The organism is Paenibacillus wulumuqiensis (assembly GCF_000971965.1).
Lineage (GTDB): Bacteria > Bacillota > Bacilli > Paenibacillales > Paenibacillaceae > Saccharibacillus > Saccharibacillus wulumuqiensis.
In genome coordinates this window covers 57672-115342 of sequence record NZ_LAQP01000015.1, presented here as the reverse complement: position 1 = coordinate 115342, position 57671 = coordinate 57672, and the positions used below count along the sequence as shown (strand labels likewise).

Genomic DNA, 57671 nt, shown 5'->3' with positions numbered 1-57671 from the left:
AAGAATCTGCTGTTAACAAACATGTATTACATATGTCGTACAACCGGTTGTACAGGGTCACGTGCAGGAGGCTGCGTCGGCAGCTTTCCGCTGCGCGACCAGTTGGTCCACATCCGCAGCAGCTTCTCCACCGGTCCATAGCTGTATTTGCGCAAATACAGCGGACTGAGTACGAACTGCAGGGCATAAACGAGCACAGCCACCAGCGCACCCCACGCGACTCCGAGCTGTCCGAACAGACCCAATCCATACCCGTAATAAATAGTCGTGCAAATCACACTTTGCAGCAAATAGTTGGTCAGCGACAGCTTGCCGATCGCGATGAATCCGTTCATCCATTTGGCTGACTGCCATTTGAGATATAACCAGGCAAAAGCAAAAATATAACCAATCGACAGGATCGGGCCGCCGAACAGCATCGAGAAAGTCTCCCAGTCCAGCGCCGGCATGATGGCCATCATCATTTTGCTGATCAGACCAAGCGGCAGGAAAATCAGCATACCCTTACGGTAAAAGGCGGACTTGCTCTGTGGATCATCGAAAATTCCTTTTTTGGCCATATACATTCCCAGCCAGAATAAAGGAATATACAGCAGGGACGTCATACTCATCAGGACAAAAATCAGGATAAAAACGAGCGGAAACTCTATACCTGGCATTGTCATATTGCGCTGTACAAGAATATCGATGTAGCTGCCTGTACTATACACATGCAGTGACTCCAGATGATAGCTGCGCTCTGCCGCAGTGATTGCCGTATCGGCAGGAACAAGCAGACTCAGTCCGCCAAACAGCAGCATCATGCCGAATCCGATGCTTGTCCATATCATCAGTGTCCGCGGCTGACAGCGGATAAACAGCAGCAGTACAAATCCGTATAGCCCGTAATAGGTAAGAATATCGCCTTCCCAGATGAAAAATCCATGCAGCATGCCGATCACCATCAGCAGCAGGAAGCGGCGGCTCAGGTAAGGATAAGGGGAGAGTTGTCTGCTTTCCAGACTTTCCTTCATCTTGATAATGCCAAAGCCGAACAAAAAGGCGAATATCGGCATAAAGCTGCCGACCACAAGCACTTCCAGCAGTCCATTTACTATATGATCTACCGTGGAGAAGCCGGGTTCTTTCAGATCGAACGCTCCCCAGGAACCATACTGAAAATTCAGCATGTTGGCGAGAATAATACCGAGCAGGGAAAATCCGCGCATGGCATCGATCATTTTCAATCTTCGGTGGGTTATGTACATCATCGTCCTCCTTGTGTTCTATAGTGGGATAAATCTGTAACTGGGTCGTCTGACCAGCATCGGTTCTGCAGCCGCTTTTTCATGATCCGGAGCCTTCCTTTCATAAGTAGAGACGGATGATAAAAAAGGCTCAAGGTACATATACGCAGCGATCTGCCATATGTTGCATATTATGGATATTTTCACGCTTTTAATCCGGTAAAAGAAGCGGGGATAAATCGCGGAACAGGTTGTAATCAAGCGCTTTTATTGTTAGCATTTACGTATTGAGCCCTTCTGTACGGCATGCCGGAATGATGCAGGCTTATTACATGTGAAGAGGGTATGAGAATGAACTGGATCAAATCCAATTTTAGAAAGTCTGATTTTATCGCCTGGTACGTTATTATGACGATCCTGCTGGTGATTCTGGAGTTCCGGAATAATCCGGATTCGGTTGGTGTGCTGAGCGTATTGATTACGCTAATTACGGCCATTATTCCGGCAGCCATTTTCAGTTTCTGCTTCCGGGTGATCACCGGCTGGATCGTTAATCTGAATAAATAAAGGAGTCTATGTCCTATGATTAGTCACGCTATCGCCAGAAGAGTCCGCGAATTGGAGCAGTATGCCCCCATGTTGACTTCGCCTGTAGATCTGGATGAATTCTGGGAACAGACACTGCAGCAGTTCCATAACAAACCGCTCTCCGCTCATATGGAGGAATGTCCGACTCCGATGAAGGCGGTGCAGTCCTACCGGGTCACGTATGAAGGATTCGACGATACTCCATTGTCCGGCTGGTATATCCGCCCGGCCGATGCCGGCGAGCAGAAGCTGCCGTGCATCGTCATTTTCCACGGATATGCCGGCAGCAAAGGCTATCCGGAAGATTACGCCCAGTGGGTGGCCATGGGTTATGCCGTATTTGCCATGGACGTACGCGGACAGGGCGGCGAGACCGGCAGCCGCATGCCTTCCGAATTCGGTATGAGCTCCGGTTGGATGTCCCAGGGCATTCTGGACAAGAATACATTCTACTACCGTGCGATCACGGTGGATGCGCTCAAAGCGATCGAATGGGCAGCTGCCCAGCCGGGCATCGATGCCAGTCGCATCGCCACCTATGGCGGCAGCCAGGGCGGTGGACTTGTGCTGATCACCGCTGCACTCAGCGAGATCCCTACTGTCGCGGTAGCGAATATTCCGAATATGTGTCATATGGACTTCGGCATCTTGAATTCCGAGAGTTCGCTTAAGGAAGCCGCCCAGTTCGTCAGCCGTCATCCCCAGCACTTCAACCAGGTGCTGGAGACGCTGAGCTACTTTGACATGATCAATCTGGCAGATCGCATCAAGATCCCGGTGCTCGTCTCCTGCGGACTCAAGGACATGGTCTGCCTGCCGGAAACAATCTTCGCCGCCTACAACCGGATTCGTTCGGAAAAGGACATCGCCGTCTATCCATTCGACGGCCACTACGTCAGCCCGCATCACAACCGCCGCACGATGGAGTTTATTCAGCAGCATTTTGGCTGACATTTGTGCTGCACTGATGGAACATGGAATACATTAATTTGGCAGTGGTATGCGTGCAGCATACTGCTGTTTTTTTATGAGCATACGCGGCTGGTCGTTCACGCGGCTGATCGACTCTCGTTTATGAACTGTGGATGCTCGTGTGCTGCTGTGTTGTCATGCTGCCATGCTGCCATGCTGCGTGACGTACCGTATGAACAGCCGCTGCGAAAAGAGATTCTGCCACTCCCTCCGGTTAAGAATGGAGATCCTGAACAACCGCTTGCAGCGGTCGATCTCCATTCTTAAATGTCGGTCGTTGGCAGAATTCTCTTTTCTCCGCTCCGTGCAGGGAGGAACGGGTGAGGCTCGCAGTTACATGTTTACAGACGCTTAGCAGGAGATGCAGCAGGTTGTAAGCAGGCATTGACGAACGGGTTAATGGATGTGCGGTCATGTGGAGAAATATGCAGTAATATGTAGCGATATGCGATAATACGTAGTGCAGAATTATTTTATTATCCTTGTTATGGTGATTGTTTGGAACTTCATATTGCTTGGAGTTACTTTCATAAACTAAAGAGAAAAAGAACAGCAGTAAACATTAGCTGAATGGATAGAAATTTATCTATAGAATGCAGTATTCCTTAGGCGGATCATTAGTGCTAATTAAATTGCGGGGTACATAATAGAGCAGTTGAGCAGTTGAGCAGTTGAGCAGTTGAGCAGTTGAGCGCATAAGGTATGCAAGCTGCAGTTTGCCAGGAATTTATAAAAGAAATAAATGAGGCAACCCATACGGAACGCAGGAAAGGAAGTAAGGGCAAAGGACGAGATTGGAGCCCAGGAATCTACATTCATTCCTCATCCGTAGATTCCTGGGCTCCACCGGAGGACGTGCCCTTATTCCTTTCCGGAGTGGTGGATGCTTTCCCTTCATGAGTACCTCCATAGATCGATCCGCAACAAAAAAGCTCAAACCTCAAACAAAGATCAAAAAAGGTCAAAAATTCAGAAAACAAAAAATAAATCCGCCTAATCCGACATAATCAACGATAATCACTCGAAAACGCCTCTCATCCATTTTGAATCCGTCAAAATCCAAAGCTATAATAAAGCCATAAGGTCAGTGAAGGTCAAATAAAAAATGTATAACCTGACTTCAAATGCAGGATGTACATCACAACACCAAGTGCAAGCACTTCACTGACCGGGATGAAGTTTTTTATGGTTCGTGTAATAGGCTTCATCTCCAAACTAATCCATTAAAACAATAATCACGGAGGAGGATGCTTTATGTTTGATTTGGTTCCTTTTGGTAAACGTCGTGAAGATGCCTGGGGTCAGCTGATGAAGTCCTTCAATGATGTGTGGAATGATGACTTTTTTGCACCACTGAAATCGTCGACTCTGTCTTTTAAAACCGATATTCGCGAGACCGACAATGCGTATCTGGTGGAAGCCGAACTGCCTGGTTTTACCAAAGAAAATATTAATATCGACTATGCCGCTCCATATCTGACTATCAAAGCGGTTCATCATGAAGAAAGCAGCACCGAGGATGAGAGCAAAGGTCAGATCGTGCGTCAGGAGCGTCGTCATGGTGAGTATGTAAGACGTTTCTATGTGGAAGATATCGATGCCGATCATATCCAGGCTTCGCTCAAGGATGGTCTGCTGAAGCTGGACATTCCAAAACGGCAGCGTCCCGAAGGACGGCGGATTGAGATCCAGTCGGGTGAATAAAGCCTGCGGACAGCATGTATCCATGACAGTGTAACTGTTTAACCTACTGGTAAATTGGATTAAAAATAGGTAGAATAACAGTGATATGTAAATTGGCTAAATGATCAAGACAACAGGATAATCAACCGCCTGCACAGGCGATTATAACAAAGGTGCATTGTAGTTCCCAACCGCTATAATGCACCTTTTCTGTATTCGGTACCGCTCGCTGGATCGATAGGGAAAGGAGGGAGAATGCATGCCCCGGGATTATTATCGGACGCTGGAAGTGGAACGCAGTGCTTCCAGACAGGAGATCAAGAAATCATATCAGAAGCTGGCCAAAAAATGGCACCCGGATGTTAACAAGGCACCGGAGGCTGAGGATAAATTCAAGGAAATCACCGAAGCGTATGAAGTGCTGGGAAGTGAGACCAAGCGGCAGCGCTATGATGATCAGCTCAAGTATGAATCTGCCCGCCAGACGTATCAATCCAATTCCGGAAGTTCCAGCCGTCCATCGGGCAATCGTCCCGGACCTGAAGCCGACAGTACATCGGACCGTACCAGCTATGAATATCGTACAGGTACAGGCGGAGTGGATGAAGATTTTTTTGATATGTTTTTCGGTGACCGGATGAAGGATTATGATTTCTTCTCCAATACGGCCGGTAATGCCAGCTTCAGCAATAACAGCTGGACGGGAGCAGGCCCTCAACGTACGACCCGGGCCAAGCTCGATATTACGCTTGAACAAGCTTACCGCGGTGACCATGTGCCGATCCGGCTGGGTGCGAGGCGCATACAGGTCAAGATCCCGGAGCGCATCCCGCAGGGCAGTACGATCCGTATTCGCGGCACCGGTAGTAATGGCATCGATGCCGATGAGGAGCTGCTGATCACACTGCGCATTCTCCCTCACTCGGTGTATGTACTGGAGGGCAGCAATCTGCAAGGAGTACTGGAGGTCGCTCCATGGGAAGCGGCACTCGGCGCAGATGCCCATGTACAACTGCCGGATCAGTCCAGAGTCCGGGTCAAAGTACCGCCCGGTATTCAAAACGGCCGTATTCTCCGTATTCTGGGACGCGGTCTCAGACGGGATGATGGCAGCTATGGGGATGTGCTGCTCGATGTGGAGATCGTCGTTCCACCGGGTACCAGCGAACAGGAGCGTGAGCTGTATCGCCAGATGGCTTCGCTGAACCGATATCAGGCGCAGATGAGACGGCGCCGTTAAATACAGCTGCAGCAAAATACAATGCAAGGGCCGGAGCAGTTGATGTCCGGCTCTGCTTTACTTTCGGATAATAGATGTAATAGATGTCTGGCTGGAGCAGCGGCTCCATGTCAGCAGGATGATTATATCCATAGACATACAGACTATCATTCCCAGATAACAGGAGGGACCTATTGTGGATTACAACCGATTAACCCATAAATTACAGCAGGCCATTGCCAGCGCCCAGTCGCTCGCCACCTCGATGGGACATCAGGAGATTACTCCCGCTCATCTGCTCAAGGCGCTGCTGGAACAGCCGGAAGGTCTACTGCCGCGGCTGCTGCACAAAATGAATCTGCCGACAGCCATGATCATTCAGCAGAGCGATGAACTGCTGCGTCGCAAGTCCAGTATCAGCGGTTCGGCAGCGGTCAGCCGCTATGCCTCGGCAGGACTGCTGCAGGTGCTCAATCAGGCGGAAAAGGAAGCGGCGGAGATGAAAGACGAATTTGTCGCTGTCGAGCATGCCGTACTGGCACTCATTTCCGTGGATGATCCCGGCAACCGCGAAGTACGCGATCTGCTGCACCGGCATGGATTGAAGCGGGATGCGGTCATGGCGGTGCTGGCGGACATTCGCGGCCACCAGCGCATTACGAGTCAGGACCCGGAAGCGACCTATGAAGTGTTGGAGAAATACGGCCGCGATCTGGTCGCTGAAGTGCGTTCCGGCAAAGTCGATCCGGTCATCGGGCGTGATGATGAGATTCGCCGGGTGATCCGTATTTTATCCCGAAAAACCAAAAATAACCCCGTACTGATCGGCGAGCCGGGCGTCGGCAAGACGGCTATCGTCGAAGGACTCGCCCATCGGATCGTGCGCAAAGACGTACCGGAAGGGCTCAAGGACAAAATAATTTTCTCTCTCGATATGAGTGCACTGGTCGCCGGAGCGAAATACCGCGGCGAATTCGAGGAACGTCTGCAGGCGGTATTGAAGGAAGTACGGCAGAGCAATGGACAGATTATCCTGTTCATCGACGAACTGCATACAATCGTCGGCGCCGGCAAAACGGAAGGCTCGATGGATGCGGGCAATATGCTCAAGCCGATGCTGGCGAGAGGCGAGCTGCATTGTATCGGGGCGACGACGCTGGATGAATATCGCAATTATATCGAGAAAGATCCTGCACTGGAACGCCGTTTCCAGCAGGTGCTGGTGAGCGAGCCGGATGTTGAGGATACGATTGCGATACTGCGCGGACTCAAGGAACGGTTCGAAGTGCATCACGGGGTGAAAATTCATGACAGTGCCATCGTCGCGGCAGGTGTGTTGTCGGACCGCTACATCTCCGACCGATTTTTGCCGGATAAAGCGATTGATCTGATTGATGAAGCCTGTGCGATGATCCGTACCGAGATTGACTCCATGCCCGGCGAGCTGGACGAGGTCACCCGCCGCATCATGAAGCTGGAGATTGAAGAAGCCGCCCTCAAAAAAGAAACCGATGAGCTGAGCCACAGTCGTCTCGGCATATTGCAGCGCGAACTGGCCGATCTCAAGGAAAAGCAGCTGGAGATGCGGGCCCGCTGGGAAAAGGAAAAAGAAGTCATCGAAAATGTAAACACGCTCAAAAAGCGGCTGGAACAGGCCCGTCTTGATCTGGAAAAAGCCCAGGAAGAATATGACCTCAACAAATCCGCCGAGCTGAGCTACGGCATTATCCCCGGACTGGAACGTGAATTGAAGGAAGCGGAAGAAGCGGCCCAGCAGGATCAGGAAGGACGGCTACTGCGTGAAGCAGTGACCGATGAAGAGATCGCAGATATTGTCTCCCGCTGGACCGGCGTACCGGTCAGTCGTCTGGTCGAAGGGGAGCGAGAGAAGCTGCTGCGTCTGGAAGAAGTGCTGCATGAGCGTGTTGTCGGACAGGATGAAGCGGTGCAGCTCGTAGCGGACGCAGTCATCCGTTCACGGGCAGGCATCAAGGACCCGAACCGTCCGATCGGTTCCTTCCTGTTCCTTGGCCCGACCGGCGTCGGCAAGACCGAACTGGCCAAAGCGATTGCCGCCTCCCTGTTCGACCGGGAAGAGAATATGATCCGGATCGATATGTCCGAATATATGGAAAAGCACAGCGTATCCCGTCTTGTCGGTGCACCTCCGGGCTATGTGGGCTACGAGGAAGGCGGCCAGCTGACCGAAGCTGTACGCCGCCAGCCATACTCTGTCATTCTGCTGGATGAAGTGGAGAAGGCGCATCCGGATGTGTTCAACCTGCTGCTCCAGCTGCTGGATGACGGCCGATTGACCGATTCCCAGGGCCGTATGGTTGATTTTAAAAATACGATTATTATCATGACCTCCAATATCGGTTCAGTGCATCTGCTGAGCGGTATGGAGCAGGAAGGACAGATCAGCGAGTCGGTACGTGCGACTGTGATGCGTGAGCTGAATATGCACTTCCGTCCGGAGTTCCTGAACCGGGTCGATGATATCGTACTCTTCAAGCCGCTCAGCCGTACAGAGATCCGCCAGATCGTCTTCAAACTGGCTGACGGTCTCCGCGCTCGTCTGGCTGATCGTCAGATCGGACTGGAGCTGACCGATGCCGCTGCCCAGCTGATCGCAGATGAGGGCTATGATCCGGCATACGGCGCCCGTCCGCTGAGACGGTTTATCCAGCGTGCCCTGGAGACCCGGGTAGCCCGGGCACTGATCGCCGGTGAAGCCCTGCCGGGTTCTGTCGTACAGGTCGATGCGGTGAATGGAGAACTGACTGTTGTAATCCGGGAAGCGGAGGCCATACCTCTTGCCAAGGATGAGCCTGCCGCTGTTAACTAAGCGACCTGCAGATGCTTTTTTCTGTATCCGGTCAAACAAACTTTAGGACTGCTGATCTCCAGCAGTCCTTTTTTGCATGAATTCAGACGTTGCGTAAATGTCCGGACAGCAATCTCCTGTGAACCCCGGTTGATTTCTTTGAATCAGGTGATTCTTGGGGTTAAGTACCATCTGGTACCATTTCTGCGGCTTCTTCCGTGAAAAGCTCCTTCGCTGTCCGTACAAACAGCTGCACCGCAAGCGAAGCATTACCCAGCGAAGGCACAGCAATACCGATCTGGCGGGTAATCTGCGGAGATACTTCCTTGACGGTCAGTTCATGCGGGAACATCGATAACGCCAGCTCCGAGACGATACCGATGCCCAGTCCCTGCCGAACCATATTGACGAGTGTGCTTACATTATGGGTGGTGAACTTGATCTGCAGATGGCTTTTCTCCCGCTGAAAAGCTTCCATAATCGCCACTTCATGACCCCCTTTGCAAAGGATAACATCCTGACCATCCAGATGACGGATCGAGATCCGCTCCTGGGACTGCAGCGGATGCTGCTCCGGCAGCAGCACAATCATCTGGTCCGAATAAAGTGGAATCGTATCGACCAGCGGATCGGGCAGCAGGATAATACCCGCTTCGATCTGGCGGCTGTGCACCCATTCCCTCACTTCATTGGTCGATCCTTCCTGTAGATCGAACACCAGATTGGGATAGTTCTGCCGGATCTGATGAATAATCGGCGGCAGGAAATAGGCTGATGCCGAAGGAAAAGCACCGATGGTGACCGTCCCGATATCCAGTCCTTTTTCGGCAGCCACCTGCTGCTGTACCTTTTGCATACTTTGCAAAATGGAGCGGAATTCCAGCAGTACCCGCTGTCCCAGCTCGGTGAGCAGCACGCCCTTTTTGCGGTCCCGGAGCAGCAGCTGGGCATCCAGTTCATTTTCAATACTGGCGATGGCATGGCTGACTGCCGGCTGGGTCATATGCATTTCCTGGGCAGCCTGGGTAAAATTAAGCGTCTCGGCGACGCGGACAAAGACCATGATCTGTGTAATTGTCATAACAGAAAGGTTATCTCCTTTATTCAAAAGATTCATTTTATTTATCATACCAGACGGTATAAGCTGAAAACATAAGATATATGAATTTTAACATATGGATAGGAGAGGAATAGGATGGATGAATATTCATCAGGCGGGGGTGCAGGCAGTCACCCGGCTCATTCGGAACATAATCAGCCGCTGCATGATATCAAAAAAATAGTGGGCGCAGCAGCAGGCGTATCGTATACCATGAACAAGCCAAAAGGGCTGACACCCCAAAAGACACTGCTGCTGGTACTGTTTCTCGTGACGGTATGGGGGATTAACTGGCCGCTGACCAAGCTGGCACTGCCGGAAGTGCCGCCAATCCTGTTTTCCGGACTGCGTACACTGATCGGAGGACTGCTGCTGCTTGGCCTCGCGATGCGCTACAAGGAAAAGCTGCAGTGGAAGCGCAACTGGCCGGTCTATGTAGTATTGGCTATATTTAATATTATCGGATACTATGGACTGCAGACGATCGGTATCGGCTACCTGCCTGCCGGACTGTTCTCGACCATTGTCTTCCTGCAGCCAGTACTGCTCAGCCTGTTTGCCTGGTTATGGCTGGGCGAACAGATGTCGCTGCTCAAAGTGATCGGTCTGGTCTTCGGTTTTGCCGGAGTGGCCGTGATCAGCTCAGGTGGACTGGAAGGCAGTCTGTCGCCACTCGGTATTATCCTCGCGGTTGCTTCTGCTCTCTGCTGGGCGATCGGCACCATTTATATGAAGAAAAAGAGTGCCCAGCTCGACTCGCTCTGGACGGTAACGATCCAGCTGCTGATCGGCGGCGTGATACTCAGCGTGATGGGATCGGGAACAGAGAGCTGGAGCGATATCCACTGGACACCTTCATTTATTGTTATTCTGCTGTTCATCTCCGTATTCGTTATCGCCGCCGGCTGGCTGGTGTATTTTAAACTGATGGACAGCGGAGAAGCAAGTACCGTAGGCTCCTACACCTTTGCAATTCCGGTACTCGCCAACATTTTCAGCGTTTTCCTGCTGGGTGAATCCGTCACGATTCCATTGCTGATCGGTCTGCTAATGATCGCTGTGGGCATCGGTCTGGTAAACAGAAAGCGCCCGGTTCCGGTTCCGGTCAAACAGCAGCAAGCCTGTGATCACCGTTCTTGAATACTTTTGTGATCGTAATGCTTTTTATTCACGACGGCTAAGAATAGTTAAATCATCAGAAAAGAGCCTATTTTGCCTATTTGCAGAATATGCTCTTTTTGTAATATATTTATGTTCGGATTGCAGATCATCCAGCTTGGCATATTTATTTATACATAACAGGAGGTAAATAAGGGCGAATGCACCTATTCTATAACTTATTGAATAAAGTTAGAGCAATGAAAGATCAGGATCATGCCAAAATTTTATGGATAAATTTTATTATTATGTTCTCGGGTATGATGCTGTCCAGTGCAATGTACTATAATTGGGAAATAATAGGATTTGGAGCTGCTTTAACTCTTTTTGTTCTGGCCGCACTTCCTGCGGTATTTTTTTTGATTATTCTCTATGTTGTCGGTGATAACAATTACCGCAGATCGCTTCGTATCCGAGTATACTTTGGAATTGGTTCAATTGTATTTTGTGTCTTAATACGTTTATGGCGGATGTTATAATCTTGTGAGTCATCAGCATCTTATAATTTGGATTGAATGGATAGGCGGCTCACAAACGATATATCAAGTCGATCACTTATTACTTTGATAAAGTCAAGGAGTGTTAGCAAACTAATGAACAATCCACCTTCTATTGTCTATTGTTCCATAATAGCCTCTGCATTAATAACTGCTGCATGCAGTAATGAGGCTTCGCTGCACCCCACGACAGCAGTATCCCTAAAGTCAGTGACTTCCCATGCAGCACAAGAGTCTCCGAAAACAATAAAAATACAAACAGACGGAATTACATATACTATCCCTCTATCCAGTCCATCGACTGCGCCCTATAATTATGTCGTTCGCACTGCTGCAGGAACTATCTGGGCTCCAGCTCCCCCAATGACACTGGTAAAGGGCACGCAAAAGAGTCCGGTCTACATGCCGGAACAGCCATTTACGTTATATCGAAGCGAAAGTAATGGAACCAGTCTGACGAAGGAACATTCGCAAAAATTATTATCGCTCCCCTTAAATGATGGAGCAGCCAAAGTCATTCTTAACCGTCTGATCGGACTTCAGGATCATGTTATCATCCACACAGCTTCCTCTTTCAGCGATGGATCGCAGCCTCTAACAGAAGAAGCGCAAATTATAAAAATTGACGACTCATCCAGCTCTTCTCTCATAACCGAATTCCATTCTACAGGTGGAAAGCTCTACAGCTACGGAGTCGATGAGCACAGACAGTATTATGCAGGACTGAGCGAAAAGCCAGGAAATGCCGATGGCAGTTATACGAGAGAAGTGCTGTTATATGATGAACAGAACAATCGAATTCAGAAGATCAAGGACTACCAGCTGAATGGCCAGATCCTGACCATTCATGACCAGGATAAGAAAATCACATTTAAAATAATTCCCGCCTAACCCAAAGCAGTGTATATACATACACTGCTTTTTATTTTCATTACCAAATGAGCAAGCATGCAGCATACAGGCAAAGTACGTTTGCATGCAGAAAAGTAAATCTTGCTATAAGCAAAATTATGTCTCAACCACGGAGCGCAAGAAAGGAAATAAGGGCAAAGGACGACCTTTGGAGCCCGGGAATCTACATTCACTCCTTATCCGTAGATTCCCGGGCTCCACCGGAGGACGTGCCCTTATTCCTTTCTGGAGTGATGAATGCTTAACCTTCTACTTCTCTGTCTCCGAATTAGCATGTATCTTTTGTGTTCAGCTCCTTCATGCTACAATGCTATTTCCACAGGATAATGGCTTTTTAAGCTGCTATTTAGGCTTTTTTAAGCTGATTTTATACTTTATCCTTTATAGTAAGAAGGATTTTTGTATAGACAGGTATATGCAGAGCACTCATGGAACTGTCTCTGGGCAGCGCCGCATATGATTACGCAGGAGGGAATGATACAATGCTTCAAGTCCAACAAGTCAGCAAGTATTTTGACCAGCGACGGAGTGTGGACGGGATTGATTTTGAAATGCAGCGGGGAGAGATCGTTGGATTCCTCGGACCCAATGGTGCCGGAAAAACGACGACGATGCGCATGATCACCGGTTATCTGAGACCGACATCCGGTCAGATCTGGATCGACGGTCTGCCGATGCATGAGCCATCCCGCCGGGCACGAACCAAAATTGGCTATTTACCGGAGACACCGCCGCTTTATCCGGATATGACGGTGAACTCTTATTTGCGCTTTGTCGCTGATCTGCGGGACGTCCCGGCCAGACAGCAGAAGCTGCGCATTAGCGAGATGATCGACCGGCTTGGTCTGCATGGCAGAGAGCGGCAAATTATCCGCTCCCTGTCCAAAGGTTACAAACAGCGCCTCGGACTCGCCCAGGCGATTATTCACCAGCCCGATCTGCTCATCCTCGATGAGCCGACCTCCGGTCTCGATCCGAACCAGATTCTGGAGATCCGGCAGCTCATTCGTGAGCTGGGCGAGCAGCATACCGTTCTGCTCAGCACCCATATCCTGCCGGAGGTGAGCACACTGTGCAGCCGGGTGTTGATCATCAACGATGGCCGTATTGTGATGGATGGCAACGCCAATCAGCTGGATCAATCCTTGAACGAGAAATTCCAGGTTCTGCTGGAAGTGAAGACCCGTCCCGATAAGCTTCATCGCTTACTGGATGGATGGCAGGGTGTTACCACGGAATATCTGAGCAGTGCAGAAGACGAACAGCAGATCCAGTCGATTCAGCTGCGTCTGCAGGGTACGGATGATACGGATTTCCGTGAGCGGCTGTCCCTGCTGCTGGCAGATGCGCGTGTTCCGATTCTGGAGCTGCGCAAGGAACGCCTCAGTCTGGAAGACGTATTCGTCAAACTCACCACCGATAACGATCCGGAGGACGTTACCGATTCAGCGAGCTTAGCGCATACCGGCATTAAAAAAGTGGCAGACGATGAACACTCGTCCACCCTGCCTGAAAAGGAGGACGACGCCAGATGAGACGAATGTGGGCGATCTGCTCCAAAGAATTACAATCTTACTTTTTCAGTCCGACCTCCTATTTTGCGATAGCGGTCTATGTACTGCTGTCGAGTGTTATGTTTTACGTTAGCTTTGTCGTGTATCAGCCGAGTATTCTCGATTACCGGCTTATCCTTGGTGATACGCTGTTCATGCTGCTGATCGTGATTCCGCTGCTGACGATGCGGCTCATGTCCGAGGAGCTGCGGCAGGGAACGGATGAGCTGCTGCTCACTTCACCGGTGACAGCGACCGAGATTGTGCTCGGCAAGTACCTGGCTTCGCTAGGACTGCTGATCGTACTCGTGCTGTGCAATCTGATCTATCCGCTCGTCATGTCCTTTTTCGGACCGCTCAATATGACGCTGCTGTGGCTGTCTGCGCTCGGCGTATTCCTGATGGGCGCTGCGATGATGGCGGTTGGATTGTTCGCTTCGAGCCTGTCCCAGCACCAGATGGTAGCCGCAGTGATCGGATTTGTACTGCTGCTCGTCCTGTGGCTGATGGATTCATTCCTGTCAGGTGCACCGTCTTCCAATCTGCAGCAGTGGCTGGCTCCATTCTCCCTGTCCGGCCGGATTGTCAATCTGGTCAAAGGGGTGCTGCACGGACCGGATATTCTGTACTATATCACCCTGGCAGCCCTATTCCTCGTCCTCAGCATTCAGGTTGTTGAGCGGAAACGGTGGAGGTAATGAAAATGAGAAACTGGATATATCGCACGAATGCGATTGTTATTTCTGTTGCAGCGATTGGTATCTTTATCGTGTTGACATTGTTCCTGAATTCGCTGGGCACGTTCCAGCTGGATCTGACCCGGGACAAGCAGAATACGCTGTCCGATCAGACGATAACCACACTGCAAAATGTCAAAGACCCGGTGGAAGCTATCATATTCACCGATCCTTCGGATGCGCAGGTCTATACGCGCCAGGTGACCGACCTATTGAATGAATATCACAAAATCAACAGCAAGCTGGAGGTCAAAGAGTATGGACTTCTGCAAAATCCCGAACTGGCCCGCCAGTACGGCGTAACTGGCAGTACGGTGGTGTTCAAGCATGGAGAGCAGACCAAGCTGGTACCTATAGCGAGCATGTTCACCTTTGGCAATGCTGACGGATCAACCGAACAGGAAGCCGCGAGCACCTCCTATGAATTCAGCGGTGAGCAGAAGCTCACTTCCGGCCTGCTATCACTGACATCGTCCAACAAGTACAAGGCCTATCTGCTGAACGGGCATAATGAATTCAACACAAGCACCATCAGCGTACTGGCCGGTGAACTGGCCAACGAGAATATCGAAGTCTCGGAGCTATCCCTGGTTCAGGAGGGCGCTGTACCCAAGGATGCGAGCGTACTGATGATTGTTGCGCCGCAGACGAATCTGAGCGACGCGGAGACCAAGGTCATTCGCAAGTATCTGGATGGAGGAGGCAAGCTGTTCCTGTCCCTCGGATTTAACGAAAAAGCCAAAAGCAGCTGGACCAATATCGATTCGCTGATGAGCATGTACGGCATTACCGATACCCACGCCGTCGCGGTCGAACCGAAAGACACTTCCCTGTACGATCCACTGACGATTGTACCGGAGTATGGCAATCATGAGATTACCGGCAAACTGGCCGCCAGCAATCTGTATACGATCATGTCACTGTCCATCGCGCTCAAGCAGGAAGGCAAGGAAGGCCTAACGGTGACGCCGCTGCTGACTTCTTCTTCCAACAGCTATGGCGAGACCGATCTGGCCGGTCTGCTGGAATCCCGTACCGAACGCGGCAGCAATGACCTGGAGGGACCATTTGATCTGGGCTATGCCGTAGCTGATACCAAGGGCGAGCCGAAAGCGATCATTCTCGGCGGATCGACCTTTATGATGGATCAGTCGATCAGCCAGCAGGGCAATCTGGACTTTGTACTGAACAGTGTGAATGATCTGATCGGTAATGAGAATCAGGTGACGATTCGTCCGAGAGTGGAAGAGCAGTACAAGACGGCGAATCTGACATTTTCACAGGCACGGACCATTTTTATCGTAACCGTCATCGTGCTGCCGCTGCTGTTTGTCGCGATTGGTGTATTCCTCTGGTGGAGACGCCGCCGGGGATAGAGGAGGGATAATGCCATGATTCGAAAATTAATGCCTTCCATCATTTTGCTGATTATTCTGGTGGCAGGTGTGAGTTACGCCTATTCCCAGAACTTTTTTCAAAAGGATGATACACCGGCAGCTGATCCGAAGCTGCTGACGATGAATGTATCGGATATCGACAGCATTCAGATTCATCCAGCCTCTTCCGGCGGAGGAAACACCGCTGCTGTGCAGAATGCTACAGCTCCGTCCGCTGCGCCGGAAGCGGTACAACTGGACAAAAAAGGACAGACCTGGACGATGACCGCACCAGCGGCGTATCCAGTCAATCCTTATGCGATAGACGACTGGCTGACTGCGCTGCAGTCTGCTGCTGTCCATGGTACGGTCGAAGAGCAGCCGGCAGATACGTCCAAATACGGCATCCGTGCGGATACGCAGGCGATCACGGTACACAGTCAGGATGGCAGCAAACTGACTGTCGCAATCGGAGACGAGCTGCCGACCAAAGGCTACTTTTACGCTCAGCTTAATGGCAGCACCATCGTTCAGCTGGCCCAGCAGACAGTTACCGATCTGCAGGCCGATGCCTTTCATTTTATCGATACGACACCGGTCGGTTGGGACGATAATCAGCTGACCCAGCTGAAATGGAGCAGCACCGAGCCGGCAGTCAGCTGGACGCTTGATCACCAGGCCAATCTGGCCGATCCGGCGCAGGATACATGGACACTGAACGGCAAGTCGATTGCCCTGGATCAGGGCACAGGCATCACGGACGCGGTGAAAAACATGCCGACTGATCGTCTGCCTGTACCTGCATCACAGGTTCAGTCATACCGCAAAGTACTCACATTCAGCGTATCCCTGACAGTGGATGGCAAGGCAGCGACCGAACGCTATCAAGGCTGGCAGGACCCGGATGACAAGCAGTATGTCTGGATCACCGATCCGCAGAACAGGTGGGCATACCATGTGTCGACAGATGCCCTGTCATCGGCGGGACAATCTGCAGTGAATGCGGTGGATACAGACCAGTCCTCCCCATAACACAATAAAATATCATCAGCATTATGTACCATCTGGATCATGACGCGATTCCGGAAATGCAAAAGCTCCGATCACCCTTTTTAGAAAAAGGAGTGATCGGAGCTTTTTTAATGAAGCTTAAGCAAATGATGTGAAGCCCAGCTGTCCAGGAAAAACTCTTGTCCATGGAGTCATGGACATACAGCCGTTTAACGAACGAAAGTGTTCTTCACTCTGCGGGAGCGCAGGAAGTAAGCGACCCACCCGGCCAGCACGAGCAGATGGATAATGGTGCTGATAATGCCTGCTCCGATCTCTGGTGGCGACAGGAAATAGGTAGCCAGAATCGCAACTGCATCCAGTATACAGAATCCGATAACCAGCTTCGGCAGCACACGTTTTCTTCTGTAGAACCATATCAGAATTACGATCAGATAAATGGATGCGATGATCGTATAGATCAGGGTAAATACGAGCAGCCCCTGATAGGTTGCGCTGCTGACCTGCATCATGCTGGTGAGCTGGTCATAGATGTCCACTTTGGCATAGGACATAGCCAGCAGAATCGTTCCACCTGCCGTAGCGATCAGGGAGGCAAACAGATAATAATACATACAAATCTGGAACAATACCAGCCAGCCGCCAAAACCGGTTAACGGTGGCGGTGTATAATATCCGCCGTTCATTCCTCCGACAGGTCCTCCCATCGGTGGATAAGGGGGCTGCATCGGTGGTTGTGCCGGTTCCTGCGGTGGACCCGGGGGTTGGTAATTACTCATGAACAAATTCCTTTCTCATTGGGTTTGTGACTCTAATGTACAATAGCAGACGATGACCGGATTTGGAAGATATGTAGGTGTTCCCTGCCATTTGAAATCAGATAGACGGCAAGGAACGGATAACTGCTGAACCGGATTTGGAAAAATAGCAAAAATCCCCTTGGAGAATCAGCAGTGGTTTGTTTTTATTGTTAAGACGCAGCGCATTTTACAGCTTTTTCGGAAAATGAATATGGTCAATTGTAGACGAATTCATTTCCTTTGATAAAGATCTGCTTCAATTCCATCTGCTCATCCAATATTAGCATATCGGCGCGCTTGCCGGCTTCGAGGCTGCCGGTCTGGTCGTAGATGCCGAGCTGGCGTGCCGGGTTGCCGCTGGCGGCTTCGGAGGCGCGCAAAATGGACAAACCTGCTTTTTCGATCAGGAAGCGGAAGCCTTCGATCATGGTCAGGCGGCTGCCGGCGAGTGTGCCGCTGTCTTCCGGCAGGGTAGCGACGCCGTTGATCACTTTGACCGGCTGATCGCCGAGCATATAGTTGCCATCGCCCAGACCGGCTGCGGACATGGCATCAGTGATCAGGATCAGGTTATGATCCTGTTTGAGCTGGGCGAGCAGGGAGACGGCAGCCGGATGCACATGGATACCGTCTGCGATAATCTCGGCATGAATAGCAGGTGTCCCGAGCACGGCTCCGGCAACACCCGGCTTGCGGTGATGCAGCGGGGTCATCGCATTGAACGTATGCACGGCATGATTCAGTCCGGCATCGACCGCATCCATAATCTGTTCGTAGGTGGCATCGGTATGACCGGCTGCTGCTGTAATCTGATGCTCCCGCAGCCAGCGGATCAGCTCCAGCGCGCCTTCACGTTCGGGCGCCAGGGTGAGCTGCTTGATCAGACCGGGATAGGCGGCATGCCACTCTTCCAGCCATTCTACGTTCGGAAGTACGATATGGCCCGGATTCTGGGCGCCCGGCCACTTTGGACTAATAAAAGGACCTTCCAGATGAACGCCTTCCACCTGTGCACCGGGCATTCGGTCAGCCCGTACGTAGGCATGTACCTGCTCCAGCACCCTGGCGATATCTTCATGAGGAGCAGTCATCGTCGTGGCGAGAATTGCTGTCGTTCCTTGGCTGGCATGAAATGAAGTAATGGTATCCAGCACTTCGGGACTCGAATCCATAAAATCCTGTCCCATCCCGCCATGCACATGAATGTCGACAAAGCCCGGTACGACGAGTCCGCCTGCTGCATCATAAGTCGTAACTGTCGCTGCAGCGTCTGTACCTTGTTGTGCAGAATCTGCCTGCAGAGCGCTGCTGAGAGCAGGAGAAAATGCTGGTGCTTCTGCAGCTGTTCCGGCATAACGGATGATGCCGTTCTCCACCTGGATCACACCGTTATCGATGACCTGCGTCGGCGTTACAATCCGTCCATTTACAATCTGATACGTCGCTGATGTTGAACCTGATGTAGGTATGGACATTATCCGAACAACCTCCCGGCTTCACCGTCCATCAGCACCGTTACATTCGGATGCAGCTGTAACAGTGAAGCAGGGCAGAGAGTGGTGATTGGTCCGGTGAGCGCACGGTGGATAATCTCGGCTTTGTCGGCGCCGCGCACCATCAGTAGAATCTGGCGGGATTTCATAATCGTACCTACGCCCATCGTAATCGCCTGCGCAGGCACTTCATCGATCGATTGGAAATAACGAGCATTGGCTTCACGAGTCTCCGGCAGCAGATCGACTACATGGGTGCCGGGCAGCAGTTGATCTGCCGGTTCGTTGAAGCCAATATGTCCGTTATGCCCGATGCCGAGCACCTGCAGGTCAATCGTCGATTCGGACAGCATGGCATCGTAGCGGCTGCATTCCTTGTCCGGATCGGCTGCCATACCATTCGGCACATGGGTATTGTTCATATCGATATCAATATGATCGAACAGATGCTTATTCATAAAAGCACGATACGAAGCCGGATGATCGGCAGGCAGTCCCACATATTCATCGAGGTTGAACGTTTTTACCTTGGAGAAGCTGATAACCCCCTGATTGAAAATGTTGATCAATTCCTTGTACAGATCGACAGGGGTACCGCCGGTAGCGAGACCGAGCACAGCCCGCGGGGACGTCTGTACGAGACTGGATACGATATACGCTGCTACTTTACCGAAATCTTCTTGCTTGCTTACTTTGACCAGATTAACCATGGATCATAACCCTCCTGAGTCTTTGCGGTAACGCCGCACATTTTTATAAGACAGCTCCAGTTTGTTGACGGAGTCGTTGAACTGGGCACTAATCATACCGGTGAACAGAATATCGATAATATGAAGCTGGGCGATCCGGGAAGCCATATCGCCGCGACGGACGCCTTTTTCCAGTGAAGAGGAGAACAGCGAGATATCCGCCATCGCTGCCAGCGGGTTGGAGCTGTACTGGGTCAGCGACATGACGGTAGCGCCGTTCTCGCGGGCGCAGGTGAGCGCATCAATCGTCTCCCGCGTCTCGCCGGAATAGGAGATGGCCAGCGCCACATCCTCGGACGAGAGCGTGGAGGCGGAAGTGATCTGCATATGCGAATCGGCAAAGGCGGTGCAGTTCTTGCCGATCCGGATCAGCTTCTGGTAAAAGTCCTGTGCCACGATGGAAGAGGTAGCGATACCATACAGATCAATCCGGCGCGCCCGGGTCAGATAACCAATTGCCTGCTCCAGCTTGGGCAAATTGAGCAGCCGGGTCGTATCGTTGATCGAGGTGACATGATTCGATTCGATCGCTTTGACAATCTCGGCCAGCGGATTGCCGGCGATAATATCCTGGTAGGAGCTGGGCACCGACTGCTGGGCCAGCTCGCCGGCCAGCTTCATTTTGAAATCGGGAAATCCCTCGAAATTGAACGTTTTGCAAAAGCGCGTAACGGTCGCCGGACTGATGCCGCACTGGTTGGCCAGCTGGGTAATGCCCAGCCGAATAACCGAGGAAGGCTGCTGCAAAATATAATGCGCCAGCCGCCGTTCCTGTGGGGACAGCTTATTCAGCCCCTGCTCCAGAACATGCAGAATGGGAGACATATCTATCCCTCCTTTCAGATGAGGTGCGATACTGCGTGAACCTGTAAATGGAAAGGTATACTTCGAATGATGAAGCAGCGATGGAATGTAAAAACAAATGGAATAGTTTGTGAAAATAATTTTTATAAATTAATAAATATGAAGAAAATAATTTTCTTTGAGTCCATCATAGCGGAGCTGTGAAGGGATTGCAATAGATTTGCAGCAGATTAATACGGGGCAGGGAAAATGAATGAATTCGACGTTCATAGTGTATATTAAACGCCGTCTTCCGGTTCCAACATATCAAAAAAGCTGTTCCTGCCAATCAGGGCAGAAATTCTATCTGCCGCAATCGCATGAACAGCTTTTTGACAAAATATATAGTGGGCTTGCTCTGCCTGAATGCTTCTGTATAACGCTTATCCTGCAGAGAAGCAGATAGTTCAGGCTGTCGTTCAGGTCGTCGCTTGGCGACGGTTCCGGTATTCCGGCAGGATCAGCTTCCACAGCATGAAGATCAGCACGATCATCTGCGGGATAAAGGTCTCCCAGGTCGGATACATGCCGATCCAGCTGATTGATGGCAGTCCGGCTGCATGATGTGCCGGGAATTGTCCGGCTACCTGCAGCGAGTGAATACTTTCCCCGAGGAAGCGGAACACCAGATAATAGATCAGCACGGTCGCGGTCAGGAAGAACGGACGAACCGGCAGTTTCACACTGAAGCGGATAATCAGCACAGCGACGATAATCAGGATCACCATCGCCATCCCAATACCGAGCAGCAGCTGGGAGAGCGCTATCGATGGTGCCATCCCAATATAGAAGATTGCCGTCTCCGCACCTTCACGCAGAATCGCGAGTCCGGATACCGCAGCCAGCGACCAGAGACTGCCGCGCTGAAGTGCGCCGCTGACCTGGCTGGCGATATAACTGTTCCAGTTTTGCAGATTGGCTTTCTGGTGCAGCCAGCTGCCGACACCGAGCATCAGCACGACAGCGACGAGTCCGGTAATCCCTTCGATCATCTCACGGGTACTGCCGCTGGTGGCCATCTGGGCAAAGGCATAAACAAAGATCGCTGCCATTACTCCGCTGAGCAGCAGACCGGACAGCGCACCCGACCAGATCCATTGGCCGGCTTGCCGGCTGCCGCTACGTTTGGCATAGGCGAGCAGAGCGGCGAGTACGAGGATCGCCTCCAGACCTTCACGCAGCAGGATAATCGCTGCATCCCATGCGGTATAGGCAGATTTGGACGTGATCGGTGCCAGCTCATTCAGCATCGTATTCAGTACGGTATTGGCTTTGTCCCAGGCAGGCGGGGTGGAGATGAGGTAGCCCTGCACCTCGGACATTTCATTTTCAATGGATGTGTACGTGGAGGACGAGGAAATCTGCACTTCACCCTCGACGAGCGGCCACATCGTAATAAACTGCTGCATCCGGTCTGCGGCGGTTGTAGCATCCTGCTGGCCTGCCGCGGTCTGTACCTGCTGGAGCAGCGCGACCGCATCGGTCAGACGCATACTGCCGCTGGCCGGTGCCGTATCGGCCACTTCGCCGGACAGATAATGATTCAGCAGATCGATCAGCGCCTGCGTCTCGGTCTGTGCCTGCTCCTCACGCGGCGGATCGGCCTGCAGGGAGACGCGGATCATGCTCATGCGTGTCTCCAGCTGGCTGTAGACGGTAAAGTTATCTGCACGAATGGCACTCTCCACATCCGGCCAGGCATCGACGATCTGCTTGTAGCTGGTCTGGGCAGCAGGCCAATCCTGCTGCTTGATATGCTGAATCGTCTGATTGGCGAGCGGCAGGATCACCTGGACAGCCTGGGTTCCTTTTGCGGAAGGGCCCTTGCCCTGGGCATCTTTGCTGCCAGCCGTGCCCGCTTCGGCGTAGCTGTTGACCGCACGGGCGAGTGTACCGAGTGCCGATACCGCGGCATCCGGGTCGGACTGGGCATTTTGCAGTGCATTCTGTGCCGCCTGCAGTGCGGTATTTACTTCAGCCGCCTGCTGGGGGGCTGCCGAAGTGTCCAATGACTTCCAGCCGGCGGCGAATGTATCCAGTTCCTGTGAGGCATCCGTCCACTTCTGCTGGCCGGCATCGACGAGGGCACTGCCAACGACAGGCAGCAGCGTGTCCGGCGTAGGTGCTTCCTCGGCGGCGGCCACATGCATGACCGGCGCTGCCGTCAGCCAGTTATAGACGAACGGCCGGGAAGCTGCCGGACTGAGCCCAATCATGAGCACCAGCAGACAGGTACAGCTGATAAAACGTATAAACCAGGCGGTATTGCGCATAACCGTATTCCTCATTTCCTCGTAAAAATCAAGCCTGTTACAGCAGGGTATCGCCGATATAACCGCCCTGGCGAACACCGGGGAAGCAGGCAAATACGGCACTGCCGATATGCTGGATATATTCGTTCAGTGCATCATTCTGGGCCAGCCGCTGCTGCATCGGGATGAACTGCTTGTCCAGACTGCGCTGATAGCTAATGAAAAAGAGTCCGGCATCCAGCTGGCCGGTCGTATTGTCCATGCCGCTTGAATACGAATAGGGACGACGCAGAATCTGCATCTTGCCGTCTCCGCGGGCGACGCGCATATGGGCATTCATCGGAATCACCGGCTTGCCGGAGGCATCTTTGGCTTCCATATCCCCGCGATCAAATTCATGCTGCGAGCCAAGCGGTGCGCCGCTGACCCGGTAGCGTCCAAATGTATTCTCCTGATCGGCCAGACTGGAGCGATCCCAGACCTCGATCCGCATTCGGATGCGCCGTACGGCCATGTAGGAGCCGCCGGTCATCCAGCCTGCACCATCTTCCGGCTGTACCCAGACCACTTCATTCATCATCGCTCCATCCTGAACGCTCGGGTTGGCTGTGCCATCCTTGAAGCCCATCAGGTTACGGGGAGTGGCTTTGTTCGGATCGGATTCGGTCGAACGCTGGAAGCCTTCCTGACTCCAGCGCAGTACCGCCGAACCTCGGGCGATCCGGATCAGATTGCGCATCCCGTGAAAGGCAACCTGCATATCATCTGCGCAGATCTGCACACCGAGATCGCCGCCGCACCACTCCGGCATCAGATTATCTCCATTAAAAGGAGGCAGATCGCCGAAACCGGCAGGCTTTTTACCCGCCAGTCCAAACCGGTGATCAAACAGACTCGGTCCTGCACCGAATGTAACGGTGAGCCGCGAAGGAGTCAGACCTGCCGCTTCACCGGTATCGGCAGGCGGCAGATTCAGATTCTCATTTTGTCCGTCCAGCAGTTCCCCGACCATCAGAGAGGCGGAAGCCCGGGTCCATGCCTGCAGCAGACGTTTCAGTCCGGCAGCATCGCTTACCGTCAGGTCAAAGGAAGCGAAGCACATAAAGTTCTGGCTTGGCGTCGTAATCCCTGCCTGATGCTGTCCATAAAAGTCGTACCGGTTCGCATCCGGTATACCGGTTGTGACATTGTCCGGACTGCCGGGCTTGTCGGAAGCCGGCTGTTTGGTCGCTCCCGTCGCAGCCATAATGCCGTAAGCACCCGATCCGCCAAGCAGCAGTCCGACACCGGAAGCGCCAGCAAGCCGCAGCATATCGCGGCGGCTCACAGGCTTGCGGAACAGGGAGGAAGACTCCTGTCCGGCATCAGGGGTAGTGTTCGGTTGTTGTGGGTTGTTATCGTTTTTGTTCTTGCTCATATCTTACACTCCCAGAATCGTTCCCATTTGGGATAGTGGTTCAGCCAGTGCATCGAGATTCTGGCTCAGCGTACGTACATCCTGCTTGCTCAGCTTGTCATAGGTGACATAACCGCCGTCTTTGGTAGCAAATGGAGCGAGCTCCTTGTTCAGTGCTTCGAACCTCTCACCGATTTGCTTCTCCAGGGCAGGGTCTTTTTTCGCCAGATTCGGCTTCAAAATCTCATAGATTTTCTCGGCGCCTTCCACGTTGGCGACAAAGTCATACAGATCGGTGTGGGAATAGCGTTCCTCTTCACCGGTTACTTTGGAGGAAGAGACTTCGTTCAGCAGCTCGACTGCACCGGTAACGAGCAGTCCGGCATCAATATCCACCGTCTCGACTTTGGCACGCAGCAGCTTGGCATCCTGCAGCAGACGGTCAGCATACTCGTTCATGCCGTCTGTTGTTTTCTGCTCCCACAGCGCCTGTTCGATCTTGTGGAATCCACGCCAGTCCTTGTCATCGACATCTCCCTGACGGGCATCAATATCCGGGTCCAGATTGCCGAGTGCTTCGGCGATCGGCTCGATCCGCTCATAGTGCATACGGGCTGGAGCATATAGTTTTTTCGCTTCTTCCAGCTTGCCGGCTTTGACCGCTTCGGTGAATTTCTCGGTCTCTGTCACAAAAGCATCAATCTCACCGATCGCATACGTACGGTATTGTTCGGTCGCATCTTTGAAATCCGCTGTAGAAGCAGCTGGTGCAGTGGTACCGGCTGCTGTGCTATCAGCAGTAGTGGCAGTAGATGGACTTGTTTGTGCATTGTTTGCTGCTGGTTGTGCTTCTTCTTTATTGCCGCAGGCTGCGAACAGTACAGACGATAACAGCAGAACCGCAGGCAGGGTGTAACGTGCTTTCATAAATTCAAACACTCCTCAATGATGATAATCGTTCTCAATAATGTATATATCATAGTGTGGAAACCCTGCAACGTCAATGTTTTTTATGTAAAATACGACAGAATGTATTCCTGATTCCATATCAATTTTTTAATTCATACCGGACAGTTGTATACGGATTAGGAAATATAGTAAGGTCGGATTTTTCCACATCGGATAGGCAAATCGGCAGAAGATGCCATAAATAAAACAGATTTAACAAAAAGGACAGCTTGTTTTTCAGCGAATCTGTTTATATTCCATATATCAGTAGGATCACACATTTACCGTGATTCAATGAGCTGACGAACAGAAAGCGAATCAGAGGAGGAAGCAATTATGACGATCAAAGCTGTAATATTCGATCTGGATGGAGTTATCGTATCCACAGACCAATACCACTACCAGGCATGGAAAAAGATGAGCGATGAAGAAGGCATCAAGTTCAATGAGACGATCAACAACCGTCTGCGCGGCGTGAGCCGGATGGAAAGCCTGGAGATTATTCTGGAAAAAGCCGAGCGTACCTACACACCGGAGGAAAAGCAGGCACTCGCGGAACGCAAAAATACCTACTACAGGGAATCACTGAATGAGGTAAAACCGGAAGACATGCTGCCGGGAGCCAAACATACAATTGATGAACTGAAAAAACGCGGCGTCAAAATCGCTATCGGCTCCTCCAGTAAAAATACTCCGACGATTCTCAAGCAGATCGGCCTGGCGGATGCGTTTGATGCGGTAGCGGACGGCAATGATATTACCCGCAGCAAGCCTGATCCGGAGGTATTTCTGCTGGCAGCCGAGCGTCTTGGTGTACCGCCGGAAGAATGCCTTGTCGTCGAAGATGCGGAAGCCGGTGTACAGGCCGCTATTGCAGGCGGTATGAATGTCGCTGCTGTAGGGGATGCAGGTCTGCATTCCCAGGATGCCGACTACCGGTTGGAACAGGTGGACGAGATTCTGGAATTGATTTGATTGTAAGTGGAAAATGATAAGACCGGGTTGTTTTCAGCAGCCCGGTTTTTTGCTTTTATTTTTGTTGATCGTCGTCCGATGGATCGTGTTTGCCCTTGCCTGCAAACATGTTATGATAATTGTAATCTTAAATTCGTTTTGGGATAAAGCGGGGAAGCTATACATGCTCCCCGAGATATTCCTGTATCACATTAGCGAGCGTATATGTATGCCAGCAAGCTGCATACACGCCGAAGCGGAGGTTTACGGATGGATTATACACAGCATTTTGACAATCCCCCGGAGAGGCTGAATACCAATTCGGCCAAATGGGATCAGCTGCAAAAGTTATTTGGCACAGAAGATGTACTGCCCCTGTGGGTAGCGGATATGGATTTTGCCGCGCCGCAGCCGGTGCAGGAAGCACTGAAGAAAAGTGCAGAGCATGGTGTTGTCGGCTATTCTTTCCAGTCCGAAGCCTACTACCGGGCACTCCGGGAATGGATGAAAAACAAACACGGCTGGGAAATTGAAGACGAGTGGGTCGTATTCACGCCGGGTGTGGTAACCGCACTGAATTTTGCGGTGCAGACATTTACCGATCATGGGGACAAAGTAGTCATTCAGACGCCGGTATATCCTCCTTTTTATAGTGTAGTCACCGGTCATGGCCGCGAGGTGGTGGAGAATCCGCTCAAGCAGCAGGAGAACGGTGAATATGTGATGGATCTGGAGCAGCTGGAACAGGCACTGAGCGGAGAAAATGTAAAGATGCTGATCCTGTGCAGCCCGCATAATCCGGTCGGCCGGGTATGGACACGCGAAGAGCTGGAACGGGTGGACGAACTTTGTGCCAAGCACAATATTATCGTGGTATCCGACGAGATTCATGGCGATCTGGTGTTTGAACCGAATCGGCATATTCCATATCCGATGCTGTCCGAGCAGGCGAAGAATCGCAGCATTATCTGTACAGCGCCGAGCAAGACGTTTAATATCGCGGGGCTCAATACGTCCAATGTGATTATTCCGAACCAGGAGCTGCGCGATGCGTTCGCACTGAAAATCAACAACTTTGGTGTCGGTCATATTAGCCAGTTCGGTGCGGTAGCGACCGAGGCAGCGTATACGCATGGCGAAGAATGGCTGGAGCAGTGCATGCGGTATATGCGCGCCAATATGGAATATGTGCAGCAGTACATTGCCGAGCATCTGCCGGAAGTATCGGTGTATCTGCCGGAAGCGACCTACCTGATGTGGCTGGATTTCCGCAAACTCGGTATGGAGCAGGCCGATCTGGTCTCCTTCCTGCTGCACAAGGCACGGGTCGCTCTGAACGACGGCCGCGCCTTCGGTACAGCCGGAGAAGGGTATATGCGACTGAATGTAGCTTGCTCCCGCAAGATGCTGGAAGAAGCGATGGATCGTCTTGCACTCGCTATCCGCGATTGGCGGGAAGCTCCACAACAGACAGCCGAACGGGAAAATTCCTTGCAGCAGTAGAGTTCATTTTGTCGAGATGAGTTCATGAAGAACAGTAACACATCCCCGAAGCATTAGAAAAGTATTACCATTGTAATGATATAAAGTTTGATCGCTGAATATATTACATTATGATACATCCAACAAGTCTTCACTATTCGATACTTCTTTTCCTTTAGCAGGCAGGGGAGTTCAGGATATGAAGGCTTGTTTGCATATATTGGCATCACAGGATACTTTAAAAGGATTTCTTCCGTCTTATTCAGGCAGGTGTCTGCATATATTTGAAGGAAGAAAGAGGCGATAAATATGTATCAGCTGTTCCCGCCAAGCTTAGAAAAATGCCCTTTATGTCATCAGCCGGTTCAGGTACTGCATGATCAGAATGAACAACATGCCCGGTTTTATATTTGTTTTGACTGCAAATTTATTGAAGAGATCGGTCAGGGAGTGGTTTCTCCATCGTCTTTGGCCGATCGTGGACAGGAAGCAACTCTGGCCATTGTTGCAGAGCCTTGGAATATGCCCGAATATCGACCGATCGGCCGCTCTGATCACTATTACTCGCAATTATTCAGCGAGTATAAAGTTAATATAATTGAGCTTGGCTATCAGGATATTTGTATCGTCACAGGGTTCACACCTGCAGATACCGATGATTTTAATTTCAATCTCTATCTGAACGGGATGACGCATAGAATTCCGGGGCCGGCACTATTTGTGAAAAAGCGTGAAGGTTCCAATAGTCACGAATCAATGCTCGTCAGGGAAGCAGAAGTAGTAATGGAGCTGTTTAAATGGGATCGGGAAAATTTCTATGTGGAGTATCTCATCCGAATGCTGAAGGGTGAAATTGATATTAACTTTATCAACTGAATTATAGTACATGCAGTAGACGGACAAGCCATGTAGAGAATTGAAAAAAACACCTTCAAAAGTATCCATTTTCCGTTTGGAAAGCGGTACGATTTGAAGGTGTTTTGATGTATAAAGATTACAAATTGCTCAGGAACTCGACGATCGTCAGCATGCCTTTATCAAAGTTCTCCAGGTTGAAATGCTCGTTCGGTGCGTGCAGATTCTCGTCCGGCAGACCAAAGCCCATCAGCACAACGGTCGGCGCGATCACGCGGGAGAATTCTTCCACAATCGGGATCGAACCGCCATCCTTGGTAAACAGGGCACGGGTACCATAGACGGCTGCATACGCATCAGCCGCTTTTTGCAGCATTTCGCCGGATGGATCGATATTAAAGGCGCGTGCTTTCTCGCCTGGAGTGATGGTCAGTTTGGCACCGTTTGGCTTCACTGCTTCCAGGTGGGTGATGATTTTATCCAGTACATCCTGCGGGTTCTGGTCAGCGACCAGGCGGCAGGTGATTTTGGCATGGGCTTCTTTGGGGATAACAGTCTTGGTGCCTTCGCCCTGGAAGCCGCCGTATACGCCGTTCAGCTCCAGTGTCGGACGGGCGCCTACACGCTCGACAAAGGAATAACCTTCTTCACCATGCAGTGCTTCCAGTCCCAGATCGGTCTGCAGCTGCAGTTCGTTGAAATCCTGCTTCACGAACTCGGCACGCATCTCCTCGGAGAGAGGCAGTACATCGTCATAGAATCCGTCCACGAGCACTTTGCCATCGCGGTCATGCAGCGTAGCGAGCAGTTCAACCATTGCATGCAGCGCATTCGGCACGCCGCCGCCAAAGGAACCGGAGTGCAGATCCGTATTGGCAGTGTTGATCGCAATCTCCAGTGAGCACAATCCGCGCAGACCTGTGCTGATCGCCGGCTTGCCGCGCTCCAGCAGGGAAGTGTCGGAGATCAGTACCGCATCGGCAGCGAGTGTTTCGCTGTTGGCTTCCAGGAAGCCCGGCAGATGGGCGCTGGAGATTTCCTCTTCGCCTTCGATACAGAATTTGATATTAACCGGCAGGGAGCCCTGCTGTTTGAGAATCGCTTCTACCGCCTTGATATGCAAGAATACCTGACCTTTGTCATCGGTAGCACCGCGGGCGAACAGCTTGTCACCACGGATGGTCGGTTCAAATGGAGGCGTCTCCCACAGATTCAGCGGATCGACCGGCTGTACATCATAGTGACCATACACCAGAATCGTCGGCTTGCCCGGAGCATGCAGATGATCTGCCGTTACGATCGGGTGACCGGCAGTTTCGTTTACTTTGACGTTTTCCAGACCGGCACGGGTCAGTGTAGCGGCCAGCCACTCGGCAGCACGCAGCATATCCGGCTTGTGCTCGGACAGGGCGGAGATACTTGGAATGGACAACCACTCTTTGAGTTCAGCGAGATGCTGTTCGCGGTTTTCCTGAAAATATGTAGCATAATTCATAAGGTAATAACCTCCTTTTAATAGTTGGAACTTTTGCTATACACGATTAACCAGTGGTTAAAAAGCGTTATGGGTTCTATTGTACTACTTTTGGCAGCGGCAATAAAACTGCCATTTTACTTTGGAAGGCAGCAGGCATCATGGGTGCTTGTCCGGCGAAATAAAGTAGCCGAGAAGTTGGAAAGTGAAATGCGGGATGGACGATATGCTGTCCGGAGCTGCGCTTGTGACTTCATTACCATTTAACACCTATTTTCCAACTTTAAACGTGATGTAATAAAACAGGCATGGTATCCGTAGATATCATGCCTGTTAAGCTATCGAACATTTTTTTCTGAGTATGAGACGGCTCAAGGTCAGAATCCGCATCGTCCGTAAAGAGAGTGAACCAACACAGGATGGATTGGTTAAATGTAAGAGTGGAGTTACAGGAAAGTTGAATGTGCTGGAAAAGGAAGGTGCTTGTTTTAAATTTAAATTGCTCTCACCCATAAAGTTTACCTATTGACAAATAAGTTGCACGAGTGCAAAATGTGTTCAAAAGCATATGTATAAATTGCAACTGTACATCTGGCAAGACGAACATAGAGCATTTACAAGAATATTCAGAGACAAAGCCGAAGACGGCGCAAGAGAAGTGAGGGAGAGAGAATGGATACCAATACTGAAGTAAATCAACCCGCAGCCAAACCAAGCTGGCTGCGCAGCAGTTCCTCGATTAGTCTGGAGGAAGTGAATAATACGGTCGCTATCCCGCAAAATGCCGGTTTCTGGCGCAAGTTTTTTGCTTTTGCCGGACCGGGAGCGCTGGTAGCGGTTGGTTATATGGACCCCGGCAACTGGGCGACCTCGATCGCCGGTGGTTCGCGATTCGGATACACCCTGCTGTCGGTCGTCCTGCTGTCCAGTCTGGTCGCGATGCTGCTGCAGACGCTGGCCGCCAAGCTGGGCATTGTGACCGGCAAGGATCTGGCTCAGGCGACCCGGGATGCCACCGGCAAGAAGATGGCGGTGTTCCTGTGGATTCTGACCGAGCTGGCGATTATCGCCACCGATCTGGCCGAGGTTATCGGTTCGGCGATAGCGCTGAATCTGCTGTTCGGCATCCCGCTGCTGTGGGGCATTGTGATTACAACGCTGGATGTGCTGCTGCTTCTGCTGCTGCAGAAAAAGGGGTTCCGCATTATCGAATCGATTGTTATCGTATTGATCGCGACGATCTTTGTCGTATTTGTATTTGAAATGATCGCCGCGCGTCCGGATGTGGCTGCGATATTCGGCGGTTACGTGCCGAAGCTGGAGGTTGTGACCAACTCCGGCATGCTGTTCGTAGCGCTCGGTATTCTGGGCGCTACAGTAATGCCGCATAATCTGTATTTGCACTCTTCGATTATCCAGTCCCGCCAGTACAAGCGGGATGAAACCGGACGCCGTGAAGCGGTACGTTATGCCCGTCTGGATTCGGTATTCTCACTGACGATCGCCTTTATTATCAACTCGGCGATTCTGATCCTCGGAGCGGCAGCATTCTACGGCAATGGTCTGCAGGTGTCCGAGATTGAAGGAGCGTATGAGCTGCTCAGTCCGACACTTGGCGTAGGTATTGCCAGCACCCTGTTCGCGGTCGCCCTGCTGGCATCCGGCCAGAACTCGACCATTACCGGCACACTCGCCGGTCAGATCGTTATGGAAGGATTCGTCCAGCTGCGGATCTCGCCGGTACTGCGCCGGATCATTACCCGCCTGCTGGCGGTGATCCCGGCATTTATCGTGACCTGGCTGTATGGGTCAAGTGGAACCGGAGATCTGCTGCTGTGGAGTCAGGTCGTGCTCAGTCTGCAGCTGCCATTTGCAGTGATCCCGCTGGTCAAGTTCACCAGCGACCGCCGCAAGATGGGCAATTTCGCCAACGGCAAGCTGGTTCAAAGTATAGCCTGGCTGGCAACCGGTCTGATCGTAGTACTCAATGTATTCCTTCTCGGTTATATTATTGTAACCGGTCATGCATTCGGATAATAAAGCAGCGGATACTGTATAATACATCGCTGTAATCTGGAGATCCTGGACGATGAGCCTTGTTCTTCTTCTATATATATAAGCGACAGTAAAGTGGAGGATCATACTCCGTGCTGCAGTCCCGAATATAAGTCTCTGCTGGAAGTACTCTCTTCCGGCAGAGACTTTTTTTGATGGAATAATCATTGTCCGGCAATCCACTGTGCCGGTATAGAATCCCGAGCTAGGCCTGGCTGTCGGGACGATTTCCTAGTCTATAGGAGCAGAACGTCGATTTAACGTAGGAAGTAGCCGAGAATAGAGCATTTTAGCCCGGATCGATAGGAAAAGCAGGGAATTATAATGCTGTTAAAGGAAAGAGACTGCAGAAAAAAGCGAAATATACAGGCTGCAGCTTTTTGAAAAAGAAGAAAAATAATGCGTTTTTACGTGTTCCCGGGGATAGAAAAGGTGAAGGGGCTGGAAGTAGGAAACTTCAAGTTTCTGGAATTATTTTCCCTGTGTATAGCGTTTAGGGTAAACCAAACATGCTATGTTAGCGAATAATTAGGTATAAATGATAGCAGAAGCCGTATAAAATCAAGCTTATTTCTGGTAAATTTGTATCAAATTTGATTAAATCAGGGTTTTCGGATTTATCCCATATCGGATGGTTAAAGATATAGTAATCACGCAATCGCGCTTGTACCGGAAAATGGTAGGATACCTGCAAGCAATTACTATTAAGTATTAAGAACCATTTCCTATTGTCGGATTAGTGGTACTTGAGGCATACTTAAGACATCAAATAAAACGCAAAACGTTAAATAAATTGTCGGAAAAACACGAATTCAAGGGAAACACTATAAATAATTTGCAAAATTTTCCGATAAACTACTTAACAAGCACAAAGACGCAACAACTTACCCGATACGTAAACAACCAATTCAATAAATGATGAACATAAACTAAGGGGGACTAACCTATGAATTACAATCAATTGACTGACGTGAAAATTATGGAAAAAGCAAAACCGGTATCCGGCGGTTGGTTCCGCTTCGTAGAAAATACAGAAACAGCAAAAGGCAGCAATGAAGTTGAACAATGGGCAGCCATCTACCACATGGAAAATGACAAATATATCGTAACCAATGATTTCTTCAACGTAGGACTGAACGATCATGCAGGCAAAGTAAATATCGTTGGCTACGGTGACAGCCTGGACAGCATCATGTTCGTAATCTGGGAGCATCAAACTGAGTTGGGCAAAGACTACACTATCCTGGATCAAATTCGTGAAATCAAAAACGAAGAGATCGAAAAAGCCAGCCAAAAGATGTGGAACTGGGAAGAAAAAACAGCAGACACTACGTACTTCAAGCATGAAATGTTCAATCCGTGGGAAGAAAGCTATTGAGCAATGATAGTACGATTACAGGAAAAACCCTTCTGACATTCACCTGACGATGAGATATACAGGTGAAACAGAAGGGTTTTCGTGCGTTTAAAGCCTTACATAACGATTCTGAACGATCATAATCTGCTCTGCTGCGGCATAATCATTAAAATATTGTCATTATTATTGGCGTAAGAAAGGTACTGAAAAACAAACTTCCCGGCAATATGCTGGTGATGCATGTAACAATGGACTGGAGCAAGCAGGAGCGGACGGAATATGTGCCGATGCATGAATATATGCATATTCGCCGTCTGGACAGCTTGGTGAAAATGCTGCTGATTCTCGTACTCTGTCTTCACTGGTACAACCCTTTTGTCTGGATCATGTTCCTGCTTGTCAACCGCGATCTGGAGCTGTGCTGTGATGAATCATTTTAGTCAATCTGTGATCGAAGAAAGGATCGTGCATATTATGAAAATGAAAAAAACAACGGTAACTGTTATTGTCTCGTCGCTGCTTCTCGTGGGAGGAGTAACTGCCCTGTTTGCGACTACACCGGTTGGAGCAGCGGTATCCCAGCCTTCAGTTGTACAGACTTCCGCAGATGCCAATCACATTTACCGTGCCGGCGAGATCTGGAAAGTAGATGGAGAGTGGGAATTTACGATCAATTCTGTTCACCCGACAGCTGCCCGGGCGGCCAAAGGCGATTATGATATCAAGGCTCGCCAGGTGAATCAGGTACTTGTTATGGACTATAACTACCGTAATACCGGATTTGACGACAGTCAGAAGGGGGCGGGTATAGGACTTAGTTTTTCCAAAGCCAACTTTGATGTAAGCAATCAGCGCAGCGAGAATGGAGACGCTACTTATCCTGTCCAGATACCGGGCATGGATGAGCCGGTCGGAGGACTGGGCGACCACATGTGGCAGCATGCGGTATGGACATATGCCTTTAGCGAAAAATCCGATACAGTTACTGTTCATGTGGCTCATTATGATTCCGATCTTAAGCTGCATGAAGCTACATTTATCGTACCTGTGGCGCAGAAATAAGCTATTTCCTGATAAAATAAATAATCTGCCATTCCTCCAGCCATCATGAAAAAGAGGAACAGGCAGCGGCTAGTTGGTCTGGGTGCATCGTCTAGTGTGCTCCATGCAACTATGCTAAGATGGGGATATCTTAGCAGGACATGCTTCTGCATATTCATCCGGATGGAGGCTTGCACCATAATGAAATTACCTGAAATTATCCGGGGAGAACATGAGATCATCCAGGTGAAAATAGCGATGTCCTATCCGCTGCGCTGGGTGAACAGCTATCTGGTCGGTGGCAGCGGCGGCTGGAGCATTGTGGACCCGGGTCCGCGTTCGGCGGATAACGAGCAGGCCTGGCAGCAGGTTCTGGAGACACTGGATATTCCGCTATTGGCGATCCGCTCGATTGTGCTAACCCATCATCATCCGGATCACTACGGATTATCAGGCTGGTTCCAGCAGCAGGGCGGAATGCCTGTCTGGATCTCCGAGCGTGCACTGGCAGAGGCGAACCGATCCTGGTCTCCAGGCAATACGGCCGCTTTCGATCTGGTACACCTGTTTGCCAGTCACGGTATGCCGGAGGAGATTACTTCCCAGCTGCCCGCTCATCTGGACAGCTTTGTACCGCAGGTCGTACCACGGCCGGAAGTGACATTGATCCAGCCCGGGCAGTCGCTGGAGATCGGCGATCGCCTGTGGAAGACGATCGAGACATCCGGTCATGCAGCTGGACATATTTCCTTTTACCAGCCGGAGCAGCGTCTGATGCTGTGCGGAGATGCGGTGCTGCCGCAGATTTCGCCCAATATCAGCCTGGTGCCGGGCAGCGATCCGTCACCGCTGGAATCGTACCTGATCGGACTGCGTCAGCTCGGTCGGTATGAGGTCGATCTGGCTTATCCGGGTCACCGGCGTCCGTTCACCCATTTCCGTGACCGGACGGAGAAGCTGCTGCTGCATCACGAGGAGAGATTGCAGGCAATGGAGGATCGTATCCGTGATCAGCCGCGTACCGGTTATGAGGTGTGCAGCAGTCTGTTCAATAATGAACTGACTCTGCATCAGCTGCGGTTTGCCATGTCGGAGACACTGGCTCATCTGGTAGAACTGGAACGTCTCGGACGTGCCGTGCGACAGGAGCGGAATGGAATAATGACCTTCTCCGCGAGATAGACAGAGCGGAATCGTATCGTTATACAAGGCTGACGATGTATGATCGGACTATTTGTTATAGTCTGCGCTTCGGTAGTGGTCTGTAATGATAATGATTATTGGATTGGTGAACAAAATAATAAATACAGCAAAAAGGGCTTCCTACTCATAAGGAAGCCCTTTTTGGCAATTGAATTTATAATGGACTCATATCATAGCGTCTCGACCGGATGACGGAATATCGTTCGATTGATCAGTTCGGCCACTGCAATATTGACCACAATCGCTCCATACACTCCAATAATATAGCTCAGTGTGAACTCCAGTCCGAACAGATGCTGCCCAATCAGGCTGATGCCGTGGATGAACATATTCGTAAAGCAGAACACATAACTGCGTACCATCCAGCGGCGGTGACGAAATAGATTGCCGCGCTTGATCTGTATCAGCGCAGTAATCGTCACCCACAGCCAGGCGATATTGACCAGATTAAAGGGAATACTGGTGATCTTGCCGCCTGTCGCATAGGGAGCGAGATAGCCGGACGTCAGATCGACGACCAGCACTGCCGCAATATACAGATAGCCGTTGATCCGGTGCCAGCGGCGATAGCGCCGCAGCAGATACAGGGAGAAATTGAGTGCACCGCCCACCATGGCCCAGCAGGCAGCGATCACGTGAATATACATCATATTGAGCCACAACGGGACATTCAGCGGGCGTTTCAGCTCTGTTTTGTGAACCAGAAAGTCAGCTGCAACCGGGTCCAGCAGCAGATTCAAATACAGGGTATACAGCGTATAGATCAGTGCAAAGGCAAGCAGCAGCACATACAGCAGCTGCCGGATAGATTTGTTCATCGTTAACCTCGTTTGGTCATTATTCGATATAGTGTGCTTCAGATTCCGTCTGTCAGCTTGGACAGCGCCCGGCGTGCATGGCTCAGAAATTGCTCGCTCTGCTCACGAACCTGCGGGGATGATTCATGATCCAGCTGAATCTCGGTATGCCGGATCGTATGCTGGAGACTGTGCAGCAGTGCATCGCGTTCGGCATCATCGAGCAGCGCTTTGAGCTTGTCCGCGACATGGGGTTCATAAGGACGCTGGTTGTATTCGGCAGCAGTCATTTTGCGAATATCGAGATAATTATTTTTGACCTCGATCACGACGGTGTCCATTTTGCGGGACAGCTTTTCCGTCTCGACGACGACCATCTTGTTGACATGATCGGGATAGACGTTGGCAATCTTTTGCCTGATATTCAGCAGGCCGCTGATCTTGCTGAAAGGAATCTTGTGTATCCGGTGAACTTCATCCGACATGCAGGCCACTCCTATCGTTGAGATGAGTTGAGATGGTTGGGATATGCAGTATTTCCGTACGTACTCTCTTCATTTAATTACCCGCAGACCGCCTGTTTCGCTCAAGTGTCGTTGAACGCAGCAGCAGGGCAGGGACGATCCGAATATAGATAAGCTCTGCAATCAGCTCCACCATCGTCTGAGCGACGATGACCGCTGCGGCAGTGACCGCCCACGGTGCAGGCAGCGCGAGCGCCAGCGGCAGGACGACGAGGGAATTGCGTGTGCTGGCGCTGAAGATCAGTGTTCGTCCTGCACCGGTATCCAGCCGACAAAGCCGTGCGACAAGACTCGCTGCAACAGGCATGAGTAGCGCAAAACCTGCATAGACCGGCAGCACACCGACAACCGTCCGCGCATCTTCATAGACCCGGTGAATCTGCGAAGCCGTAATGACCAGCAGCACCAGCCCCATCAGCGGAACAGGCAGCCAGGCCGTCAGACTCTGCCACCGTCTGCCGGCCGACTGCCGCTGTGCCCACAGCTGGGTAGCCACAGCGAGCAGCAGTGGAATGGCGATCAGTACAATAAAGGTGACAATAAAAGGCTCGGCCTGCATCCATTCCGCCGCCGGAGGGCCGATAAACAGCCGTAGGTAGAATGGCAGCAGAATCAGCTGTACAATAAGGAGCAGTGGTGTCGCGGCGAGCATCAGCTGTTCATTGCCGCGTCCTAGTCCGGTAAAGACGATGACATAGTCAATACAGGGGGTCAGCAGAACGAGGCAGACCCCGATGAGTGCCGGTGTAGGCTGCGGGAACAGCATAATCAGCAGCCATACGACCAGAGGTACCAGTACAAAATTGGTGAGCAGCAGAGCAGTGGTGAATATTGCATTGCCCATGCTTTTTCTGATATGTATAAAAGGAATCTGTACAAACATGCTGTATAATAATATCGCCAGCAAAGGAGAGCGCAGGATATCCAGAGCTGTACCGCCGGAAGGCATCCATGTCCCGATGGCGACACCGAGTACAAGCAGCAGCAGATAGATCCCAATTTGCCGGTGTTCCAGAGCTTCTCTTGTGATCAAGCGTATGGGCTCCTTTTGTTTTTGTTCGATTATATCATACAACGTTTTGCGGCAAAGGAAGGATTTAACTGGAATTAATTGCTTTTTCATCGTATCTTAAGCTAGCGCTTTTACAATGAATACATTATTATAGCCCAGGCTACGAAAGGGGCACATACACCATGAACAATGCAGACAGCACAGCAATCGATCTGATTGTACAGGGATTACGCTTATTCGCTTATTTATCACTGCTGATCGCCGCGATGATCGGAATATTTGGCAGCATGTCGATGCTGTCTGACAGCAAACGTTCCCTGTGGTACCGCTGGCGTTCTGCACTCGTCTATACAGGTCTTGGCGTAACCGTTGTGCAGGGAATGATCAGCCTGCTCAATATCGGCATACGCCAGGGCTGGTCGGCTGCTTTTATCCCGTTCACCACTTATGGGGGACGGCTCAGCAATGGATTTGCCCTGATTGCCCTTTATATTACACTGGCTTATATCATTCCTACGCTGATTGTCCGCAAGCGTCATGGACAGCAGCTGCCTTCCCGTTTTCTCTCCGTACTGCTGTTCCCGGTACTGGAGCTGCTCCTGCTGTCCGGCATGCTGACCCGCAACTACGCCGGTCTGCTGTCGATGCGTCTGATTTATGTATTTACTGCCGTCTGTCTGATCTGGCTGTTCGTACTCAAATGGATATCCAGTGAAGGCAAGGAACACGAAGAACAGCGCTACCGCTGGCGCAGCCCGGATATCAAGCTCACCCATCGTACGGCGGAAGAGCATGATCATGAGGAAGATTCCCCGCCGCTGCCCCGCTAGATGTCCGAATGGATAACCGTAGTCATTTGGGAATGGTTTATACAATAAATAAAGAAGTGACAAAAATACACCTGTTCGCTGCCATCATTATGCCATGGCGGCAGACAGGTGTATTTTGTTTGATCCTGCAGTTGAACAGGAACGATATCGAATGATAGTTTCCCATGCACAGTTATCTTTTCAAAATGGCCGGATTGGCAGGTACAGCGTGTGTATCGCTGCTGTCGTTGTTCATTTCCGCTTAGTGTTCGGTTGCCTCATCATCTTCCGGCAGGTCCATCTTTGCCGTGTCGATGTTGTGCTGTTCGTCGTCCATCTGCCGGCCGTGGGCGATTCGGCTGCTGGCTGCTGCTGCAATCGCACCTACAATATCGTCAAAGAACGTATGGATCGGTCCCAGACTTTTGTCGTTCAGTCGTCCGAGTACGCCAGGCTTCAGCTTGTCGATATAACCATAGTTGGTGAAGCCGATACTGCCGTACACGTTTACAATGGCAAAGGCGAGAATCTCATCGACGCCATACAATCCCTCGTCATTCTCGATCATCTCCTGCAGCGGCGAGATCAGCTGGCCTTTTTCGGCGAGAATATCCAATTGTACACCGGTCAGCAGTGCATTTTGCACTTCGCGCTTCATCAGTACTTTGTTGACGCTCTGTTCGCATTCCTCAATGGTCAGATCGGGATAATAGCTCTGCTGAAGAAAAAGCACCAGTTCGGCGATTTCACGTATGGTGACGCCGCGCTTGGACAGCCACTCCCGGGTCGCCTGTTCGACATTCAGACTGTACAGACTATACGGCATTTTGCCGGATTCGTTATTTTCCATGGATAGACACCTCTCTCTATAGAACTGTAACCGGCTGCATGGAGCCAGATGAATTCTGTCCGCCAGACCAGATGCAGGTGCCGGGCAGGATGCAGCCATGTATATTTTGTATATTAACCGGAGGATGCCTGCTGCTAACCAGACCATTTGAAAGCAGTGGGAACAGGCTGTCTGGTCTGTCTGTTTTTGGCGTATTGAGGGCAATTCTCGGTTAAGGGTGCTTTTAGAGGGCAGGTTTGTTAGAATAAGGATGCGAAATAAGAAGCAGGAGGCAGACAACCATGAGAATCAACGGACGGCAGCAGAACGAATTGCGCCCTTTGAAAATAACACCCAATGTCAATAAATACGCGGAAGGTTCCGTGTACATCGAGGTCGGCGATACCAAAGTGCTGTGCACGGCGTCGGTCGAAGAACGGGTTCCGCATTTCATGAAAGGGCAGGGCAGAGGCTGGGTTACCGCCGAGTACTCCATGCTGCCACGCGCTACACAGACACGCAATCAGCGTGAAGCAGCCAAAGGCAAGCTGGGCGGACGTACGATGGAAATCCAGCGTCTGATCGGACGCGCGCTGCGCTCCATCGTAGATCTGCAGGCGCTCGGTGAGCGCACCATTACGATCGACTGTGATGTCATCCAGGCGGATGGCGGTACACGCACCACTTCCATTACCGGAGCATTCGTTGCCCTGGCTATGGCGATGGACAAACTGGCGGTACAGCACAAGCTGGCACGCTTCCCGATTACCGATTACCTGGCTTCGGTCAGTGTAGGCATCGTGGGCGACCGCGCCGTACTGGATCTGAACTATGAAGAGGATTCCAAAGCCAAGGTTGATATGAATGTGGTTATGACCGGAACCGGTGAATTTGTAGAGCTGCAGGGAACCGGTGAAGATCGTCCATTTACCCGCAAGGAACTGGATCAGATGCTGGAACTGGGTGAAGAGGGTATTCGGCAGATGATCGAGCTGCAAAAAGAAATCCTCGGCCCGATCGCTCTCAAAATTACGAGCGGACAGGCAGGCGCACAGGTATGAGAAAGGTCAGCGGCAATACAGTTATTGTTGCGACCCGGAATAAAGGCAAAGTGTTGGAATTCACGCATGCCCTCGCCCCTTATGGGCTGGAAGTGCGCAGTATGTACGATTATCCGGATCTGCCGGAGGTCGTGGAAGACGGCAGTACTTTTGCCGAGAATGCATTCAAAAAAGCCAAAACCGTCGCCGATGCGCTGGGCGTACCGGTACTGGCGGATGATTCCGGTCTCTGCGTAGACCGTCTCGATGGAGCGCCGGGTGTGTATTCTGCCCGCTATGCAGGAGAGCAGGCGACCGATGCCGATAATAATGCCAAGCTGCTGGCTGCACTTGCAGAGCTGCAATTGGGTGAAGATACCGAGCAGCCGCTGCTGAGCACGGCGCGCTTCGTATGCAGCCTGGTGCTGTATGATCCGGTGACCGGCGAGACGTTGACAGCCGAAGGAACGGTCGAAGGCTGGATTACCTCAGAGCCTTCCGGCAGCAAGGGATTTGGCTATGACCCGCTGTTCTATGTGCCAGCCGAAGACAAGACAATGGCGGATCTGACGATGGAACAAAAGAATCGCATCAGCCATCGTGGCGTCGCCCTTCGCAGCCTGGTTGCCCAGTTGGAGCAATAAGGAAACGACCGATTTCAAGCAAGGCAAAATGGGCGGTCTGTTCGTATTTCGGCAGCCGACCTCATCGTAAGCTTAAGCTGTACAGCCCTGTGGCTGTGCAGCTTTTTGTATACATAGGACATAGCGGCTTAAAGCCGGAAAATACAGGCAATACTCGTGCCATATGGTGGGCAATTTTATCGTAAGCAGCGGTGTTCATCCATACAAAATAAATGGCTTCGAGCGGCACGGAGTCTTTGATTTATAGCCGGGTATTCATGTAAAATGGTTGGTATCAGCGCCTTACTGACAGATCAGTATACGAAATGGAGGAAATACATAATGGAGATCAAATTGAGTCTGGACTTTGACGCTTACGAAGATGGAGCCACCCTCACTCCCCTGATTGAACAACTGGCACAGGATGCCGAGAAAAGCCAGTCCCTGACCAGTCTGGTGATCGGTGACTGGGGCGGAGCATATGAGGAATCACCGGATGGATTTTTGCCGGCACTAATTGAGGCGAGCGGCAGGTTCCCGAATCTGCGCAAGCTGTTTATCGGCGATATGAGCTACGAAGAATGCGAAGTGTCCTGGATCAATCAGACCAATCTGGGTCTGCTGCTGGCAGCCTATCCACAGCTGGAATCGTTTACGATCAAAGGCAGTACCGGTCTGGAGCTGGAGCCGCTGGAGCATGCACGGTTGCAGGAGCTGATTATTATCTGCGGCGGATTGCCATCGACGGTGCTGCAATCGATTCATAAGGCCAAGCTGCCCGAACTGCGCAAGCTGGAACTGTATCTCGGTGTGGAAAATTACGGATTCGACGGTGATCTGGAACAGGATATTTTGCCATTCCTGTACAATAATCCATTTCCCAAATTAACTTCCCTCGGACTCAAGGACAGTGAACTGCAGGACGAGATTGCGATCGCTGCAGCGAGTGCGCCGATACTGCAGCAGCTGGAAGAGCTGGATCTGTCGGAAGGTACGCTATCGGATAAGGGTGCAGAAGCGCTGCTGAACAGCGAAGCGGTACGCGGACTGAAGCATCTCAACCTGAACTACCACTATATGTCGGATGCAATGGTGCTCCAATGGCGCAGCAGTGGAGTGAACGTCAGCCTCGATGAACAGCAGGATCTGGATGATGAGTGGCGGTACCCGTCGCTGACGGAGTAATGCAGTCACATACCATCCTGTTCGGCAATCCGGGGAACAAACGAACGACGGGCTGGCAGCAGGCGCTGAAGCATCATAAACAGCCTGCTGCGCTGGAAGTGCCTTATATCCGGCTGCTGCAGGCGATTCGCGCAGGCGACCGTCTGATCGATCTGTTGGACAGTCTGATCTGGCGCCATTACAATCAGCATGCTGTACACCATTATCCATCCGATCTGCTGGCACAGCCGCTGGCTCTGCGTCTCGATGCTCCGGGTGAGAATACAGCGGTGGAGCGCGGATTGATCGCGCTCGGTGCTGACGATGCGGAAGGTCTAATATCCGACGATCTGCTGCCGCTGCCCGAATATACGCACGGCAGCACTATTACCGCTGCCATGGCGAGACGACTGGAACCTCATCACGGGCGGGTATTCTATCCGGCCCAGTGGTTTCGCGGCTACTGCCGGCTGCTGTCCTGGCTGCGACTGGAGGTGCAGCGTGATCTGTCTCACGGACGCTGGATGAATGATCCGGCAGAAGCGGCGATCATGTTCGACAAGCGGCGCTGTTCACGCTGGCTGGATCAGGCGGGAATCCGGGTACCCGGTGTGCTGGCAGCAGCGTATGAGGATATGCCGGGCAGCTATGATTCACTGCGACAGCTGATGGAGCAGCAGCGGGTGCACCGCGTATTCGTCAAATTGTTTTGCGGCTCCGGCGCTTCCGGGGTCATCGCTTATCAGTATCATCCGCGTACCGGAGCCGAGATTGCCTCGACGACGATCGGGATGGAGCAGTGGAACGGAGAGCAGATCATTTACAATTCCGGCAGGCTGCGCCGGTATACCGATCATGAGGTAATCCGCCGGATGATCGACTGGGTCGGACAGGAAGGCATGCATGTGGAGCGCTGGATCAGCAAGGACATGATCGGTGATATGGCCTATGATGTACGCCAGCTCGTCTGCGGAGAGCAGGCCGGTCATGCGGTTGTACGACTGAGCCGGACACCGATTACGAATCTGCATCTGCGCAATAAACGGATGCTGCTGGAGCAGACGGATCTGTCTGCAGCGGTCAGGGAAAGTATCCGTATGACCGCGGTAGATGGACTCGGAGCCTTTCCCGGTTCCTTTTGCGCCGGGATGGATGTGCTGGTGCCTGCGGGCGGCGGAGATCCGTTGATCGCGGATGTGAATCCGTTTGGCGATCTGCTCTATTATGTACAGCATGAAGGGCTGGGCGCCTATGAATGGGAGCTGGCCCGCTGGCTGGAAAGGAAGTAAGACAACATGATCAATATGAACGAAGTGGTAGGCAGTCACGATATCGTGATGATTACCCTGGATACGCTACGTTACGATGTGGCCAAGCTGGAAGAGGCGAACTGTCCCCATCTGTGTGGAACAGGCTCATGGGAGAAGCGGCATACGCCGGGCAGCTTTACTTATGCGGCGCATCATGCCTTTTTTGGCGGCTTCCTGCCGACACCGGCGAATACGGACAAGTCTTCGCATATCCGGCTGTTTCACGGCAAAAACAGCGGCCTGCGTACGAATCCGAACACCTGGCTGTTTGATGCACCAGATATCGTATCCGGTCTCGCCCAGGAGGGCTACCGTACGATCTGTATCGGCGGGGTGATCTTTTTTACCAAGAAAAACAAATTATCCAAAGTGCTGCCGGGCTATTTCCAGGAAAGCTACTGGCGCATGAACTTCGGCGTAACCAATCCGCGCTCGACGGCAAATCAGGTAAATCACGCGCTCAAGCTGCTGGATGGTACGGATGAGCAGCAAAAGTTGTTTTTATTTATGAATGTGTCCGCGATCCATGGGCCCAATCATTATTTTATTCCGGGCAGCCATTATGATTCGGTGGACAGCCAGCGTGCGGCGCTGCGTTATGTGGATGGTGAACTGGGTCGACTGTTTGCCGCGCTGCGTCAGCGGGAGCGTCCGGTATTCTGCCTCGTCTTCTCCGATCATGGCACCGCCTATGGTGAAGATGGATATGAAGGTCACCGGCTCGCCCATGAGGTTGTCTGGAATGTGCCGTACCGTGAATTTTTCCTGTAACAGGCATGGCGGTCGAGAACGTACAAAAAGGAGTGTTACATCATGAATCAGGAGCATACCGAGTTACCGCTCCATGCCCTATCCCCTCTGGAATGGACACCTGAATTGCAGAAATGGAACCGTCAGATTACCGAAGCACCTTACCGCTCGTATTTGTATTCCTATCCGCACAAGACGGCATATCGTGAACTGGACCCTCCTTATTCACTCCAACAATTATGGTCAAAGGAAGAGCTGGACAGCTATTTTCTGTATATGCATATTCCGTTTTGCGCGGCGCGCTGCGGATTCTGCAATTTGTTCACCCTGCCGGACAAGCGGGCAGATGTACATAAGGAGTATGTGGATGCGCTGGAGCGCCAGGCCCGGCAGTGGGCACCAATCATGTCGGGACGGCCGTTTTCGCGGTTTGCGATCGGCGGAGGGACGCCGACGCTGCTGGCGCCGGAGCAGTTGGAACGGCTGTTTGATATTGCCGAGCATATGATGGGGCTGAATCCGGCACAGGCGTCCATTTCGGTGGAGACGTCACCGGATACGGTCACTCCGGAGTGGCTCGATATTCTGAAGCGCCGCGGAACGGACCGGGTCAGTATGGGCATTCAGAGCTTTATCGAAGCCGAGAGCGCGGCGATCTACCGTCCGCAAAAGCCGGCACTGGTACGTGAAGCGCTGGATATGCTGACCGAGTATGACTTTCCGCTGCTGAATGTGGATCTGATCTACGGACTGCCGGGACAGACGGTGGAATCATGGCTGTATTCGGTAGAGCAGGCACTGTCCTATGAACCGGGCGAGATCTTTATTTATCCATTGTATGTACGTGAGAATACAATTCTCAAGCCGGGGCAGACCGGACTGGAGCAGGATATCCGGCTGCAGCTGTACCGGGCGGCGGTAGATCGTCTGGAAGCGGCAGGATATACCCAGTATTCGATGCGCCGGTTCGCCCGGGATTTCCATTCATCCAAAGAGCTGCTGCCCTACAGCTGCCAGGAAGAAGGCATGGCCGGACTCGGCTGCGGCGCACGCTCGTATACGCAAAATGTACATTATGCTTCACGCTACGGGGTGAGCACAGCAGCGACGCGCAGCATTATCGCTGATTATGTGACTGCCGAGCGCTATGATACGGCAGATTACGGGTTTGTATTGAATGAGCAGGAGCGCAAGCGCCGCTTTGTACTCAAGGCTATCCTGCACCGCGAAGGTCTGGAGCTGTCAGCCTATCATCAGCGATTCGGCACCTCGCCGCTGGACGATCTGCCGGAGCTGCGCAATCTGATCTGGACCGGACTCGCTGAACTGGTCGGTTCTTCGTCTGGGGTCGATAGGGATGGACATGCACAAGCCGATCATGTAGAGCGTTTATACGCCGCAGATACAGTGAATGCTGTGCTGTGCCTGACGCGCGAAGGTCTCGCTTATTCGGACAGCATCGGCGACTGGTTGATCTCGCCGGAAGTCTACGAACGGATGGAAGGGTATGTCGGACGATGAAAGGGGCAGTAGAAATGGACAGACATGCAGAGCAGCAGGAGATCTCCTTTTCCTTTTATTATCGGGGCAGCCTGTCTTCGTGCAATTATGCCTGTCCCTATTGTCCGTTCAGCAAGACGGTAGACAGCCGGGAGACGCTGCAGCGGGATCGCCAGCAGTTGGAGCGGTTTGTCGGCTGGGTGCGTGAACAGGAGCGGGAGGGACACCGGTTGTCCATCTTTTTCAACCCTTATGGAGAAGGACTGGTTCATGGATGGTATCGGCGGGCGATGATTGAGCTGTCCCATCTGCCGCATATCGACAAGGTGGCGATTCAGACGAATCTGTCGGTCAAGCTGGACTGGACCGCTGAGCTGGATCGCAGCAAGGCGGCGTTCTGGGCAACGTATCATCCCGGGCAGACGAGTGAGGAATTTTTTGTCAGGCAGGGGATGCAGCTGTATGAACAGGGCATTGCCTTCAGTGCGGGTGTCGTCGGGTTGCGTGAAGCATTCCCGGCGATCCGCTCGCTGCGTGCCCGTCTGCCGGAAAATGTCTATCTGTGGATCAATGCGTTCAAGGATCGACCGGCGTATTACCAGCCGGAAGAGATAGCTGAGCTGCAGCGGATCGATCCGTATTTCGAGTACAATCTGCGCGACTATGACAGTCTGGGACAATCCTGCCTGGCCGGGCAAAATGTATTTTATGTGCAGGGTAACGGCATGGTGAAGCGCTGCTATCAGGACAAGCGGGTACTGGGCAATATTTACCGGCGCAGCCTGCGCGAGATCTCTGGCATCCGTCCCTGCGGCATGAAAATATGCGGCTGTTATATTGGCTACATCCATATGCCTGATCAGCCGTTTGCGGATATTTACGGCCAACGTATACTGGAACGCATTCCGGCCGATTATGCATTATCCGGCAGTCGGGGATAACTACAAGTATCAACATAGCCCGTATCCTATCTGCATTTTTCCCTACAGATTCCGGTCATATCGGCCGAATCCACATCATTTTTGATCAAAGGCATTTCCTGTATCCAGCAGCTATCGCTTATCCGATGACTGACTGGTGATAGGGAGTGCTTTTTTTATTTACATATCCTGATTTACTTAGGAAAAAAAGTATGGTAGCTTAGTGATAATGATTATCATTTTCAAATTAGCATGAATTCGGTGTCGCTCTACCCTGGTGTGCGACTGTCCTGCATAATTGATCGTCCCCAAGAAGAAAGGAGAGTTCAACACATGACCAAAGCCAAAGTACACAGCAACCACTCCCGTTCTCTACAGGGAGGTACGTCCAAAAAAACGTTAACAGAGATCCGCTCTTTTATGGAGCTGCATTATAATGAGCCGCTCTCGATTCAGCAGCTCGCCGATATGGCGAAGCTCAGTCCAAAGTATTTTGTCGATCTGTTCAAAAAAACATTCCAGCAAAGTGCGATGGAATACCTGACCGATATCCGAATCGCCCATGCCAAGCGCTATCTGACGGAGACCGGGCAAAGGCTGCGGGATATCGCAGTCAAGGTGGGCTACAGCGATGAATTTTATTTCAGCCGCAAATTCAAAAAGGAAGTCGGTGTGTCCCCGTCCGAATATGCCAAACATACACGCAAAGCCGTAGCAGCCTGCTGTGCACCGGTGACCGGCTATCTGCTGGCGCTCGGGATTATCCCGGCTGCCGCGCCGCTTGATCCGAAGTGGACGGCTTACTATTATAATGCATACCGCAACGGCATCCGTACTTCGCTCAAATTGTGCGATCCATATACATCACTGTCATTCGAAGCCAATGTAGAACGATTGGTACGAACGCGTCCGGATGTGATTATCGGGACCGACCGGCTGGATCAAGCGGACCGGCAGCGTCTGCAGCAGATTGCGCCGTCCCTGTTCGTCGCGGCTAAAGATAGGAACTGGCGGGAGCAGCTGCTGGAGATTGGCAGCTTCCTCGGCCGGGAAGAGCAGGCTCGGCAGTGGATCAGCCGCTATGAGGAACGGGTACGCCTGGCCCGCCAGCGTATCGGCTCAAAGGTCGGCAGCGACCGGCTGCTCGTGCTGCGCATTTATGGAGAGCATATGTACATGTACAGCAATCGGGGACTGGATGAGGTACTGTATGAAGATCTCAATCTACAGCCTGCCTGCCCACAAGCCGGCATCCGGCATCTGCCGATCACTTTGCAGGAGCTGGCGGTTATGAACCCGGAGCGGATGCTGGTAACCGTCTGTCCGGAAGCTCATTCACGGGCCAGCTGGCTGGCACTTCAGCATTCCGAAGACTGGAAACGGCTGAATGCAGTACGCAATTTGCAGGTATCATCGATCTCTTCGGACCCCTGGTGTGAGTATTCGGCACTGGCGATTATGCGGATGCTGGACGAAGCCGAACTGCTGTTTACCGGAAATTGTCCAAACTCGCTGCAGGATACAGTCCATGGTCACGGGCAGGTGAAGTAACTATACTTTGCTAAATGAGAATTATTATCAGAGGAGTGGTTATCGATAATGAACGCCTATAATAAAGCAGTACAATCTGCAAAAGAAAAGAAAAATAACAGCCGGAGCATACGCTCGCTGGTGATGCTGGTGCTGGCAGTATGCCTGGTAGGGATGCTGGCAGGCTGCGGTTCTCCGGCAGCAGATTCGAATCAGGCTGCCGAAGCGGGCAAGGATCAGGCAGCTGCCGCCCAGCCGGTATCGGCAGTCGGCAGTGAGCAGACGGTAACCGACGAGCAGGGACATCAGCTTCAGATTCCGGCTGCCCCGCAGCGCGTATTTGCCCCTTATCTGGAAGATTCGCTGCTCACACTCGGCGTAACACCTGTCGCCCAGTGGTCGAGCGGACAGGAGGGACAGCCGTACCTGGAAGACCAGCTCAAGGACGTGCCCAAGCTGGACTTTTCCTCGGGTCTGCCGTCGCCGGAACTGGTCATGAACTACAAGCCGGATCTGATCATTTTACATACGTCCCATTATGCGGAGAAAGGCGTATACGAGAGCTATTCCAAAATAGCGCCGGTGTATGTGTTCAACAATGCCTCCGGTGATCCGGAAAAATCCCTGCAGACTATCGCCGGACTGCTTGGCAAACAGCAGCAGGCAGAGCAGGCAATCCAGCAGTATAAAGCCAAGCTGGCCGATGCCAAAGCCAAAATCCAGTCCGTCACCGAGGCAGGGAAAAAGGCAGCCATTATCCGCTTTGCTCCGCGCGGGGTCACGCTAATGAGCCCGGATTACTTTAGCGGTTATGTGGTGTACAAGCAGCTGGGTCTCGGCCAACCGGGGCTCGTACAGCAGAAGAGCACGGCAATGATCGCGACCGAGTCGTTGGCGGATATTGATGCGGATTATATTTTCACGGTGGATGTATCCAGCCGCGGAACGAACAGCATGCAGGAGATGACATCAAGCGAGGTATGGAAATCGATGCCTGCAGTTCGAGCAGGTCATGTCTACGAAGCGGATTCCTCCTACTGGCTCGGCAGCGGATTGATTGCTTTTGGTAAAGTGATCGACGATGTGGTGGCAGCAGTCGGCCAGTAAGAGAAGTGTAAATAAGAGTACTCATATCGTATTCCCACCCCCTGCAGATCATCTACAGGCCTGGTATCCAACCAGGACACTGTACGATCTGCAGGGGTTTTTGGTGTGCGCCGGGCTTTGTTTATCATCTGGATATATGACAAAGAGATTCTGGATTTGGTCCATGGTGATCATGGTCTCGTTCTATATAATTGGTAATGATAATCAATATCAATTAATGCATAAGGAAGAAGGCGCTGTATGAACCTCGATAACAGGAAGCAGCAGATCGCCGAAGCTGCCGATCACAGGATCGAAGTGCCGCAGGCCAGACAGTGGCGGATGCCCTCAGCAGCCGGTGACTGCAATTATAAAATTATGATCTATACACCTGCAGGTGCTCCACCATCCGGAGGCTATCCGGTCATCTATTTGCTGGATGGCAATTCGGTGTTCGCCACGATGGTCGATGCACTGCGGATGCAGAGCCGTCGTCCGGACAAGACCGGCGTTATCCCGGCTGTCATCGTGGGAATCGGATATGAGACGAGCGAGCCTTTTGCCGCCCGCCGCTATTATGACTATACCCCGCGGGCGACCAGCGAATACAAACGTCGTCCGGATGGGACGCCTATCCCGGAACAGGGAGGCGCGGATCTGTTCCTGCACTTTCTGGAAAAGGAGCTGAAGCCGGTTATCGAAGCCAAACTGCCGATCAATCGTCAGCGGCAGGCCGTGTTCGGCCACTCTCTCGGCGGGCTGTTCGTTTTGCATACGCTGTTTACCCAGCCGCAGGCCTTTCAATATTATATCGCTGGCAGTCCATCGATTCACTGGAACCATCAGCTGCTGGATGAAGAAGCCGAGCGTTTTATTGCAGACTGCCGGAGCGGTACGGTCACAGCGGAACCTCTACGTCTGCTGATCGGCATGGGCGAGCTGGAACGCACACATACTGCCCGCAATAACGACCGTTCCGAGCAGCTGATCGAGCGACTGTCGGAACTGAGGGAGACGGGGATGCAGATGGAGTACCGGGAGTGCCCCGATGAGAATCATCTGTCCGTAGTCCCTATCCTGATCAGCCGAGCGCTGCGGTTTGCGCTGCATCCGTAAGCGACAGCAGATGAAAGGTACATGAGCAATCGGTAGTACATGATACAGAACTATTCATATACAGATACAGAACCCATATCAGGGATACCTGCCATTAAACGGCGTTATCCCGTTCATCATCATACAGGCAAGGAGCATAAGGATGACATTTACAGGAATAGAAGGCAAAATCGCTCTGGTCACCGGAGCCGCCCAGGGAATCGGAGAAGCTGTCGTAAGCTCGCTGCTCCGCCATGGAGCCATCGTGGCAGCGACAGATCGTAACGAAGCCGGCGTACAGGCGCTGGCTGCGGAATACAAAGATCCCGGTCGCATCCGTGCGTATGCGCTGGATGTGAGTAAAAGTACGGAAGCCGGCCGGGTAGTACAGACGGTCGAGCAGGAGATGGGACCGATCGATATTCTGGTCAATGTGGCCGGTGTGCTGCGGATGGGGACGGTGGATGCACTGAGTGATGAAGACTGGCATACGACCTTTGCCGTTAATACATCCGGTGTATTCCATATGTGCCGGGCGGTGATCGGATCGATGGCAGCGCGGGAATCCGGCACCATCATTACGGTTAGCTCCAATGCAGCCGGTGTACCGCGTGCCCAGATGTCCGCCTATGCGGCTTCCAAAGCGGCGGCGACCATGTTTACCAAATGCCTTGGGCTGGAATATGCAAGGCAGCATATCCGCTGCAATGTAGTGGCTCCCGGATCGACCGATACGGAGATGCAGCGAATGCTGTGGACCAATGGCAATAATGCCGAAGCGGTCATTCAGGGATCACCGGATCATTTCCGTCTCGGCATTCCGCTGGGGAAAATAGCGGTGGCACAGGATGTAGCCAATGCCGTCCTGTTCCTCGCTTCCGATCAGGCTGGTCATATTACGATGCAGGAATTATATGTGGACGGCGGCGCCACGATGGGCGTGTAACCAGGCAGCCCATGCTGGCTCCTTACAACGCAATCAATATAGCACAACCAATACAGCACAACCCCATACACCCCATACAGCAAGAAGGAGAGGATGAACATCATGGTAACAACCAAGCAGGAGGCAAGAGTTACAGCCCATCAGCTTCTGGAACAATATACGGATACCCATTGTTTTTTCTGGTCTTCCCCGCAGTATACGCTGCTGGCGGAAGGAAGTGCTCTGCAGCTGCCGGAGGTGGAGCAGGAAGATCTGCCTTCGCTATCCCGTCGTGCTGCTGCACTGCTGCAGCAGGCTCGTCAAGATGGACAGGAACAGCCGGTGCTGGTGGGAGCGATTCCTTTTGACCCGGAGCTGTCTCCAGCCCGCTTGGTGATTCCGCAGCAGGTGCAGTGGGCGTCTCCGCGTACAGCCGGAGAATGGTCCGGTCCTGCACAATCGATATTGTCCAGTTACGAGCTGCGAGAAGTACCTTCGGCAGACATTTACAAGCAGGGCGTAGAGGAAGCGCTCGTACATCTGCGTCAGGGTGATCTGAAAAAGGTCGTTCTGTCCCGGTCGCTGGAGCTGACCAGCTCTACGAAAATTCCGGTAGCGGCGCTGCTGCACAATCTGGCGGTGCCCAATACACATGGTTATACCTTTGCCGTTCATATTCCGCTGTCTCATGAACAGCATTCCGATTCCTCATCGGCAGCCGGGGAAACTCCGGTCTGGATCGGGGCCAGTCCGGAGCTGCTGATTCGCAAGCAGGGACTGCGTTTTACCGCCAATCCGCTGGCTGGCTCGGCGGCGCGCAGTGCAGATCTGCAGGAAGATCGCAGACGGGCGGAAGCCCTGCTTGTCTCGGCCAAGGATTTGCACGAGCACGCGGTCGTGATCGAAGCGGTAGCTGCAGCGCTGCGCCCTTACTGCAGCCAGCTGGAAGTGCCAAAGCAGCCTTCTCTCGTACAGACCGAGACGATGTGGCATCTGTCGACCGAAATCTCTGGACGGCTGGATGATCCGTCAGTGACTTCGCTGGAACTGGCAGCAGCATTGCATCCGACACCGGCGATTTGCGGCACACCGACTGATATGGCAAGCGATCTGATCCGGCAGGTGGAGCCATTTGACCGGGGATTGTTCACCGGCATGGTGGGATGGTGCAATGCAGAGGGAGACGGAGAATGGGCAGTTACGATCCGCTGTGCCGAAGTACGCGGCTCCACGCTGCGTCTCTACGCTGGGGCAGGTGTAGTGGAAGCATCCACGGCGGAAGCCGAACTGGCGGAGACAAGTGCCAAATTGCGTACGATGCTGCGGGCGATGCGCATCGATGAACCGGCTGCACAGCCTGCAGGGAGGGATCAGGCATGAGACTGCCCGGATTTACACCATGGCCGGAAGAGATGGCCCGTTACTACCGGGAGACCGGATGTTGGAGCGGCGAGACGTTCGGTCAGCTGCTGCGTAGACAGGCGCAGTCGCATGGAGAGCAGATTGTAGTGGTCAGTGGAGAGCAGCGTATCACCTATGCCCAGCTGGATCAGCGGGTGGATCGGCTGGCTTCCGGGCTGCATCGGCTCGGTATTGCTGCCGGTGACCGGGTTATCGTCCAGCTGCCGAATATAACGGCTTTTTTTGAAGTTGTTTTTGCGCTGTTTCGGATCGGCGCGCTGCCGGTCTTTTCCCTGCCGCTGCATCGCAGACAGGAAGTGATTTATTTTGCCAATCACAGCGAAGCGGTCGCTTATATTATTCCCGATATCGAAGCCGGTTATGATTACCGCACACTGGCTGCCGAAGTGAAGGCCGAAGCACCGGGATTGCAGCATGTTATTGTCGCAGGTGAACCGGGAGACTATATGGCACTGGAAGAATTGTATGCCGATTCGGTGGAGCTGCCGGAAGGGCCGCTGGCGAGTGATGTGGCCTTTTTGCAGCTATCTGGTGGCAGTACAGGATTGCCCAAGCTGATTCCTCGGACACATGATGATTATATGTACAGCCTTAAAGCCAGCGTCGATGTGTGCGAGCTGGATGAACAGAGCATTTATCTGGCGGTACTGCCGGTTGCACATAATTATCCGCTTAGCTCGCCGGGCGTACTCGGCACGATCTATGCAGGAGGGAGGATTGTACTGTCCCGCAGCGGCAGTCCGGATGAAGCCTTTGCCCTGATTGAACAGGAAAAGGTGACGATTACGGCGCTTGTACCGCCGCTTGCGCTGGTATGGCTGGATGCGGCCTCGTCGCGGCAGGTGAAGCTGGATTCCCTGCAGGTGCTGCAGGTCGGCGGAGCCAAGCTGGGCGCCGAAGCGGCACGCCGGGTGAAGCCCGTACTGGGATGCCAGCTGCAGCAGGTATTCGGGATGGCCGAAGGACTGGTCAATTATACCCGTCTGGATGATCCCGAGGAGATTATTGTGGAGACCCAGGGCAAGCCGATGTCCGTCTATGACGAGATCAAGATTGTCGACGATGAAGATAACGAAGTGCAGCCCGGCATGGCCGGTCATCTGCTGGCACGGGGACCGTATACGATCCGCGGCTATTACAAGGCGGAAGAGCATAATGCCCGCTCTTTTACCAGCGACGGATTTTACCGTACCGGAGATCTGGCGCGTCTGACGCCTGGCGGTTATCTGATCGTCGAAGGCCGTGCCAAAGACCAGATCAACCGCGGCGGAGACAAGGTGGCTGCCGAAGAAGTGGAGAATCATCTGCTCGCCCATCCGGGGATATTTGATGCTGCGCTCGTCTCCATGCCGGATGAATATCTGGGTGAGCGCTCGTGCGCTTTTATTATTGCCCAGTCCGGCATGGCCGGGAATACGGCGGATGTCCTGCCTTCGGCGATGGAAATCAAAGCCTTTCTGCGTGAACGCGGACTGGCTGCCTACAAAATCCCGGATCGAATCGAATTCGTGGACAGCTTTCCCCAGACCGGAGTAGGCAAAGTCAGCAAAAAAGCGCTGCGTGAGCGGATTGCCGGGCAGCAGTCTGCTGTAAGATGAGCGGCAAGCTGCACACCTTAAAGGAATCATTTGCTGCATCGTCTGAGGCAGAGCTTGATACGTACGAACAACATCGTATGAACAAACTTATCGCGCCACGGCATTCGCTACGGTGACAGTACCCGCTAACTATTCGCTAATGCCGAAATACCCAATGCAATTCGTCCTACCAACCTGATGATGAAAGAGAGTGATACATGATGGCTCTTCCCAAAATACAATCCTACCCGATGCCTGTGAAGGCGGAATTTCCTGTTAATAAAGTAAACTGGACGGCTGATCCGCAGCGGGCCGTACTGCTTATTCATGATATGCAGCAGTATTTTGTCCATGCGTTTGCCGGTCGTGACCAGTCGCCGATATCCGAGCTGCTGAGTCATATTCAGCAGCTGCGCGAGTACTGTCATGCACATGGCATTCCGGTCATTTATTCGGCTCAGCCTGGCGGACAGACGCCGGAACAGCGGGGACTGCAGCTGGATTTCTGGGGCAACGGTATCGACGGCGGACCGGACCAGAAGCGGATCGTTCCCGAGCTGGAGCCGGATGAACGCGATATTCTGATGACCAAGTGGCGCTACAGCGCTTTTCAGAAAACAGATCTGGCGGATATGATGAGCCGCCATGGACGTGATCAGCTGATGATCTGCGGTATCTATGCTCATATCGGCTGTCTGATGACGTCATGTGAAGCTTTTATGCAGGATATTCAGGCTTTTCTGATCGGTGATGCAGTGGCGGATTTCTCGCAGGAACAGCACCGGATGGCTCTTCAATATGCAGCGGAACGATGTGCGGTTACGATCACGACCGAGCAGCTGCTGGAACAATTGGATACGGCGGGAAGCCGGAATACCACTGTATCCGCCGACACAGCCGCAGTGGTGGACGGGGCAGTGTCACAATCTGCAGCAGCTTTATCTGCCGAATCCCAACCATCCGATCCATCCGGGCAGCAGTCCGGTTCTATTCACGAGCAGGAGTATACAGCCCAATTGAACTGCATTCGGGACAAGGTTGCTGCCATGCTCGGTGAACAGCCGGAACGTCTGGCGGACGAAGACGATCTGGTGCAGCTATGGGGACTGGATTCCATACGCATCATGACGCTGTCCGAGCAGTGGCGCCGGGAAGGAATGGAAGTCAGCTTTATGGAACTGGCGGAGCAGCCGATACTGTCGGCATGGGCCAGACTGCTGTGTTCCCGCAACCCGCAGGTGCTGCCCAACGGAGATTACTTTTGATTTGGACTAGAGGAGGCTTGAAATGATGCCCGAATCCGTACTTGTACAACAGCGCTGGCCGCTGTCTGCGGCCCAGTCCGGCATCTGGTTCGCCCAGCAGCTGGACCCGGCCAACCCTATTTTTAATACCGGTGAATATATCGAAATTCAAGGATCGCTTCATCCGTCGCTGTTCGAACAGGCACTGCGTCAGATGATTACCGAAGCGGACACGCTGCGGATGAGATTCAGCGAAGACCGGGAAGGAATCTGGCAAATGCCCGGCCCTGTACCCGAACAAATCATGCATTGGATCGATATGCAGGCCAAGAATGACCCACATCAAGCTGCGATGGATTGGATGACAGCGGATATGCAGCGCCCGGTGAACCTGACGGAAGGACCGCTGTTTACCCAGGCGCTGCTTCAGCTGGCACCGGAGCGATTTTACTGGTATCAGCGGATTCATCATCTGGTCATCGACGGTTACGGGTTCTCATTGCTGGCGGGGCGTACCGCTCAGCTGTACACTTCGCTGGTTGCCGGCAATGTTCCGGCAGCTTCTTCCTTTGGCAGTCTGCAACAGGTACTGCAAGAAGATGCTGCCTATCAGCAGTCGGAACAGCGCAGTCTGGACCGGGAGTTCTGGCAGCAGCGCTGGCAGGATCAGCCGGATGTCGTCAGTCTGGGCAGCCGGGCGCAGCGAACCGCTTCCTCATTCCTTCGCTCGTCTGCCATATGGACACCGGATCAAATGGAGCATCTGCAGCAGTATGCAGATCGGATGGACTGCAGCTGGACCGATGTCTTGATGGCGCTGATCGCAGCGTATACGAGCCGTATGACCGGCTCGGCAGATATCGTACTGGGCATGCCGGTCATGTGCCGATTGGGCACAGCGGCCATGCGTGTACCGGGAATGGTTATGAATCTGCTGCCGCTGCGCTGCGAGGTAAGTGCCGGCATAAATATGCGGGAACTGGTACGCCAGATCAGCGAAGAGAGCCGCCAGGTGCGGCGTCATCAGCACTACCGGCATCAGGATCTGCGCCGGGATCTGCAGCTGCTCGGCGAGAGTGATCGTCTGTTCGGGCCGATGGTCAATATCAAGCCTTTTGACGATAGACTGAACTTTGGTGGTTATCCGGGGATCGTACATAATCTGGGCACAGGACCTGTCGATGATCTGTCCATTCATATTTACCGCCGTGCGGATGGAGGACTGGCTCTGGATCTGGATGCCAATCCACAGGTGTACACCCAGCTGGAACTGGACACTCACCGGCAGCGGATGATGCATCTGCTGACCGGAGCATTACAGTCCGACAGCGATCAGCTTGTAGCAGAGATGGACCTGCTGCTGCCGGAAGAAGCCCAGCTTGTACGTGAACAATGGAATCAGCCTTCCCTTCAGGAGTTCGGTCTGTCGGTGGCAGAACAGTTTGAGCAGCAGGCGGCACGTACGCCTGATCGGATCGCGGTCAGCTGTGAAGAGGCAACCATTACTTATGGCGAGCTGAACCGACAGGCCAACCAACTGGCCCGACTGCTGATGGAACATGGCGCAGGACCCGACCGGATCATCGCGGTTGCTCTGCCAAGAAGCATCGACATGGTCATCGGGATTCTGGCAGTACACAAGACCGGCGCAGCCTATGTACCGCTTGATGCCGACTATCCGGCGGATCGCCTGGAGTACATGCTGGAAGATGCCGGACCGGCCTGTCTGCTGACAACGGCCGAATTGGGGCCGC

The 57671-nt window shown here is 52.2% G+C and carries 49 protein-coding genes (1 of these 49 only partly in view); 35 read left to right on the top strand and 14 right to left on the bottom strand.

Annotation, left to right across the window (positions count from 1 at the left end; all coding sequences use genetic code 11):
* Positions 1–26: 26 nt before the first annotated feature.
* Entirely contained in the window at positions 27–1250 is a 1224-nt protein-coding gene (locus tag WH45_RS17810; RefSeq protein ID WP_082096931.1) for a DUF418 domain-containing protein, read from the bottom strand.
* Positions 1251–1577: 327 nt separating this feature from the next.
* On the opposite strand from WH45_RS17810, the gene WH45_RS17805 reads away from it, so the two are divergent.
* The 5 genes from WH45_RS17805 (at position 1578) to clpB (ending at position 8536) form a co-directional block, all read left to right on the top strand.
* Positions 1578–1793, top strand: coding sequence for a hypothetical protein (locus WH45_RS17805; protein ID WP_046215780.1), 216 nt, complete (start codon positions 1578–1580; stop codon positions 1791–1793).
* A gap of 15 nt (positions 1794–1808) precedes the next feature.
* Positions 1809–2765, top strand: a complete 957-nt coding sequence (locus WH45_RS17800) for an acetylxylan esterase (protein WP_046215779.1) — start codon at positions 1809–1811, stop codon at positions 2763–2765.
* A 1275-nt stretch (positions 2766–4040) separates the two neighbouring features.
* On the top strand, positions 4041–4490 hold the full coding sequence (locus WH45_RS17795) for an Hsp20/alpha crystallin family protein (protein WP_046215778.1): 450 nt from the start codon (positions 4041–4043) through the stop codon (positions 4488–4490).
* A 238-nt stretch (positions 4491–4728) separates the two neighbouring features.
* A complete protein-coding gene (locus WH45_RS17790) occupies positions 4729–5709 on the top strand; it encodes a DnaJ C-terminal domain-containing protein (protein WP_046215777.1) in 981 nt (326 codons plus the stop codon).
* A gap of 175 nt (positions 5710–5884) precedes the next feature.
* Complete coding sequence (gene clpB / locus WH45_RS17785; RefSeq protein ID WP_046215776.1) at positions 5885–8536, top strand: ATP-dependent chaperone ClpB; 2652 nt, start codon at positions 5885–5887, stop codon at positions 8534–8536.
* A 160-nt stretch (positions 8537–8696) separates the two neighbouring features.
* Here clpB and WH45_RS17780 read toward each other — a convergent pair whose 3' ends face one another.
* Complete coding sequence (locus WH45_RS17780; protein ID WP_046215775.1) at positions 8697–9596, bottom strand: LysR family transcriptional regulator; 900 nt, start codon at positions 9594–9596, stop codon at positions 8697–8699.
* 231 nt (positions 9597–9827) lie between these two features.
* Between WH45_RS17780 and WH45_RS17775 the strand changes: the two genes are divergently transcribed.
* From WH45_RS17775 to WH45_RS17745, 6 genes are all read left to right on the top strand, one after another.
* Positions 9828–10754, top strand: a complete 927-nt coding sequence (locus WH45_RS17775; protein WP_046215890.1) for a DMT family transporter — start codon at positions 9828–9830, stop codon at positions 10752–10754.
* 611 nt (positions 10755–11365) lie between these two features.
* Positions 11366–12160 (top strand): hypothetical protein, encoded by a 795-nt coding sequence (locus WH45_RS23445; protein WP_152663588.1) that lies wholly within the window; start codon positions 11366–11368, stop codon positions 12158–12160.
* Between the two features lie 503 nt (positions 12161–12663).
* On the top strand, positions 12664–13716 hold the full coding sequence (locus WH45_RS17760; protein WP_052723840.1) for an ABC transporter ATP-binding protein: 1053 nt from the start codon (positions 12664–12666) through the stop codon (positions 13714–13716).
* Positions 13713–14432: an ABC transporter permease gene (locus WH45_RS17755; protein WP_046215771.1), complete on the top strand. Its 720-nt coding sequence runs from the start codon at positions 13713–13715 to the stop codon at positions 14430–14432. The genes WH45_RS17760 and WH45_RS17755 overlap by 4 nt, the downstream gene beginning before the upstream one ends.
* 5 nt (positions 14433–14437) lie before the next feature.
* A complete protein-coding gene (locus WH45_RS17750; RefSeq protein ID WP_046215770.1) occupies positions 14438–15847 on the top strand; it encodes a GldG family protein in 1410 nt (469 codons plus the stop codon).
* A gap of 15 nt (positions 15848–15862) precedes the next feature.
* Complete coding sequence (locus WH45_RS17745) at positions 15863–16879, top strand: DUF4340 domain-containing protein (RefSeq protein ID WP_046215769.1); 1017 nt, start codon at positions 15863–15865, stop codon at positions 16877–16879.
* A 188-nt stretch (positions 16880–17067) separates the two neighbouring features.
* Here WH45_RS17745 and WH45_RS17740 read toward each other — a convergent pair whose 3' ends face one another.
* The 7 genes from WH45_RS17740 to efeO form a co-directional block, all read right to left on the bottom strand.
* Positions 17068–17637: a DUF2569 family protein gene (locus WH45_RS17740; protein ID WP_046215768.1), complete on the bottom strand. Its 570-nt coding sequence runs from the start codon at positions 17635–17637 to the stop codon at positions 17068–17070.
* Between the two features lie 236 nt (positions 17638–17873).
* Positions 17874–19133, bottom strand: a complete 1260-nt coding sequence (nagA, locus tag WH45_RS17735; RefSeq protein ID WP_046215767.1) for an N-acetylglucosamine-6-phosphate deacetylase — start codon at positions 19131–19133, stop codon at positions 17874–17876.
* Complete coding sequence (gene nagB / locus WH45_RS17730; protein WP_046215766.1) at positions 19133–19861, bottom strand: glucosamine-6-phosphate deaminase; 729 nt, start codon at positions 19859–19861, stop codon at positions 19133–19135. Before nagB ends, nagA begins: the two co-directional genes overlap by 1 nt.
* A 3-nt stretch (positions 19862–19864) precedes the next feature.
* The gene (locus tag WH45_RS17725) at positions 19865–20725 is read right to left on the bottom strand and encodes a MurR/RpiR family transcriptional regulator (protein WP_046215765.1); all 861 of its coding nucleotides are present in this window, start codon (positions 20723–20725) and stop codon (positions 19865–19867) included.
* A gap of 437 nt (positions 20726–21162) precedes the next feature.
* Positions 21163–23016: an FTR1 family iron permease gene (locus WH45_RS17720; RefSeq protein ID WP_046215764.1), complete on the bottom strand. Its 1854-nt coding sequence runs from the start codon at positions 23014–23016 to the stop codon at positions 21163–21165.
* A gap of 37 nt (positions 23017–23053) precedes the next feature.
* Positions 23054–24412, bottom strand: coding sequence for an iron uptake transporter deferrochelatase/peroxidase subunit (gene efeB, locus WH45_RS17715; protein WP_200897744.1), 1359 nt, complete (start codon positions 24410–24412; stop codon positions 23054–23056).
* Between the two features lie 3 nt (positions 24413–24415).
* Entirely contained in the window at positions 24416–25318 is a 903-nt protein-coding gene (gene efeO, locus WH45_RS17710; RefSeq protein WP_046215763.1) for an iron uptake system protein EfeO, read from the bottom strand.
* A gap of 357 nt (positions 25319–25675) precedes the next feature.
* Here efeO and pgmB point away from each other — a divergent pair, with 357 nt between their 5' ends.
* The 3 genes from pgmB to WH45_RS17695 all read left to right on the top strand — a co-directional run bounded on the left by pgmB (position 25676) and on the right by WH45_RS17695 (position 28651).
* Positions 25676–26314, top strand: coding sequence for a beta-phosphoglucomutase (pgmB, locus tag WH45_RS17705; protein WP_046215762.1), 639 nt, complete (start codon positions 25676–25678; stop codon positions 26312–26314).
* A 249-nt stretch (positions 26315–26563) separates the two neighbouring features.
* Positions 26564–27796 (top strand): MalY/PatB family protein, encoded by a 1233-nt coding sequence (locus WH45_RS17700; protein WP_046215761.1) that lies wholly within the window; start codon positions 26564–26566, stop codon positions 27794–27796.
* 288 nt (positions 27797–28084) lie between these two features.
* Positions 28085–28651, top strand: coding sequence for a hypothetical protein (locus WH45_RS17695; RefSeq protein WP_046215760.1), 567 nt, complete (start codon positions 28085–28087; stop codon positions 28649–28651).
* A 118-nt stretch (positions 28652–28769) separates the two neighbouring features.
* Here the strand turns inward: WH45_RS17695 and WH45_RS17690 are convergent, their stop codons facing one another.
* Complete coding sequence (locus WH45_RS17690; protein WP_046215759.1) at positions 28770–30125, bottom strand: dipeptidase; 1356 nt, start codon at positions 30123–30125, stop codon at positions 28770–28772.
* A 651-nt stretch (positions 30126–30776) separates the two neighbouring features.
* On the opposite strand from WH45_RS17690, the gene WH45_RS17685 reads away from it, so the two are divergent.
* The 5 genes from WH45_RS17685 to WH45_RS17665 all read left to right on the top strand — a co-directional run bounded on the left by WH45_RS17685 (position 30777) and on the right by WH45_RS17665 (position 35739).
* Positions 30777–32141 carry an Nramp family divalent metal transporter gene (locus WH45_RS17685; protein WP_046215758.1) on the top strand — a complete coding sequence of 455 codons (1365 nt, stop codon included), beginning with the start codon at positions 30777–30779 and terminating at the stop codon, positions 32139–32141.
* Between the two features lie 964 nt (positions 32142–33105).
* Entirely contained in the window at positions 33106–33537 is a 432-nt protein-coding gene (locus WH45_RS17680; protein WP_046215757.1) for a hypothetical protein, read from the top strand.
* 227 nt (positions 33538–33764) lie between these two features.
* A complete protein-coding gene (locus tag WH45_RS17675) occupies positions 33765–33956 on the top strand; it encodes a M56 family metallopeptidase (RefSeq protein ID WP_162198451.1) in 192 nt (63 codons plus the stop codon).
* On the top strand, positions 33943–34578 hold the full coding sequence (locus WH45_RS22945; RefSeq protein ID WP_052723839.1) for a hypothetical protein: 636 nt from the start codon (positions 33943–33945) through the stop codon (positions 34576–34578). The genes WH45_RS17675 and WH45_RS22945 overlap by 14 nt, the downstream gene beginning before the upstream one ends.
* 180 nt (positions 34579–34758) lie before the next feature.
* Positions 34759–35739: an MBL fold metallo-hydrolase gene (locus WH45_RS17665; protein ID WP_082096928.1), complete on the top strand. Its 981-nt coding sequence runs from the start codon at positions 34759–34761 to the stop codon at positions 35737–35739.
* Positions 35740–35930: 191 nt separating this feature from the next.
* Here the strand turns inward: WH45_RS17665 and WH45_RS17660 are convergent, their stop codons facing one another.
* The 3 genes from WH45_RS17660 to WH45_RS17650 all read right to left on the bottom strand — a co-directional run bounded on the left by WH45_RS17660 (position 35931) and on the right by WH45_RS17650 (position 38114).
* Positions 35931–36578, bottom strand: a complete 648-nt coding sequence (locus tag WH45_RS17660) for a DUF2306 domain-containing protein (protein ID WP_046215754.1) — start codon at positions 36576–36578, stop codon at positions 35931–35933.
* A 38-nt stretch (positions 36579–36616) separates the two neighbouring features.
* Entirely contained in the window at positions 36617–37042 is a 426-nt protein-coding gene (locus tag WH45_RS17655; protein ID WP_046215753.1) for a hypothetical protein, read from the bottom strand.
* A gap of 73 nt (positions 37043–37115) precedes the next feature.
* Positions 37116–38114: an arsenic resistance protein gene (locus WH45_RS17650; RefSeq protein WP_046215752.1), complete on the bottom strand. Its 999-nt coding sequence runs from the start codon at positions 38112–38114 to the stop codon at positions 37116–37118.
* A gap of 161 nt (positions 38115–38275) precedes the next feature.
* On the opposite strand from WH45_RS17650, the gene WH45_RS17645 reads away from it, so the two are divergent.
* Positions 38276–38923 carry a hypothetical protein gene (locus WH45_RS17645; RefSeq protein WP_046215751.1) on the top strand — a complete coding sequence of 216 codons (648 nt, stop codon included), beginning with the start codon at positions 38276–38278 and terminating at the stop codon, positions 38921–38923.
* A gap of 241 nt (positions 38924–39164) precedes the next feature.
* On the opposite strand, the gene WH45_RS17640 is transcribed toward WH45_RS17645, so the two are convergent.
* A complete protein-coding gene (locus WH45_RS17640) occupies positions 39165–39752 on the bottom strand; it encodes a phosphatidylglycerophosphatase A family protein (RefSeq protein WP_046215750.1) in 588 nt (195 codons plus the stop codon).
* A 281-nt stretch (positions 39753–40033) separates the two neighbouring features.
* Here WH45_RS17640 and rph point away from each other — a divergent pair, with 281 nt between their 5' ends.
* From rph to WH45_RS17565, 15 genes are all read left to right on the top strand, one after another.
* Positions 40034–40792, top strand: coding sequence for a ribonuclease PH (gene rph / locus WH45_RS17635; RefSeq protein ID WP_046215749.1), 759 nt, complete (start codon positions 40034–40036; stop codon positions 40790–40792).
* Positions 40789–41415: an XTP/dITP diphosphatase gene (locus WH45_RS17630; RefSeq protein WP_046215748.1), complete on the top strand. Its 627-nt coding sequence runs from the start codon at positions 40789–40791 to the stop codon at positions 41413–41415. Before rph ends, WH45_RS17630 begins: the two co-directional genes overlap by 4 nt.
* Before the next feature lie 321 nt (positions 41416–41736).
* Entirely contained in the window at positions 41737–42579 is an 843-nt protein-coding gene (locus tag WH45_RS17625) for an STM4015 family protein (RefSeq protein ID WP_082096926.1), read from the top strand.
* Complete coding sequence (locus WH45_RS17620) at positions 42579–43847, top strand: STM4014 family protein (protein ID WP_046215747.1); 1269 nt, start codon at positions 42579–42581, stop codon at positions 43845–43847. The genes WH45_RS17625 and WH45_RS17620 overlap by 1 nt, the downstream gene beginning before the upstream one ends.
* Before the next feature lie 6 nt (positions 43848–43853).
* On the top strand, positions 43854–44639 hold the full coding sequence (locus WH45_RS17615) for an STM4013/SEN3800 family hydrolase (RefSeq protein WP_046215746.1): 786 nt from the start codon (positions 43854–43856) through the stop codon (positions 44637–44639).
* Positions 44640–44681: 42 nt separating this feature from the next.
* Positions 44682–46139, top strand: a complete 1458-nt coding sequence (locus WH45_RS17610) for an STM4012 family radical SAM protein (RefSeq protein WP_046215745.1) — start codon at positions 44682–44684, stop codon at positions 46137–46139.
* A gap of 14 nt (positions 46140–46153) precedes the next feature.
* Positions 46154–47059 carry an STM4011 family radical SAM protein gene (locus WH45_RS17605; protein ID WP_046215886.1) on the top strand — a complete coding sequence of 302 codons (906 nt, stop codon included), beginning with the start codon at positions 46154–46156 and terminating at the stop codon, positions 47057–47059.
* A gap of 312 nt (positions 47060–47371) precedes the next feature.
* Positions 47372–48589 (top strand): ABC transporter substrate-binding protein, encoded by a 1218-nt coding sequence (locus WH45_RS17600; RefSeq protein ID WP_046215744.1) that lies wholly within the window; start codon positions 47372–47374, stop codon positions 48587–48589.
* A gap of 48 nt (positions 48590–48637) precedes the next feature.
* Complete coding sequence (locus WH45_RS17595) at positions 48638–49675, top strand: ABC transporter substrate-binding protein (RefSeq protein ID WP_046215743.1); 1038 nt, start codon at positions 48638–48640, stop codon at positions 49673–49675.
* A gap of 240 nt (positions 49676–49915) precedes the next feature.
* Entirely contained in the window at positions 49916–50770 is an 855-nt protein-coding gene (locus WH45_RS17590) for an alpha/beta hydrolase (RefSeq protein WP_046215742.1), read from the top strand.
* Positions 50771–50912: 142 nt separating this feature from the next.
* Entirely contained in the window at positions 50913–51695 is a 783-nt protein-coding gene (locus WH45_RS17585) for a 2,3-dihydro-2,3-dihydroxybenzoate dehydrogenase (RefSeq protein ID WP_046215741.1), read from the top strand.
* Positions 51696–51788: 93 nt separating this feature from the next.
* Positions 51789–53054, top strand: coding sequence for an isochorismate synthase DhbC (gene dhbC / locus WH45_RS17580; protein WP_235338409.1), 1266 nt, complete (start codon positions 51789–51791; stop codon positions 53052–53054).
* A complete protein-coding gene (locus WH45_RS17575) occupies positions 53051–54694 on the top strand; it encodes a (2,3-dihydroxybenzoyl)adenylate synthase (protein ID WP_046215739.1) in 1644 nt (547 codons plus the stop codon). The genes dhbC and WH45_RS17575 overlap by 4 nt, the downstream gene beginning before the upstream one ends.
* A gap of 200 nt (positions 54695–54894) precedes the next feature.
* Positions 54895–55938, top strand: coding sequence for an isochorismatase family protein (locus WH45_RS17570; protein ID WP_046215885.1), 1044 nt, complete (start codon positions 54895–54897; stop codon positions 55936–55938).
* A 25-nt stretch (positions 55939–55963) separates the two neighbouring features.
* Positions 55964–57671, top strand: the start of a protein-coding gene (locus tag WH45_RS17565) for an amino acid adenylation domain-containing protein (RefSeq protein WP_046215884.1). 5519 nt of this gene lie beyond the right edge of the window; only the first 1708 of its 7227 coding nucleotides appear in the window; it begins with the start codon at positions 55964–55966; its stop codon lies beyond the right edge, outside the window.

Excerpts from the sequence above, each read along its gene's own strand:
- WH45_RS17740 (WP_046215768.1), bottom strand. The coding sequence starts at position 17,637 with ATGAGTAATTACCAACCCCCGGGTCCACCGCAGGAACCGGCACAACCA.
- efeO (WP_046215763.1), bottom strand. The coding sequence starts at position 25,318 with ATGAAAGCACGTTACACCCTGCCTGCGGTTCTGCTGTTATCGTCTGTA.
- WH45_RS17725 (WP_046215765.1), bottom strand. The coding sequence starts at position 20,725 with ATGTCTCCCATTCTGCATGTTCTGGAGCAGGGGCTGAATAAGCTGTCC.
- WH45_RS17615 (WP_046215746.1), top strand. The coding sequence starts at position 43,854 with ATGATCAATATGAACGAAGTGGTAGGCAGTCACGATATCGTGATGATT.
- WH45_RS17720 (WP_046215764.1), bottom strand. The coding sequence starts at position 23,016 with ATGCGCAATACCGCCTGGTTTATACGTTTTATCAGCTGTACCTGTCTG.
- WH45_RS17630 (WP_046215748.1), top strand. The coding sequence starts at position 40,789 with ATGAGAAAGGTCAGCGGCAATACAGTTATTGTTGCGACCCGGAATAAA.
- WH45_RS17690 (WP_046215759.1), bottom strand. The coding sequence starts at position 30,125 with ATGAATTATGCTACATATTTTCAGGAAAACCGCGAACAGCATCTCGCT.
- WH45_RS17590 (WP_046215742.1), top strand. The coding sequence starts at position 49,916 with ATGAACCTCGATAACAGGAAGCAGCAGATCGCCGAAGCTGCCGATCAC.
- WH45_RS17775 (WP_046215890.1), top strand. The coding sequence starts at position 9,828 with ATGAACAAGCCAAAAGGGCTGACACCCCAAAAGACACTGCTGCTGGTA.
- WH45_RS17625 (WP_082096926.1), top strand. The coding sequence starts at position 41,737 with ATGGAGATCAAATTGAGTCTGGACTTTGACGCTTACGAAGATGGAGCC.
- WH45_RS17810 (WP_082096931.1), bottom strand. The coding sequence starts at position 1,250 with ATGATGTACATAACCCACCGAAGATTGAAAATGATCGATGCCATGCGC.
- nagB (WP_046215766.1), bottom strand. The coding sequence starts at position 19,861 with ATGGTTAATCTGGTCAAAGTAAGCAAGCAAGAAGATTTCGGTAAAGTA.
- WH45_RS17640 (WP_046215750.1), bottom strand. The coding sequence starts at position 39,752 with ATGGAAAATAACGAATCCGGCAAAATGCCGTATAGTCTGTACAGTCTG.
- WH45_RS17665 (WP_082096928.1), top strand. The coding sequence starts at position 34,759 with ATGAAATTACCTGAAATTATCCGGGGAGAACATGAGATCATCCAGGTG.
- WH45_RS17575 (WP_046215739.1), top strand. The coding sequence starts at position 53,051 with ATGAGACTGCCCGGATTTACACCATGGCCGGAAGAGATGGCCCGTTAC.
- WH45_RS17610 (WP_046215745.1), top strand. The coding sequence starts at position 44,682 with ATGAATCAGGAGCATACCGAGTTACCGCTCCATGCCCTATCCCCTCTG.
- WH45_RS17760 (WP_052723840.1), top strand. The coding sequence starts at position 12,664 with ATGCTTCAAGTCCAACAAGTCAGCAAGTATTTTGACCAGCGACGGAGT.
- WH45_RS17600 (WP_046215744.1), top strand. The coding sequence starts at position 47,372 with ATGACCAAAGCCAAAGTACACAGCAACCACTCCCGTTCTCTACAGGGA.
- efeB (WP_200897744.1), bottom strand. The coding sequence starts at position 24,412 with ATGAGCAAGAACAAAAACGATAACAACCCACAACAACCGAACACTACC.
- WH45_RS17745 (WP_046215769.1), top strand. The coding sequence starts at position 15,863 with ATGATTCGAAAATTAATGCCTTCCATCATTTTGCTGATTATTCTGGTG.
- WH45_RS23445 (WP_152663588.1), top strand. The coding sequence starts at position 11,366 with ATGAACAATCCACCTTCTATTGTCTATTGTTCCATAATAGCCTCTGCA.
- WH45_RS17780 (WP_046215775.1), bottom strand. The coding sequence starts at position 9,596 with ATGACAATTACACAGATCATGGTCTTTGTCCGCGTCGCCGAGACGCTT.
- WH45_RS17685 (WP_046215758.1), top strand. The coding sequence starts at position 30,777 with ATGGATACCAATACTGAAGTAAATCAACCCGCAGCCAAACCAAGCTGG.
- WH45_RS17605 (WP_046215886.1), top strand. The coding sequence starts at position 46,154 with ATGGACAGACATGCAGAGCAGCAGGAGATCTCCTTTTCCTTTTATTAT.
- WH45_RS17655 (WP_046215753.1), bottom strand. The coding sequence starts at position 37,042 with ATGTCGGATGAAGTTCACCGGATACACAAGATTCCTTTCAGCAAGATC.
- WH45_RS22945 (WP_052723839.1), top strand. The coding sequence starts at position 33,943 with ATGAATCATTTTAGTCAATCTGTGATCGAAGAAAGGATCGTGCATATT.
- WH45_RS17695 (WP_046215760.1), top strand. The coding sequence starts at position 28,085 with ATGTATCAGCTGTTCCCGCCAAGCTTAGAAAAATGCCCTTTATGTCAT.
- WH45_RS17660 (WP_046215754.1), bottom strand. The coding sequence starts at position 36,578 with ATGAACAAATCTATCCGGCAGCTGCTGTATGTGCTGCTGCTTGCCTTT.
- WH45_RS17805 (WP_046215780.1), top strand. The coding sequence starts at position 1,578 with ATGAACTGGATCAAATCCAATTTTAGAAAGTCTGATTTTATCGCCTGG.
- WH45_RS17790 (WP_046215777.1), top strand. The coding sequence starts at position 4,729 with ATGCCCCGGGATTATTATCGGACGCTGGAAGTGGAACGCAGTGCTTCC.
- WH45_RS17800 (WP_046215779.1), top strand. The coding sequence starts at position 1,809 with ATGATTAGTCACGCTATCGCCAGAAGAGTCCGCGAATTGGAGCAGTAT.
- WH45_RS17700 (WP_046215761.1), top strand. The coding sequence starts at position 26,564 with ATGGATTATACACAGCATTTTGACAATCCCCCGGAGAGGCTGAATACC.
- pgmB (WP_046215762.1), top strand. The coding sequence starts at position 25,676 with ATGACGATCAAAGCTGTAATATTCGATCTGGATGGAGTTATCGTATCC.
- WH45_RS17595 (WP_046215743.1), top strand. The coding sequence starts at position 48,638 with ATGAACGCCTATAATAAAGCAGTACAATCTGCAAAAGAAAAGAAAAAT.
- WH45_RS17755 (WP_046215771.1), top strand. The coding sequence starts at position 13,713 with ATGAGACGAATGTGGGCGATCTGCTCCAAAGAATTACAATCTTACTTT.
- WH45_RS17795 (WP_046215778.1), top strand. The coding sequence starts at position 4,041 with ATGTTTGATTTGGTTCCTTTTGGTAAACGTCGTGAAGATGCCTGGGGT.
- nagA (WP_046215767.1), bottom strand. The coding sequence starts at position 19,133 with ATGTCCATACCTACATCAGGTTCAACATCAGCGACGTATCAGATTGTA.
- WH45_RS17620 (WP_046215747.1), top strand. The coding sequence starts at position 42,579 with ATGCAGTCACATACCATCCTGTTCGGCAATCCGGGGAACAAACGAACG.
- dhbC (WP_235338409.1), top strand. The coding sequence starts at position 51,789 with ATGAACATCATGGTAACAACCAAGCAGGAGGCAAGAGTTACAGCCCAT.
- WH45_RS17750 (WP_046215770.1), top strand. The coding sequence starts at position 14,438 with ATGAGAAACTGGATATATCGCACGAATGCGATTGTTATTTCTGTTGCA.
- WH45_RS17680 (WP_046215757.1), top strand. The coding sequence starts at position 33,106 with ATGAATTACAATCAATTGACTGACGTGAAAATTATGGAAAAAGCAAAA.
- WH45_RS17585 (WP_046215741.1), top strand. The coding sequence starts at position 50,913 with ATGACATTTACAGGAATAGAAGGCAAAATCGCTCTGGTCACCGGAGCC.
- WH45_RS17645 (WP_046215751.1), top strand. The coding sequence starts at position 38,276 with ATGAACAATGCAGACAGCACAGCAATCGATCTGATTGTACAGGGATTA.
- rph (WP_046215749.1), top strand. The coding sequence starts at position 40,034 with ATGAGAATCAACGGACGGCAGCAGAACGAATTGCGCCCTTTGAAAATA.
- WH45_RS17675 (WP_162198451.1), top strand. The coding sequence starts at position 33,765 with ATGGACTGGAGCAAGCAGGAGCGGACGGAATATGTGCCGATGCATGAA.
- WH45_RS17570 (WP_046215885.1), top strand. The coding sequence starts at position 54,895 with ATGGCTCTTCCCAAAATACAATCCTACCCGATGCCTGTGAAGGCGGAA.